General features: G+C 43.6%; 57 protein-coding genes (2 of these 57 cut by a window edge). 32 read left to right on the top strand and 25 right to left on the bottom strand.

Annotated features, from left to right (window positions below; genetic code table 11):
- Positions 1–1,078 carry the beginning of an ATP-binding protein gene (locus GTK07_RS00485; RefSeq protein ID WP_163631719.1) on the bottom strand. It extends 1,319 nt beyond the left edge of the window, so the window shows 1,078 of its 2,397 coding nt (coding positions 1–1,078); the start codon lies at positions 1,076–1,078; its stop codon lies off the left edge, out of view.
- A 325-nt stretch (positions 1,079–1,403) separates the two neighbouring features.
- On the opposite strand from GTK07_RS00485, the gene GTK07_RS00480 reads away from it, so the two are divergent.
- Positions 1,404–3,578, top strand: coding sequence for a TonB-dependent receptor (locus tag GTK07_RS00480; RefSeq protein ID WP_163631716.1), 2,175 nt, complete (start codon positions 1,404–1,406; stop codon positions 3,576–3,578).
- A 36-nt stretch (positions 3,579–3,614) separates the two neighbouring features.
- Entirely contained in the window at positions 3,615–4,616 is a 1,002-nt protein-coding gene (locus tag GTK07_RS00475) for a Gfo/Idh/MocA family protein (RefSeq protein WP_163631713.1), read from the top strand.
- On the opposite strand, the gene GTK07_RS00470 is transcribed toward GTK07_RS00475, so the two are convergent.
- Positions 4,613–5,050 (bottom strand): Rieske (2Fe-2S) protein, encoded by a 438-nt coding sequence (locus GTK07_RS00470; RefSeq protein WP_163631710.1) that lies wholly within the window; start codon positions 5,048–5,050, stop codon positions 4,613–4,615. The genes GTK07_RS00475 and GTK07_RS00470 overlap by 4 nt on opposite strands.
- Before the next feature lie 186 nt (positions 5,051–5,236).
- On the opposite strand from GTK07_RS00470, the gene greA reads away from it, so the two are divergent.
- Both greA and GTK07_RS00460 read left to right on the top strand, forming a co-directional pair.
- The gene (gene greA / locus GTK07_RS00465; protein WP_163631707.1) at positions 5,237–5,713 is read left to right on the top strand and encodes a transcription elongation factor GreA; all 477 of its coding nucleotides are present in this window, start codon (positions 5,237–5,239) and stop codon (positions 5,711–5,713) included.
- Between the two features lie 68 nt (positions 5,714–5,781).
- Positions 5,782–6,174 carry an HIT family protein gene (locus tag GTK07_RS00460; protein WP_163631704.1) on the top strand — a complete coding sequence of 131 codons (393 nt, stop codon included), beginning with the start codon at positions 5,782–5,784 and terminating at the stop codon, positions 6,172–6,174.
- Here GTK07_RS00460 and GTK07_RS00455 read toward each other — a convergent pair.
- Entirely contained in the window at positions 6,167–6,517 is a 351-nt protein-coding gene (locus GTK07_RS00455; RefSeq protein ID WP_163631701.1) for a hypothetical protein, read from the bottom strand. The genes GTK07_RS00460 and GTK07_RS00455 overlap by 8 nt on opposite strands.
- A 3-nt stretch (positions 6,518–6,520) precedes the next feature.
- On the bottom strand, positions 6,521–7,672 hold the full coding sequence (locus GTK07_RS00450; protein ID WP_163631698.1) for a sensor histidine kinase: 1,152 nt from the start codon (positions 7,670–7,672) through the stop codon (positions 6,521–6,523).
- Positions 7,673–7,794: 122 nt separating this feature from the next.
- Here GTK07_RS00450 and GTK07_RS00445 point away from each other — a divergent pair, with 122 nt between their 5' ends.
- Together GTK07_RS00445 and aat are read left to right on the top strand one after the other, a co-directional pair.
- Complete coding sequence (locus GTK07_RS00445) at positions 7,795–8,172, top strand: DUF3127 domain-containing protein (RefSeq protein ID WP_163631695.1); 378 nt, start codon at positions 7,795–7,797, stop codon at positions 8,170–8,172.
- A 140-nt stretch (positions 8,173–8,312) separates the two neighbouring features.
- On the top strand, positions 8,313–8,933 hold the full coding sequence (gene aat / locus GTK07_RS00440) for a leucyl/phenylalanyl-tRNA--protein transferase (protein ID WP_163633427.1): 621 nt from the start codon (positions 8,313–8,315) through the stop codon (positions 8,931–8,933).
- Here aat and GTK07_RS00435 read toward each other — a convergent pair.
- Positions 8,930–9,493, bottom strand: coding sequence for a DNA-3-methyladenine glycosylase I (locus GTK07_RS00435; RefSeq protein ID WP_163631693.1), 564 nt, complete (start codon positions 9,491–9,493; stop codon positions 8,930–8,932). The two genes, aat and GTK07_RS00435, sit on opposite strands and share 4 nt — an antisense overlap.
- Before the next feature lie 118 nt (positions 9,494–9,611).
- Here GTK07_RS00435 and GTK07_RS00430 point away from each other — a divergent pair, with 118 nt between their 5' ends.
- From GTK07_RS00430 to GTK07_RS00410, 5 genes are all read left to right on the top strand, one after another.
- Complete coding sequence (locus GTK07_RS00430) at positions 9,612–10,298, top strand: TetR/AcrR family transcriptional regulator (RefSeq protein ID WP_163631690.1); 687 nt, start codon at positions 9,612–9,614, stop codon at positions 10,296–10,298.
- On the top strand, positions 10,291–11,958 hold the full coding sequence (locus GTK07_RS00425; RefSeq protein ID WP_163631687.1) for a peptidase domain-containing ABC transporter: 1,668 nt from the start codon (positions 10,291–10,293) through the stop codon (positions 11,956–11,958). The genes GTK07_RS00430 and GTK07_RS00425 overlap by 8 nt, the downstream gene beginning before the upstream one ends.
- Before the next feature lie 5 nt (positions 11,959–11,963).
- Entirely contained in the window at positions 11,964–13,319 is a 1,356-nt protein-coding gene (locus GTK07_RS00420; RefSeq protein ID WP_163631684.1) for an HlyD family secretion protein, read from the top strand.
- The gene (locus GTK07_RS00415) at positions 13,303–14,718 is read left to right on the top strand and encodes a TolC family protein (RefSeq protein ID WP_163631681.1); all 1,416 of its coding nucleotides are present in this window, start codon (positions 13,303–13,305) and stop codon (positions 14,716–14,718) included. The genes GTK07_RS00420 and GTK07_RS00415 overlap by 17 nt, the downstream gene beginning before the upstream one ends.
- Before the next feature lie 98 nt (positions 14,719–14,816).
- The gene (locus GTK07_RS00410; protein WP_163631677.1) at positions 14,817–15,437 is read left to right on the top strand and encodes a thioredoxin family protein; all 621 of its coding nucleotides are present in this window, start codon (positions 14,817–14,819) and stop codon (positions 15,435–15,437) included.
- Here the strand turns inward: GTK07_RS00410 and GTK07_RS00405 are convergent.
- The 5 genes from GTK07_RS00405 to GTK07_RS00385 form a co-directional block, all read right to left on the bottom strand.
- Positions 15,420–16,139: an energy transducer TonB gene (locus GTK07_RS00405; RefSeq protein ID WP_163631674.1), complete on the bottom strand. Its 720-nt coding sequence runs from the start codon at positions 16,137–16,139 to the stop codon at positions 15,420–15,422. The two genes, GTK07_RS00410 and GTK07_RS00405, sit on opposite strands and share 18 nt — an antisense overlap.
- A gap of 73 nt (positions 16,140–16,212) precedes the next feature.
- On the bottom strand, positions 16,213–16,902 hold the full coding sequence (truB, locus tag GTK07_RS00400; protein WP_163631671.1) for a tRNA pseudouridine(55) synthase TruB: 690 nt from the start codon (positions 16,900–16,902) through the stop codon (positions 16,213–16,215).
- 30 nt (positions 16,903–16,932) lie between these two features.
- The gene (locus GTK07_RS00395; RefSeq protein WP_163631668.1) at positions 16,933–17,727 is read right to left on the bottom strand and encodes an undecaprenyl-diphosphate phosphatase; all 795 of its coding nucleotides are present in this window, start codon (positions 17,725–17,727) and stop codon (positions 16,933–16,935) included.
- A 1-nt stretch (position 17,728) separates the two neighbouring features.
- Complete coding sequence (locus GTK07_RS00390; protein WP_163631664.1) at positions 17,729–17,992, bottom strand: DUF3098 domain-containing protein; 264 nt, start codon at positions 17,990–17,992, stop codon at positions 17,729–17,731.
- An 87-nt stretch (positions 17,993–18,079) separates the two neighbouring features.
- Complete coding sequence (locus GTK07_RS00385; protein WP_163631661.1) at positions 18,080–18,958, bottom strand: cell division protein FtsX; 879 nt, start codon at positions 18,956–18,958, stop codon at positions 18,080–18,082.
- Between the two features lie 235 nt (positions 18,959–19,193).
- Here GTK07_RS00385 and GTK07_RS00380 point away from each other — a divergent pair, with 235 nt between their 5' ends.
- The 3 genes from GTK07_RS00380 to GTK07_RS00370 all read left to right on the top strand — a co-directional run bounded on the left by GTK07_RS00380 (position 19,194) and on the right by GTK07_RS00370 (position 24,508).
- Complete coding sequence (locus GTK07_RS00380; RefSeq protein ID WP_163633424.1) at positions 19,194–22,322, top strand: leucine--tRNA ligase; 3,129 nt, start codon at positions 19,194–19,196, stop codon at positions 22,320–22,322.
- Positions 22,323–22,609: 287 nt separating this feature from the next.
- The gene (gene ald / locus GTK07_RS00375; protein ID WP_163631658.1) at positions 22,610–23,713 is read left to right on the top strand and encodes an alanine dehydrogenase; all 1,104 of its coding nucleotides are present in this window, start codon (positions 22,610–22,612) and stop codon (positions 23,711–23,713) included.
- Between the two features lie 93 nt (positions 23,714–23,806).
- The gene (locus GTK07_RS00370) at positions 23,807–24,508 is read left to right on the top strand and encodes a zinc metallopeptidase (protein ID WP_163631655.1); all 702 of its coding nucleotides are present in this window, start codon (positions 23,807–23,809) and stop codon (positions 24,506–24,508) included.
- 63 nt (positions 24,509–24,571) lie between these two features.
- Here the strand turns inward: GTK07_RS00370 and GTK07_RS00365 are convergent, their stop codons facing one another.
- The 4 genes from GTK07_RS00365 to GTK07_RS00350 form a co-directional block, all read right to left on the bottom strand.
- On the bottom strand, positions 24,572–25,090 hold the full coding sequence (locus GTK07_RS00365) for a ferritin (RefSeq protein WP_163631652.1): 519 nt from the start codon (positions 25,088–25,090) through the stop codon (positions 24,572–24,574).
- A gap of 113 nt (positions 25,091–25,203) precedes the next feature.
- Positions 25,204–25,554 carry a hypothetical protein gene (locus GTK07_RS00360; protein ID WP_235932395.1) on the bottom strand — a complete coding sequence of 117 codons (351 nt, stop codon included), beginning with the start codon at positions 25,552–25,554 and terminating at the stop codon, positions 25,204–25,206.
- A gap of 8 nt (positions 25,555–25,562) precedes the next feature.
- A complete protein-coding gene (locus GTK07_RS00355; protein ID WP_163631649.1) occupies positions 25,563–26,033 on the bottom strand; it encodes an Lrp/AsnC ligand binding domain-containing protein in 471 nt (156 codons plus the stop codon).
- A 48-nt stretch (positions 26,034–26,081) separates the two neighbouring features.
- Entirely contained in the window at positions 26,082–27,455 is a 1,374-nt protein-coding gene (locus tag GTK07_RS00350; protein ID WP_163631646.1) for a saccharopine dehydrogenase family protein, read from the bottom strand.
- A 79-nt stretch (positions 27,456–27,534) separates the two neighbouring features.
- Between GTK07_RS00350 and GTK07_RS00345 the strand changes: the two genes are divergently transcribed.
- A complete protein-coding gene (locus tag GTK07_RS00345; protein ID WP_163631643.1) occupies positions 27,535–27,927 on the top strand; it encodes a DUF423 domain-containing protein in 393 nt (130 codons plus the stop codon).
- Positions 27,928–27,990: 63 nt separating this feature from the next.
- Complete coding sequence (pckA, locus tag GTK07_RS00340; RefSeq protein WP_163631640.1) at positions 27,991–29,607, top strand: phosphoenolpyruvate carboxykinase (ATP); 1,617 nt, start codon at positions 27,991–27,993, stop codon at positions 29,605–29,607.
- Between the two features lie 52 nt (positions 29,608–29,659).
- On the opposite strand, the gene GTK07_RS00335 is transcribed toward pckA, so the two are convergent.
- The 3 genes from GTK07_RS00335 to GTK07_RS00325 are packed head-to-tail and all read right to left on the bottom strand — an operon-like array spanning position 29,660 to position 32,721.
- A complete protein-coding gene (locus tag GTK07_RS00335) occupies positions 29,660–30,403 on the bottom strand; it encodes a uroporphyrinogen-III synthase (RefSeq protein WP_163631637.1) in 744 nt (247 codons plus the stop codon).
- Positions 30,404–30,409: 6 nt separating this feature from the next.
- Positions 30,410–31,066 (bottom strand): DUF4271 domain-containing protein, encoded by a 657-nt coding sequence (locus GTK07_RS00330; RefSeq protein ID WP_163631633.1) that lies wholly within the window; start codon positions 31,064–31,066, stop codon positions 30,410–30,412.
- Positions 31,063–32,721 carry an ArnT family glycosyltransferase gene (locus tag GTK07_RS00325; protein ID WP_163631630.1) on the bottom strand — a complete coding sequence of 553 codons (1,659 nt, stop codon included), beginning with the start codon at positions 32,719–32,721 and terminating at the stop codon, positions 31,063–31,065. The genes GTK07_RS00330 and GTK07_RS00325 overlap by 4 nt, the downstream gene beginning before the upstream one ends.
- Before the next feature lie 118 nt (positions 32,722–32,839).
- Between GTK07_RS00325 and GTK07_RS00320 the strand changes: the two genes are divergently transcribed.
- From GTK07_RS00320 to GTK07_RS00310, 3 genes are read left to right on the top strand one after another with little or no spacing between them, the layout of a single operon-like run.
- Positions 32,840–33,568: a polyprenol monophosphomannose synthase gene (locus GTK07_RS00320; protein ID WP_163631627.1), complete on the top strand. Its 729-nt coding sequence runs from the start codon at positions 32,840–32,842 to the stop codon at positions 33,566–33,568.
- Between the two features lie 2 nt (positions 33,569–33,570).
- Entirely contained in the window at positions 33,571–34,905 is a 1,335-nt protein-coding gene (locus tag GTK07_RS00315; protein WP_163631624.1) for a dihydroorotase, read from the top strand.
- Between the two features lie 3 nt (positions 34,906–34,908).
- Positions 34,909–35,367, top strand: a complete 459-nt coding sequence (locus GTK07_RS00310; protein WP_163631621.1) for a DUF4296 domain-containing protein — start codon at positions 34,909–34,911, stop codon at positions 35,365–35,367.
- Here the strand turns inward: GTK07_RS00310 and GTK07_RS00305 are convergent.
- Complete coding sequence (locus tag GTK07_RS00305; RefSeq protein ID WP_163631618.1) at positions 35,354–36,355, bottom strand: SDR family NAD(P)-dependent oxidoreductase; 1,002 nt, start codon at positions 36,353–36,355, stop codon at positions 35,354–35,356. The genes GTK07_RS00310 and GTK07_RS00305 overlap by 14 nt on opposite strands.
- Positions 36,356–36,439: 84 nt before the next feature.
- On the opposite strand from GTK07_RS00305, the gene tyrS reads away from it, so the two are divergent.
- Complete coding sequence (gene tyrS / locus GTK07_RS00300; protein WP_163631615.1) at positions 36,440–37,735, top strand: tyrosine--tRNA ligase; 1,296 nt, start codon at positions 36,440–36,442, stop codon at positions 37,733–37,735.
- On the opposite strand, the gene GTK07_RS00295 is transcribed toward tyrS, so the two are convergent.
- The 5 genes from GTK07_RS00295 to GTK07_RS00275 form a co-directional block, all read right to left on the bottom strand.
- Positions 37,736–38,722 (bottom strand): acyl transferase, encoded by a 987-nt coding sequence (locus tag GTK07_RS00295; RefSeq protein WP_163631612.1) that lies wholly within the window; start codon positions 38,720–38,722, stop codon positions 37,736–37,738. It abuts the gene before it with no gap.
- Positions 38,723–38,782: 60 nt separating this feature from the next.
- Positions 38,783–39,106, bottom strand: a complete 324-nt coding sequence (locus GTK07_RS00290) for a T9SS type A sorting domain-containing protein (RefSeq protein ID WP_163631610.1) — start codon at positions 39,104–39,106, stop codon at positions 38,783–38,785.
- A gap of 132 nt (positions 39,107–39,238) precedes the next feature.
- Entirely contained in the window at positions 39,239–39,550 is a 312-nt protein-coding gene (locus GTK07_RS00285) for a T9SS type A sorting domain-containing protein (protein ID WP_163631607.1), read from the bottom strand.
- Positions 39,551–39,702: 152 nt separating this feature from the next.
- Complete coding sequence (locus GTK07_RS00280) at positions 39,703–40,899, bottom strand: multidrug transporter (protein WP_163631604.1); 1,197 nt, start codon at positions 40,897–40,899, stop codon at positions 39,703–39,705.
- A 21-nt stretch (positions 40,900–40,920) separates the two neighbouring features.
- Entirely contained in the window at positions 40,921–43,746 is a 2,826-nt protein-coding gene (locus tag GTK07_RS00275; RefSeq protein WP_163631601.1) for a TonB-dependent receptor, read from the bottom strand.
- A 188-nt stretch (positions 43,747–43,934) separates the two neighbouring features.
- On the opposite strand from GTK07_RS00275, the gene GTK07_RS00270 reads away from it, so the two are divergent.
- Both GTK07_RS00270 and GTK07_RS00265 read left to right on the top strand, forming a co-directional pair.
- Entirely contained in the window at positions 43,935–44,621 is a 687-nt protein-coding gene (locus tag GTK07_RS00270; protein WP_163631598.1) for a response regulator transcription factor, read from the top strand.
- Positions 44,621–45,676, top strand: coding sequence for a sensor histidine kinase (locus GTK07_RS00265; RefSeq protein ID WP_163631593.1), 1,056 nt, complete (start codon positions 44,621–44,623; stop codon positions 45,674–45,676). The genes GTK07_RS00270 and GTK07_RS00265 overlap by 1 nt, the downstream gene beginning before the upstream one ends.
- Here GTK07_RS00265 and GTK07_RS00260 read toward each other — a convergent pair.
- Complete coding sequence (locus GTK07_RS00260; RefSeq protein ID WP_163633420.1) at positions 45,601–46,713, bottom strand: glycosyltransferase; 1,113 nt, start codon at positions 46,711–46,713, stop codon at positions 45,601–45,603. The genes GTK07_RS00265 and GTK07_RS00260 overlap by 76 nt on opposite strands.
- Before the next feature lie 85 nt (positions 46,714–46,798).
- On the opposite strand from GTK07_RS00260, the gene trmB reads away from it, so the two are divergent.
- The 3 genes from trmB to GTK07_RS00245 are packed head-to-tail and all read left to right on the top strand — an operon-like array spanning position 46,799 to position 48,432.
- Complete coding sequence (trmB, locus tag GTK07_RS00255; RefSeq protein WP_163631590.1) at positions 46,799–47,467, top strand: tRNA (guanosine(46)-N7)-methyltransferase TrmB; 669 nt, start codon at positions 46,799–46,801, stop codon at positions 47,465–47,467.
- 10 nt (positions 47,468–47,477) lie between these two features.
- Positions 47,478–48,107 (top strand): LysE family transporter, encoded by a 630-nt coding sequence (locus tag GTK07_RS00250; RefSeq protein ID WP_163631587.1) that lies wholly within the window; start codon positions 47,478–47,480, stop codon positions 48,105–48,107.
- A gap of 1 nt (position 48,108) precedes the next feature.
- Positions 48,109–48,432, top strand: a complete 324-nt coding sequence (locus tag GTK07_RS00245) for an MGMT family protein (RefSeq protein ID WP_163631585.1) — start codon at positions 48,109–48,111, stop codon at positions 48,430–48,432.
- On the opposite strand, the gene GTK07_RS00240 is transcribed toward GTK07_RS00245, so the two are convergent.
- Positions 48,433–50,094: an amidase gene (locus tag GTK07_RS00240; protein ID WP_163631582.1), complete on the bottom strand. Its 1,662-nt coding sequence runs from the start codon at positions 50,092–50,094 to the stop codon at positions 48,433–48,435. It lies immediately after the preceding gene.
- Positions 50,095–50,304: 210 nt separating this feature from the next.
- On the opposite strand from GTK07_RS00240, the gene GTK07_RS00235 reads away from it, so the two are divergent.
- From GTK07_RS00235 to GTK07_RS00205, 7 genes are all read left to right on the top strand, one after another.
- Positions 50,305–51,444 carry an Mrp/NBP35 family ATP-binding protein gene (locus GTK07_RS00235; protein ID WP_119647994.1) on the top strand — a complete coding sequence of 380 codons (1,140 nt, stop codon included), beginning with the start codon at positions 50,305–50,307 and terminating at the stop codon, positions 51,442–51,444.
- Positions 51,445–51,446: 2 nt separating this feature from the next.
- On the top strand, positions 51,447–51,686 hold the full coding sequence (locus tag GTK07_RS00230) for a NifU family protein (RefSeq protein ID WP_163631579.1): 240 nt from the start codon (positions 51,447–51,449) through the stop codon (positions 51,684–51,686).
- Positions 51,687–51,750: 64 nt separating this feature from the next.
- Positions 51,751–52,809, top strand: a complete 1,059-nt coding sequence (locus GTK07_RS00225; protein WP_163631576.1) for an NAD(P)/FAD-dependent oxidoreductase — start codon at positions 51,751–51,753, stop codon at positions 52,807–52,809.
- A 56-nt stretch (positions 52,810–52,865) separates the two neighbouring features.
- Positions 52,866–53,198: a 2Fe-2S iron-sulfur cluster-binding family protein gene (locus tag GTK07_RS00220; RefSeq protein WP_119640327.1), complete on the top strand. Its 333-nt coding sequence runs from the start codon at positions 52,866–52,868 to the stop codon at positions 53,196–53,198.
- A gap of 63 nt (positions 53,199–53,261) precedes the next feature.
- Entirely contained in the window at positions 53,262–54,296 is a 1,035-nt protein-coding gene (locus GTK07_RS00215; RefSeq protein WP_163631573.1) for a TPM domain-containing protein, read from the top strand.
- A 52-nt stretch (positions 54,297–54,348) separates the two neighbouring features.
- Positions 54,349–56,520, top strand: a complete 2,172-nt coding sequence (locus tag GTK07_RS00210; RefSeq protein WP_163631570.1) for an acylase — start codon at positions 54,349–54,351, stop codon at positions 56,518–56,520.
- Positions 56,521–56,538: 18 nt separating this feature from the next.
- A protein-coding gene (locus GTK07_RS00205; protein ID WP_163631567.1) for a gamma-glutamyltransferase family protein crosses the window boundary here: on the top strand, positions 56,539–57,671 show its 5' portion. Its footprint extends 538 nt past the window's final position; only the first 1,133 of its 1,671 coding nucleotides appear in the window; it begins with the start codon at positions 56,539–56,541; its stop codon lies off the right edge, out of view.

Below are 57,671 nucleotides of genomic sequence, written 5' to 3'. Positions count from 1 at the left end.
TGACTAAATTGTTAACGTATCCTGAAGCCGATTTTACATTCTTCAAATAGTTCAGTTGCTTATTGTTCAGGCCGCTATGTTCCATTAATTCGGAGTATCCACTGATGGTATTCAATGGTGTTCTTAGGTCATGGCTCACTGTGGAAATCAACTGTTCCCTGCTCTTCAAAAGGGATTCGGAGTATTTTTTCTCTTTCTCCAATTGTTCTTGATATTGCTGTCCTTTCCAATAATCTTTGGAGATTAAAAAAGTGAAAAGGATAACGATGATCAAACCTAGTATCACCGCTCCGCCAGCCAATCGGGTACTTCTCTGTAGGGCTTGCTTTTGGGTGATATTGTCCAAAAAGGCATTCTGCACCATTTCCCGTTCAAAATCGGAAAGGACGCTCCGCATCTTTTGAGAAAGTTCCAGATCTGTGCGGTAAATCTGCAGTTCCTTTTGCAGCATGGACCGTTCCATGGCGGCCGTTTGGGTCTTTGCTTTGTTCAATATGGATTTGGATACTTCCAAAATGGAATCAATGTTATTGGCGTTGGAACCCCCATCCGAGTTTGGGATGTTCTTGTTCAAGATGGCCACATATTCCCTAATGGATTCTTGGGTTTCGGGGGATAGTCGTTCAAAGTTGGGAGCAAAGGTTTCCGGGGTAATCCTTCCCATATCCACTTCCATTTTATGAAAGGCCTTTAAAACGGAATCAAAGGATGCGTTGTTTTCATTTTTCACTTTAAGCCTGCGTAATTCGGCACTGTTGATGACCTTTTGCTGCAAGAGATGTTGAACGCTGTCCAGTTTGGTAACTTGGTCGCCTACATTGGTTCTGGCCAAAGGTTTTAGGGAATCGATCAAGGCGGTGATTGAGTCCACCTTTTGGGCATATGCCTTAAGGTCTTTAGGTTGTTTGGACTGCAGGGCCAATTTGGAAAGGTTTTCCGCCTCGTATAGATTGGTCAACAGTTCGTTGGTACGCAATAATTTAAGGTTATCATCCCCTTTAGTTTGGGTTGACGTGTAGTTTTTGAATTCATCATAGATAAAATATGCGGCCAACAACGCCAACATGCCGAGGGCCATATAACTGAAGATTATTTTTAGCGTAAACCTTTTTTTAGATCTAGGGTACATATTCTTATATACGCCCAGTCCTTGAAGCCATAGTTCTAACCAAAAGTTAAATTTCCCGATGTATTTTTATGATAAATGAATGCCGAACACTACATTTGCCCCATCTCAAAGGGGTGCTTTTACAAAAGGCTGAGATTATACCCAATGAACCTGGGCGGGTAATGCTGCCAAGGGATTGCGCTAGGCGCATCTTGGAATTTCTATGTTTCTTTAGAAACAAAAATCAATTTATTAACAAGAATAATGACCCCTTTTATTCGTAACATTTTTACGAATGAAATCTTTATTCACAACATTGGCCCTTTGTGGGCTGGGGCTCACCTTGAGTGCCCAACAAGTAGAACCTGCCGACACTTTAGAAGGCAAAAAAGTGGTGCTGGACGAGGTCCTGGTCCAAGCCGTCCGGGTGACCAAGGAGTTTCCCATTACCTTTTCCAATTTGGAGAAGGAGGATCTTGGGCCCCGAAACTTGGGGCAAGATGTACCCATTTTGATGAATTTCATGCCTGCCGTGGTGACCACATCGGATGCTGGGGCAGGGATTGGCTACACCAGTATTCGGGTGCGGGGTAGCGATGCCACAAGGGTGAATGTCACCATCAATGGCGTGCCGTACAACGATGCCGAGTCCCAAGGAACCTTTTGGGTGAACATGCCCGATTTTTCCTCATCCACCCAAAGCTTGCAATTGCAGCGAGGGGTAGGAACCTCGACCAATGGGGCAGGTGCCTTCGGTGCCAGTCTCAACATGCTCACCGATGCTTTTTCAGAAGAGGCCTATGCAAGGGTTTCTTCTTCCATCGGAAGTTTTAACACCCTTCGGAACAACGTAAAGTTCAGTACAGGGCTCCTCAACGACCATATTGAATTTTCTGGAAGGCTATCCCGCATTACCTCCGATGGTTATGTGGATCGGGCCAGTTCCAAATTGGACGCTTACTTTCTGCAAGGAGTGTACAAAGATGACAATACCTTGGTGAAGGCCTTGCTTTTTGGAGGGCATGAGGTTACCTATCAAGCTTGGGATGGTGTCACAGCGGAACAATTGGAAAACGATAGGACATTTAATCCTGTGGGAATGTATACCGATGAAGATGGGAACGTTCAATTTTACGACAAGGAAGTGGACAACTACAAACAAGACCATTTTCAATTGCATTGGTATGAAACGTTGGGTCCTGAGTGGACCACCCATTTGGCTTTGCATTATACACGTGGACGAGGTTTTTTTGAACAGTATAAGGAAGATGAGGATTTTGCCGATTATGGTTTGGATCCCATAGAGGTCAATGGTGGAACCATCAACTCAACCGACCTGATCCGCAGACGTTGGTTGGACAATGATTTTTATGGAACTGTATTTTCGGCAACCTATGACAAGAACAACCTCAAACTGATTTTTGGGGGTGGATACAATGAGTACAAAGGAGACCACTTTGGCGAGATTATCTGGGCGCGATATGCCAGCAATAGTGAGATCAGGGACCGATATTATGATGATAATTCGACCAAGACCGATTTTAACGGGTACACCAAGGCCAACTATCAATTGAACAACAAATGGTCGGTTTTTGGGGATGTGCAGTACCGTCGGGTAACCTATAACGCCAATGGTGATGATACCGGTCTGGTGGATGATACCTTCAATTTTTTCAATCCGAAAACAGGGGTGACTTTCGATTTAAACCCAAACAACAATTTCTATTTTTCGTATGCAAGGGCCAATAGGGAACCCAATCGGAACGATTATGAAAATGGCAGTCCGCGCCCAGAAAAACTGAACGATTTTGAGTTGGGCTGGCGTTATGTTTCCCCAGATTTTCAGTTGAATACCAATGTGTACTACATGCGCTATAAAGATCAGTTGGTACTCACCGGGGAGCTCAACGATGTTGGGGCGCCCTTAAGGTCGAATGTTGGGGACAGCTATAGACTGGGCTTGGAATTGGATGCCAATTTGAGGTTTGCACAGAAATTTTTGTGGAGGCCCAATCTTGCACTGAGCGACAACCGAAACCTCGACTTTTATTTTCAACGGGACGGCGAACTCCAGAATTTGGGCAATACGCACATCGCCTATTCGCCCCAATTGATTGCCGGGAACGTGTTCACCTACCAACCCAATGAAAATTTTCAGGTGTCCTTGCTGTCCAAGTTTGTAGGCAAGCAGTACATGGGTAATATCGATTCTGAAGGTTCCACATTGGACAGTTATACCCAAACCGATTTCAATGTTCAGTATGTGATTCAAACCAATGCCTTTGTGAAAAGCATTGTGCTTTCTGGATTGGTGAACAATATTTTTGATGCGGACATTGTTTCCAACGGGTATTTTTACACCTACGATGACGATTTTTCCAATCCTGGAACGGTAACCACCATTGAAGGTGCCGGCTACTATCCCCAAGCAGGAATCAACTTTTTGTTAGGGGCCACTTTCAATTTTTAGGATATGAAATGAATGGGATTCTGTAATTTTAGCAAGATGACAGAATCCCATTTTCATTTTTCAGAAGAGAAACCCTTGAGATGGGGCGTGATCGGTTGCGGTGGCGTGGCCGAGAAAAAAAGCGTCCCGGCATACCAGATTACATCAGGTTTTATGGTGGATATGGTTATGAGACGCAATGCTGAAAAGGCCAGGGATTATGCCAAGAGACATGGAATTCCTCAATGGACCACCAATGCCGAAGCGGTTATTTTTAACCCTGAAATAGACGCTGTTTACATTGCCACTCCACCAGATACCCATAAAAAGTATGCCTTACTAGTGGCCGAAGCGGGCAAGCCCTGCTGTGTGGAAAAGCCCATGGCTCCGAATTATCAGGACAGTTTAGCCATGTATAATGCGTTTGAGGAGAGAGGATTGTCTCTTTTTGTAGCTTACTACCGGCGTTCGTTGCCCAGATTTCTAAAAGTAAAGGAATGGCTAAATGAAGGTTTGATCGGTGAGGTACGACACATCCATTGGGAAAAATCTAAACCACCCAATGATGCTGATCAGAGCGGGAGCTACAATTGGCGCACGGACAAGCAAGTTGCCCCTGGCGGTTATTTTGACGATTTGGCAAGCCACGGATTGGATCTGTTCACCTTTCTTCTTGGCGATATCGTGGAAGCAAGCGGAATAGCAAAAAACCAACAAGGATTGTATTCAGCGTTCGATGCCGTTTCGGGAATTTGGCTACATGAAAGAGGAATCACGGGTGAAGGTTTTTGGAACTTTGGAACCCATCAACGGGTTGATAAGGTCGATATTTATGGTTCCGAGGGAAAGATCAGTTTTTCCGTTTTGGATGAGGCACCCATTCAGTTGGAGAATGCATCGGGACATCAAATTTTGGACATCCCACACCCGGAATATATCCAGGAATACCACGTGTCCAACATCAAAGACCATTTATTGGGTAAAACAGTACATCCTTCCACAGGAAAGTCAGGGTTGCTCACCAGCTGGGTGATGGACAAGATTTTAGGTGCTCTTTAATTGGAAATGACCACGACGTTTCCGTTCAAAGTGGCGCGATAAAAAAGCAGGTCATAGTAGCGATTTCCGTCACTAGGCCGGTCCAATTGTTGACCGGTGAATAGGTTATAGGTGTATCCTTCGCAACTACAGACCACATTTTGTCCATCAATGGACATAGTAGAACAACTGTTCGGGGTATGGTTGGGGCAGCTGGCCTCAAAAGCGTAGTAGGTATCCAAACTGGATTTGATCACAAAGGCACCCCGGGTACCCACTCCATTGTTCCCAACATACACTGGGTTCCCTATGGTGTTCAGGTTCGTGTACAACGGTAGGTTCAGGTTTAATTCAAAACGAAAACTCACTTCTTGCAGATATGGATTTCTGTTGGTACTGTCTGAACTACAGGAAATTAACAATATAAGCAAGGCAAAGCTCCAAAAGTGCTTCATAGTAGGTGTTTCTTGACATTGCTCAGCAAAGTTGAACAAAATTTACCTATATTTGCGTTAAATCCTCGCAAAATCCATGCAGGTCATGGGACTCGTTGAGGATTTTTTGTATTTGTAAAGAAGAGTTCATTGGGGAAATTATTTTTTGATTTTCTTCAATGTTCTTTTGCATTAAAATTTGAAGTCATGAGCAAAGTATCATACTACACAGCGGAAGGATTAAAGAAATTGAGGGATGAGTTGAACCAACTCAAGGATGTGGAACGTCCAAAGGCATCACAGGCCATTGCGGAAGCTAGGGACAAGGGAGATTTGTCCGAAAATGCAGAGTACGATGCCGCCAAAGAGGCCCAGGGGTTGTTGGAAATGAAGATTTCTAAAATGGAGGAGACCTTGGCCAATGCCCGTTTGATCGATGAGTCGCAATTGGACAATTCCAAGATTTTGGTGCTTTCCACGGTAAAGTTGAAGAACCTGGCCAATGGCATGCAAATGAAGTATACCCTAGTAGCGGAAAGTGAGGCAGATTTAAAAACCGGGAAAATATCGGTAACCTCTCCCATAGGAAAAGGACTCTTAGGCAAATCTGTAGGAGATGTAGCCGAGATCAAGGTGCCGAACGGAACTTTGAAATTGGAAATTTTGGAAATCTCCAGGGATTGACAGCCATTAAAAATCAGTATCTTTAATCTCGTCTTATGACGGGATTTTTCATTTTAAACCAAACCACAATGGCCAGCATTTTTACCAAGATCATCAACGGGGATATTCCTTGCTACAAAATTGCGGAGGATGAAGATCATTTCGCTTTTTTGGACATTAACCCAAACTCCAAAGGGCATACGCTTTGTATTCCCAAAAAGGAAGTCAACAAGATCTTGGAAATGGATGAGGATGCCTACATGAAACTCATGGCCTTCTCAAGAAAGGTGGGTAAGGCTATCGAGGCAGCTGTTCCCTGTAAACGTGTTGGGATGACGGTCATTGGGCTCGAAGTGCCTCATGTACATGTGCACCTTATACCGCTGCAGAGCATGGCGAATGCCACCTTTCAACATAAGGAAAGTCTTAAGCCCGAAGAATTTGAAGCTGTGGCCGAAGCCATAAAGGCACAACTTAGTTGAAACCTTCCAGATAAAAGTATACCCCACCTGCCACCAAGCCGAGCATCAGCACCATAATAATAAAGAACAAGGTGGTGAACCTTACCGAAGGCCTATCGGGCTGTACCAATTTATTGTAGTAGTCAAAAACCCTTTCAATATCCGGTGTCCAGTTGACCGGGTAAATTTTGGAGTGACATTTCTTACACTCTATTTCATGTGTTACCTCGTTCGTGGTCCTGTGGAAGAACGGGTTAAAGGTGTGCTTTTGAAAAAAGGTAAGCTTTAGTTCCTGGTTATAACATTCGGGGCAGTTATTGGTAATATCAGCTTCCTTTATTATGAGTCTTTTTTCCTTTGCCATAGGTCATTTTTCAATTGCTCTTAGGGAAATCTGCATGATTGTTCCTTCTTTACTGGACGAAAATACTTTAATTTTTCCTTTATGGTACTCTTCCACAATCCTTTTAACAAGCGAAAGTCCCAATCCCCAGCCTCTTTTTTTGGAGGTTACTCCGGGACTGAAAATATTCTGCCATTCACTTTTGGCAATACCATGCCCTGTATCGGAGACCGATATATGAACAAGGTGACCCTTCTTCTCAATCTGGATGGCGATGTTGCCCTTCCCCCTCATGGCATCGATTCCATTTTTGACCAAGTTTTCAATGCTCCAGTTGTACAGTGGCGGATTTAAAAGAACGGGCACATTGTCAACGTTACTACTAAAGGAAAAATGGACCAGTTTGGAACTTCGCTTTTTCAAGTACTCGTAGGCCTTTTCGGTTTCGGCAACAATGTTGTGCTCGTGCAGTTCTGGAATGGAACCGATCTTTGAAAAACGTTCGGTTATGGTCTGCAATCGGTCAATGTCCTTACCGATTTCCTTGGTTACATCTGGGTTGATGTCCTCGGTTTTTAACAACTCGTTCCAGCCCAAAAGTGATGTCAATGGGGTGCCGATTTGATGAGCCGTTTCCTTGGCCATGCCCGCCCAAAGTTTGTTCTGTTCCGAGGCCTTGTTGGTCCTGAAGAAGAAAAAGATGACAGCACCAAATAGAAAGATGATGAGCAACAGGGCTAGGGGATAATACTTCAATTTGTTCAGTACTTCGGAGTTGCCGTAGTAGAGCGTTTCCAACAATTCCCCATCCTGAATGATCAAAATGGGCTCGTTCTCGTTTTTGAACTGGGCTATCTTTTTTTGTATATAAAGACTGTCGGCCACTTTGTCCTCTGGTATATTGTGCGTTTTGTATGACCCTTCCTCATTAAGCAGGATCATGGGAGTGGAGGTGTTGTTACCCAAGACTTTTAAGGTGAGATTGCCCAGCTCCTGGTCCACCGACGATTGTACCAGTTCCAACTGGGCCGTGGCCCAAATTTCCATTTTAAGCCGTTCTTCCTCCTTGAACTTTTTGAAGAAACTGTTCGTATTCCACAAAATCAAGCTTACGATCACAAATGCGGAAATCAGCAGAATGATGTTGGAGGCTTTCCTTTTAGGACTGAAGTTCATTTTAGGCTGAATTGTAATTAAAGATAGCTGAAAATGGATAACATGTTAATACTTCGTTGAAATAACGGGTTCCAAAGGAAATCATTTTATGTATTTTTGAAATTCAACAAAAATTAACATACATGGAAGTTCAGGGAAGAATCAAAATGATAGACGAAACCAAGACGTATGGAAACAATGGTTTTAGGAAAAGAGAGTTGGTCGTGACCACCGAGGAGCAATATCCGCAGCATATATTGATAGAATTTGTTCAGGACAAATGTGATCTGTTGAACAGTTTCAGTGCTGGGCAAATGGTAAAGGTGAGCATCAATCTCAGAGGAAGGGAATGGGTAAACCCTCAGGGAGAGACCAAGTATTTCAACTCCATTCAAGGATGGAGGGTAGAGAGCCTGCAACCGGAATCCAATACGGCCAACATGCCACCGGTTCCTCCAATGGAGGCCTTTGAACCGGTTGATGACTTTAACGACGAAGACCACGACGATCTGCCGTTTTAAGGTTTTTTTATAATAAAATGAAAAGATCTGGGCTATAACCCAGATCTTTTCATTTTAAACCCTATTGATTATTTTTAAGGAAAAATTGCCCTGTGGAACACTTTGAAGACGGTCTGCCCCTGTACTTTTTGAACAACAGGATGGAGTTTCCGCCCGTGGAAGCGGCCAATGAGGACGGTTTGCTTGCCGTTGGGGGCGACCTTTCCATGGAGCGACTCCTTTTGGCTTATAAAAACGGCATATTTCCTTGGTTCAATGACGACTCCCTCATTCTTTGGTGGAGCCCCGATCCAAGAATGGTGTTGTTTCCGAAAAAGCTCAAAATCTCGAAAAGTATGCGCAAGGTTTTACGGGATGACTCCTTTGTGCTCACCCAAAACACCTGTTTTGAAAAAGTGATGGAACTCTGCGGCAAAGTGGAACGTTCCGGGCAAGATGGGACTTGGATCACGCTGGAGATGAAAGTGGCCTATGTGAACCTACACAATGCAGGTTGGGCCAAATCCTATGAGGTTTGGGAAAATGGGGAATTGGTCGGCGGTCTGTATGGGGTGGATCTTGGGCATGTGTTCTGTGGGGAGAGTATGTTCAGTTTAAAACCGAACGCCTCTAAATATGCCTTCATCAAAATGGCCCAAGAACTGGAGCAAAAGGGTTATGGCCTAATCGATTGCCAAGTGCATACCGATCATTTGGAAAGTTTGGGTGCCGAACTGATTCCCAGAAAAAGATTTATAGATATATTAAGGTCAAAAAATTAAACCTCATCGTACCTGAAACAATTGACTTCATGGTCGTTGACCATACCCGTGGCTTGCATGTGTGCATAGATCACGGTACTACCCACAAACTTGAACCCGCGCTTTTTTAAATCCTTGCTAATGGCATCTGAAAGTGGTGTGGTGGCAGGCGCTTGCTTGTAATGGGGCAATGCATTTTTGATGGGTTCGCCGTTTACAAATCCCCAAATATAATCGCTAAAACTTCCAAATTCCTTTTGCACTTCCATAAAGGCCTGTGCATTGGTAATGGTGGCATGGACCTTTAGTTTATTTCGAATAATACCAGGATTTTGAAGGAGCTCATCCACTTTGTCCTGAGAATATCCCGCTATCTTTTTATAATCGAAATGATCGAAAGCATCACGAAAATTTTCCCTCTTCCGCAACACGGTGATCCAACTCAATCCCGCTTGAAAAGTCTCCAGGATCAAAAATTCAAAAAGGGTATTGTCATCCTTTACGGGAACTCCCCACTCGGTGTCGTGGTATGCTTCATACAGGGGGTCACCAATACACCATCCACATCTGTGTTTGTCCATCTTTTTTTGGTTTTGGCAAAAGTAAGGCAAAAAGAAAAGCGTTAATCGAAAGTTAAAGTGTTGATAATTGATAGTATTACTATTATTTTAGCGAGAATTTATTTTAAAACTGTACCAAATGGATGTTTTGATGCAGTCCCTTAGGATAGGGATCAATGAAAAATTGTACATCAAGGACCCTGAATCTTCAGATCTTGGGAAAAAAATTGTGGAAGAAAGCATATTGTTGATTGACGAGATCGGGTTTGAGAGTTTCACCTTCAAAAAGCTGGGGGCAAGGATCAACTCCAACGAGAGCTCCATATACCGGTATTTTGAGAACAAGCACAAGCTTTTGCTATACTTGGCCTCATGGTATTGGGGATGGATGGAGTATCGCATGGTCTTTGACACCAATGGTATTTCCAATCCAGTGGAAAAACTCAGTAAGGCCATTGAGGTCCTGACGCAAAATGTAGAGGAGGACAACGCTTTTTCGCACATCAATGAAGTGGTGTTGAACAAGATTATCATAAACGAATATTCAAAATCCTACTTGGTCAAGGAGGTGAACAACGAGGACAAGAACGGTTATTTTATCGTAAACAAACGATTGGTGGGCCGTTTAAGCGAGATGATTGTGGCCGTGGACAAGGGCTATGCGTACCCCTTGAGTTTGGCCAGCACCATTTTGGAAGGTACCCTGCACCAGTATTTTTTGAAAGAACATTTTCCCATGCTTACCAATTGTAACGAGAACGTTACCCCAACCCAGTTTTTCACGGATTTGATATTCCGTACACTAAACCTCAATGTGAATGGCTAAAAATATTCTTACCGCTTGGCAGCGGTTGATGGGCTTGCTTGCCCTGGACAAGAAAGACATCTTTCAAATTTTTTACTATGCCATATTCGCGGGATTGGTAAACCTTTCCCTTCCCTTGGGTATACAAGCGATCATCAACTTGATCCAAGGTGCCAGGGTGAGCACGTCCTGGGTGGTTTTGGTAGTTTTGGTGACCATGGGCGTGGCCTTCGTTGGCACCCTACAATTGATGCAGATTCGGATCATTGAAAATATACAACAAAAGATCTTTACCCGAGCTTCCTTTGAATTTGCATATAGGTTTCCCAAGATAAAAATGAGTGAACTCAAGAACTTTTACCCACCGGAACTGGCCAATCGTTTCTTTGATACCCTTACCATTCAAAAATCGTTGTCCAAGGTTTTGATCGATTTTCCAGCGGCCTTGTTGCAGATTGTTTTTGGGCTGTTGCTGCTCTCTTTTTACCATCCTTTCTTTATCATTTATGGGTTATTACTGGTGTTGCTCATTTATATTGTGTTCAAGTTTACGGCCCAACGCGGGTTGGACACTAGTTTGGAGGAATCCAAGATGAAATACAAGGTGGCCCATTGGATACAGGAAATTGCCAGATCCATTATCAGTTTTAAACTATCGGGGAAAACCTCGCAGGCCATACAAAAGAATGATGCTTTGGTGTCCGATTATCTCGATGCCCGGGAAAGTCACTTTAGGGTTTTGGTGTTACAGTTCATTCAAATGATAGGATTCAAGGTTTTGGTAACGGCAGGATTATTGCTCATTGGCGGGTTATTGGTTTTGGATCAAGAAATGAACATTGGGCAGTTTGTTGCCGCGGAAATCATCATCCTTTTGGTCATTAACTCCGTGGAGAAGATGATCTTAGGTCTTGAAACCTTTTATGATCTCCTTACCTCATTGGAAAAATTGGGACAGGTTGTAGACAAGGAACTGGAGCATTTGGAAGGGGAAACGCCTTTTACAGGTAAGGAGGGCCTCACCATTGAGTTACAAAATTTGGTCTACAATGTACCGGGCAGGGACAAAAGAATCATCGATGGCGTTTCCATGACGATCCCACCAGGCAACAGAATGGTGATTCGGGGCTCCAAAGGATCGGGCAGGGCTACTTTATTGCGTTTGATAGCAGGGATCATTGAGCCCGACCACGGTAATATTTTTGTGAACAATGTGGCCCTTTCAGGTATCAACCTTAGGGAGTATCGATCCTTATTGGGCCATGCCCTTACCGAGGAATACCCATTTGAAGGGACCATTTTGGACAACATCACCTTCGGGAATACCGAAATATCCATGGAGGATGTGTACTGGGCCTTGGAAAAAGTAGGACTTACTCAATTTGTAAAAGAACAGCCCCTTGGCTTAAAGACCATACTGTATCCTGAAGGCAAAAAAATACCTGATTTCATTTCCAAAAAAATTGTTTTGGCCAGAAGTGTCGTCATCCGGCCCAAGTTGATGATCCTTAAAGACCCCCTGGATCAATTTGATGAAGTGGAGACCGAAAGGATGATGGATTTCTTTACCGATCCTTCCAATGGATGGGCCTTGGTGGTGGTCAGTGAAAATCCAAAGTGGATAGGGAAATGCGATACGGTAGTTAGAATGGAAAATGGACGTTTGACCCCAAAAAATTAAGATATATGTTGAATATTTCCTCACATAGCAAGTTGAACGAAAAGGTGGACCTGACCGGTTACGAAGCCGGTAAAAAGGTGTTCCATAAAAGGCATTATAAACAATTCAACCGTTTTTTGGCGGCATTTTCCATCATCATGTTCTTTGTTCTGTTTTTACCATGGACACAGAATATCTCCGGTAAAGGGTATTTGACCACCTTGACCCCGGACCAAAGGCCGCAGACCATTCAATCCCCAATTCCGGGTCGGATTGAAAAATGGTATGTTCGAGAAGGTGATTTTGTGGAAAAGGGAGACACGATACTTTATATTTCTGAGGTAAAAAGTGAATACTTTGATCCCAATTTAGTGGAACGTACGGGACAGCAGATCAAGTCCAAATCCATGGCGGTCAACTCATATCAAGAAAAGGTGAAGGCCTTGGGCACCCAGATTACCGCTTTGACCCAAGAGAGGGTGCTAAAACTGGAACAAGCCAAAAACAAATTGATCCAATCCAAACTCAAGGTGCAGAGCGATAGTATTGATCTGGAAGCCGCCAAGACCAATATTGCCATTGCGCAACGGCAATACGACCGGGTGGTCCAACTGCAGGAAGAAGGTCTTAAAGCGATTACCGATGTGGAAGAAAAACGCCTGAAACTACAAGAAACCCAGGCGAAACTCATCAGTCAGGAAAACAAACTGCTCACCAGTAAAAATGATGTGATCAATGCCCAAGTGGAAATCAATAGGGTGCAAGCAGAATATACCGATAAGATTTCCAAGGCGCAGAGTGAGATGTTCACGGCGCAGTCCAGCCAGTTTGATTCTGAGGCACAGGTAAGCAAGTTGGAAAATGAATACACCAATTACGAAATGCGGAACAGCATGATGTACATTCGTGCACCACAAAGCGGGTACATCAACAAGGCCATACAGTCCGGTATAGGGGAAACGTTTAAAGAAGGTGCCCAATTGGTAGGGATCATGCCATCAAACTATGATATTGCCGTGGAAACGTATGTGGATCCCATTGACCTTCCCTTGGTGCATGTAGGAGAAAAGGTGCGTATTCAGTTCGATGGTTGGCCGTCAATTGTGTTCAGCGGTTGGCCCAATGTTTCCTATGGTACCTTCGGAGGTAAAATAGTGGCCATTGAAACCTTCATCAGTCCAAATGGCAAATATCGGATGCTTTTGGCCCCGGATGAGGAAGAAGCCCCATGGCCCAAGGATATTCGCGTAGGGTCGGGAGCCAATACGATGGCCCTTTTGGAGGATGTTCCGATTTGGTACGAACTATGGCGGCAGCTCAATGGTTTCCCACCCAATTATTATCAACCTCAAAACACCAATGCAGATGCTTCCAAAAAATAGGGCGATCGGCTTGCTGCTTGCCGCTTTCCTGTGCATCACCCATCAAGGTATGTCCCAACAAGATTCGTTGGTGTTGGGTTTCAAGGAATATTTGGGCTATGTAAAAAAATATCATCCCGTAGCCAAGCAAGCCCAGTTGAATATTGCCATGGGTCAGGCCAACTTGATGAAGGCCAGAGGTGGTTTCGATCCTAAAATAGAGGTGGATTATGACCGTAAGGAATTCAAAGGGACCGAATATTGGGACCGATTGAATACCACTTTCAAGATTCCTACCTGGTTTGGCATCGAGCTCAAAGGCAATTTTCAGCAGAACGAGGGCTCTTATCTCAACCCCGATGAAACCTTGCCGGAAGATGGTCTTTATAGTGCCGGGGTTTCCATGTCCCTGGCCCAAGGTTTTTGGATCAATGAGCGGATGGCAACACTTCGCAAGGCAAAGTTTTTTAGGGAACAATCCAAGGCGGAGCAGGACCTGCAGGTAAACGAGGTGCTATATAAAGCCTCTGTAGCCTATTTTGACTGGGTCCAGGCGCATAAAGATGCCAAGGTATACCAAGATTTTTTGGAGAATGCAGAAATTCGGTTCAACGGAATCAGGGAAAGTGCCTTAGCCGGGGACAAGGCCATGATAGATACCGTAGAGGCTAAGATTGCCGTTCGCAATCGTGCATTGGGATTTGAACAGGCCAAAGTGAACCTGATGAAAAAATCCTTGGAACTGTCCAATTTTTTGTGGATTGATGATGTTCCAGTGGAATTGCAAGAAGGTGTTCGGCCTGATGAGGATGTAGCTTTTGATGTAGACTCCACTTTGGAAATTGAGGGGGTGCCCTTGGATAGCTTCAATTTGGAAAACCATCCAAAATTGATGTCATTGGAATATAAAATTGAAGGTTTGCAGGTTGACAAACGATTGAAAACCAATAAACTGTTGCCTAAACTGGATGTGGAATACAATTTCATCACTGAAACCCCGGAACTGATGAATTCCTTCATCACGGAAAATTACAAGGGAGGACTGTCCTTTCAATTGCCCTTGTTTTTAAGGAAGGAGAGGGGAGATCTAAAATTGGCCAAGTTTAAATTAAAGGATGCCGTTTTTGAAAGGGATAACGCAGAGGTAGAGATCCAAAACAAGGTAACGGCCATTTACCGGGAATTGGATTCTTATGTGGCGCAGAACCAATTGATTGATGATATTGTAAAGGATTATGCCACCTTATTGACCGCAGAGGAAAGAAAGTTCAGTTTTGGCGAAAGTTCCCTTTTCTTGATCAATTCCCGTGAAGGCAAATTGATCGATGCCTATCTGAAGCAGAACGAGATGGAGAACAAATTTTTTAAGACCAAGGCCACTTTGTTCAAAAGCTTGGCCATCAACCCAAAATCATTATAATCTTAGCACTTTGTAAGGTCTACGATTGATCGGCAACCAATGACAAAAGTCAGTAAATGGGACAAGGGTCCCTTATTTCTTTTGTCAAAATTATTTTTATGGAGGTTTTACAAGAAGGAAAACTGGATTTGGTTCGGGAAGGAATAGCAAAGGGAATGGATTGTCTTCATTATCGGGAAATGGTTCATGACCATGCGCTGAATGGGAAAACAACGGGTGAGGTCCAATCCGAATCCCGAATCAATTTTACCCAACTCAACGACCGGCGCATGACCAGATGGGACAAAACCTTCAAACTGTCTGAAGAAACCCTTTTAAAACTTTCCAGGTTACAACAGGAATTAACGTTTCTTGTCATCACCGAAAGCTGGTGCGGCGATGCGGCAGCTAGTTTGCCTGTAGTGAACAAGATTGCGGAGTCCAGCCCAAAAATTGCCTTGAAAGTGGTTTTACGGGATGAATACCCAAATCTTATGGATGCTTTTTTGACCCAGGGCTCTAAATCCATTCCGAAGGTGATTGTTCTGGACAATGATAACCAAACCATTGTTGGGGAATGGGGACCAAGACCACAAGGTGCCACTCAAATGGTGGAAACCTGTAAAAAGGAATACGGAAAGTTGACAGATGCCTGCAAGCAGGAACTTCAAGTATGGTATAATAAGGATAAGGGAGAAGAAATTCTAACAGAAATACTGCAATTACTTGCTTTGGAATAGGTAGGTAATGGTACCTATCTGCTGACTTTTGCTGCTTGGGCTAAAACGGGCCCGTAGAGCATATTCGATGGCTTTGTCCACCAAACAGCCATTGCTCGTCCCTGAACTCTTGTCATTAAAATCAGCTTCGGTCACATAGCCATTACTGTCCACCTTTATGTTGATGACCACCTTACCGCCTTCAATACAGGTATAAATGGGGGGTGGCAGTTCGTAGGAATTACGGTCGACCAATGAAAAGGAAATGGAAGTACGTCTGTCTTTTAGATAGTTGGTGAACTCTTCTTTTTGGGCATCGCGTTCCCCCAGTTTTTGTTTTTTCTCGTCCCGTTCCGCTTTTAATTGCTTTAGTTGTTCCAAAAAAGCGGGATCTCCACCTGGTTCGCCATTTTCACTGCTCATGGCTCTTTCTTCCATAAGTTCTTCCAGGGTTTTTAGGGGCTCGGGGCTCCCTATGGTGGGTTTTGCCGTTTCGTTATAGGCCATGTGGCTTTTTATGGGGTCGCTGTTGGCTGCAAGCTCCTCCATCTTTTGTTCTTCCTGCTCAAGAAGTTCTTCAATATCCTCATCGGCCAAACTCATCTCAATAATATACTCATCCTCCTTCATGCCCCCTAGGTGGATGCTGAATAGCAACAAGACCACTATGGACATGGAGAAGAAGGTAATTAGGAGCGATAATTGGCTTCTGTTCAGGTTCATGGTTTATCTATAACCGCTTTTTTCCAAAAATATTTTATTCAAGGCATTCGTGCAAAATATTGCCAGTAGGCCTTTACCCCAATTCTTCCTTGAAAACCATGGGGGTGGTAGCATTATTTACGTTATAATCCCCTATTTTGGTTCTTCTCAAGGCGGACAAATAGGCACCGGAACCCAGAGCTTTACCAAAATCATGCGCCAAGGACCTAATATACGTGCCCTTGCTGCAGACCACCCTGAAATCGACTTCTGGCAGGTCAATTCTGGTGATTTCGAATTCCAAAACTTCAATTTTTCTTGCTTCAACCTCTACTTCCTGTCCTTTTCTGGCCAGTTCGTATAAGCGTTTTCCATCCTTTTTTAAGGCGGAGAAAACAGGGGGTATCTGTTCTATTTCACCTAAAAAATGTCTGGTTGCGTTTTGGATGGATTCCTCGGTGATATGTTCAATGGGAAAAGTTTGGTCCTCTTCTGTTTCCATGTCATAGGAAGGAGTTGTGGCGCCAAGGGTAAAGGTTCCGGTATATTCCTTTACCTGTCCTTGTAGTTCGGGAATTTTTTTGGTGAATTTACCGGTACAAATGATTAAAAGTCCGCTGGCTAACGGATCCAAGGTACCTGCATGGCCAATTTTCAACTTTTTAAGGTTGAATTTTTTACGGATGGCCCATTTCAGGGCATTCACGGCTTGGAACGAAGTCCATTCCAAAGGTTTGTCGATCAAAATGATCTGACCGGTTAAAAAATCTTCTTCGGTTTTCAAAGGCTTTGGGGTTTGGACAAAGATAAAGATCTATCCCCAGATACTCCAAGCTAGGGCAATCAGCCCAACAATCAAGCAATAAATAGCAAAATAGGTGAGCTTGCTTTGGCGTACCAGTTTGATCATCCAGGTACAGGCAGCGAGCCCTGCGATAAAGGCGGCCACAAAACCTGCACCCATGGCAACGGCTTGATTTCCATGGAAATTGATTTCACCTCCCATCACATCTTTGGCTACTTTCCCTAGGATAAGGGGGACGACCATCAAGAAAGAAAAGCGGGCTGATTTGCCTTTGTCCACACCCAATAGGACCGCTGCGGAAATGGTGGCCCCACTTCGGGAAATTCCAGGCAATATGGCCACTGCTTGTGCCATTCCAATGACGAAAGCACTTCGAAAAGAAACGCCCTTATCCGTGGTTTTGGCCAAATCGGCCAAGTACAACAAAAAGGCGGTGATGATGAGCATGATGCCCACGATGACGATGGCGCCATCAAAAAAGACTTCGATGAAATCATTTAAAAAGAGTCCCACTAAAGCGGCGGGAACCATGGAAATGATGATTTTCAGGGAAAATTGGGTCTCTTCGTTCCATTTGAACTGAAAAAGTCCCTTAAAAATCTCAAAAATGTCCTTTCTAAAGACCACAATGGTACTCAAAGCAGTGGCAAAGTGTAGGATTACGGTGAACAACAAACTTTCCTCTGGCATGGCGTGAGCCCCTAAAATTGCTTTTCCCAATTCCAAATGCCCACTGGAGGATACGGGCAAAAACTCGGTCAATCCTTGGATGATCCCCAGGATGATGGCATCGATCAATTCCAAATTATTCTTTGTTTTTGTTAGGGTTCAACAAAATCGCGTATATCTGAATGCCAAGACCAATGAGAACCAAAGTGGGCGCCAGTCTGATCCTTCTAAAATTGTATATATCCGGATTGAAGACATTGGGATCGTCGCTCCCGCCCCCGCTCATCAAAATAAAGCCCAAGGTGATAAAGGCAATACCGATAAAAAGGAAAAGGTAGTTTTTCTTATGAAAAATGAACTCCCTATTGGTTTTTTGATCGTTGTTGTTTTTCTTACTCATGGCACAAATTTAAAGAAAAGTTTCCCAGCGTAGGCTATAGGTTGTGCAGTCTTATATCTGATAGCGCGGCGGTCTAAAATCTCATATCTAATAGTAAAGATCATCTGTCCTAAGATTAAGGAAACGTTGGGTGGCAAAATGGGTGCTCGCCCACGAAATGATCACTCCCAAACCAAATACCCCCACAAACAAAAAGATAAGAATCATATATTCACTGAACAGGTTCAACTCGGGAAAATTCTTGTTGATGTAATAGATCAAAATACCCAAAGCGATCAAGGCTACCACGGCACCTACCATTCCCAATTTGATGTTTGTCCAGATAAAAGGTCTTCGGATAAAAGTTTTGGTGGCCCCCACCATTTGCATGGTCTTGATAATGAATCGTTTGGAATAAATGGACAATCGAATGGAACTGTTGATGAGCAATACGGCAATCACTGTAAAAATGGCACATGCCACTAAGATCCAAAGACTGATTTTTCGGGCATTGTCGTTCAGTAGTTCGATCAAGGGCTTGTCATAACTCACTTCTTCCACATAGGTTTTGGAGGCCAGATCGCCCGCAATCTGTTCAATCTGTTCCGGGGAAACAAAATCGGCCTTCAAATGTATATCAATGGAATTTTGAAGCGGGTTGTACCCCAAAAACTCCACAAAATTCTCCCCAATATCCTCACTATATTGCTCCGCGGCATCTTCCTTGGAGATATATTCGGCCGTTTTGGTGTACTCGGCCAGAGCCAAACTTTTCTGCAATTGATCAATTTCCACAGGTTTTGCATTGTCCTTCAGGAAGACTGAAATGGTGATCTGCTCCTTAAAATGGTCCGCCAACTTTTTGGTGTTCAGCACCAAAAGTCCAAGTACACCCAGTAAAAATAGCACAAGGGCGATACTCAAGACCACGGAAAAATAGGAGGAGATCAGTTTTCTTCGCTGATATCGTTCAATATATTGGCTCATAGCGTGGAATCAGTACGTAAAAATAGAAAAGTAAATTGTATTTAGGGGATTAAACCTATTTTTGCAACTCGAAAAGAGATACATTTTATAGTCATTTCGAGTCCTGATAATTTGGGGCGAGAAATCTCTTCCATTATGATTGAGACATCTCAACCGGAGTTTGCCCTGAGCGCCCGCCTGCCGGACGGCAGGTAGTCGTAGGGCTCGATGTGACAAATTACCATAAAGAAGTATGATGAACTACAATTTCCGTGAAATTGAAGCCAAGTGGCAGAAGTATTGGGCAGAGCATGAAACCTTTAAGGCTTCCAACCATTCAGATAAACCCAAATTTTATGCATTGTCCATGTTCCCCTATCCTTCGGGGGCAGGATTGCACGTGGGGCACCCGCTGGGCTATATTGCCACGGATATCTATTCGCGCTACAAAAGACATAAGGGCTTCAACGTGTTGCATCCCATGGGCTATGATTCCTTCGGATTGCCCGCGGAACAGTATGCCATCCAAACAGGACAGCACCCGGCCATCACTACGGAAAACAACATCAAAAGATATCGGGAGCAGTTAGATCAATTAGGTTTTTCCTTTGATTGGAGCCGAGAGGTGCGTACCTCCAACCCACAATATTACAAATGGACCCAGTGGATTTTTATCCAACTGTTCCATTCGTGGTACAATAAAAAATCAGACAAGGCAGAGGATATCTCTACTTTGATTTTCGTTTTTGAAAAAGAGGGAAATGCGAATGTCATAGCTGCTTGTGATGATGATACGCCAATGTTCAATGCTGGGGAATGGAACAATTTTTCGGATAAGAAAAAACAGGAAATCCTTTTAAAATACAGGTTGACCTATTTGGCGGATACCGAAGTAAATTGGTGTCCGGCCTTGGGTACCGTTTTGGCCAATGATGAAATTGTGAACGGTGTCTCTGAACGTGGAGGCCACCCGGTAATCCGTAAAAAAATGACGCAATGGAGCATGCGCATCACCGCTTATGCCCAGCGTTTGTTGGATGGTCTGGATAAAATTGACTGGCCACAACCGTTGAAGGATTCCCAAACCAACTGGATCGGTCGCTCCGAAGGGGCTTCGGTTACCTTTAACGTATTGGACGCTGAGCGTAGTCGAAGCGACAACAATGTGATTTCGGGTGAGGGCGTCATTTCGAGCGATAGCGAGAAATCTCAAAAGAATGTGATTTCGATTCCGCTCAATCACCCCTACCAAATAGAAGTCTTCACCACCCGCCCTGATACCATTTTTGGGGTGAGCTTTATGACCTTGGCCCCAGAACATGATTTGGTGGCCAAAATTACCACGCCAGAACAAAAAGCTGAGGTGGAAGCCTATGTGGAGGCTACCGCCAAACGTTCCGAACGGGATCGTATGGCCGATGTAAAAACGGTTTCTGGGGTATTTACGGGAGCCTATGCCGAACATCCGTTCACTAAGGAACCCATTCCTATTTGGATTGGCGACTACGTGTTGGCCAGCTATGGAACAGGCGCCGTGATGGCCGTTCCTTGTGGGGACCAACGCGACTATGATTTTGCGAAACATTACAACATTCCCATCCCCAATATTTTTGAGGGTGTGGATATTTCCGAAGAGGCTTTTGCCGATAAGGCCACGACCATTATCGCCAATTCCGACTTTTTGAATGGGCTATCCTATAAAGAAGCCACCAAAAAAGCCCTTGCCGAATTGGAAAAAATAGGTCAGGGCAAGGGCAAAGTGAACTATCGCCTTCGGGATGCGGTGTTCAGCCGTCAGCGATACTGGGGGGAACCCTTTCCGGTGTATTATGTGGACGGGATGCCGCAGATGATCGACTTGGAACATTTGCCGTTGGAACTCCCCGAAGTGGAAAAATACCTCCCTACTGAAACAGGGGAACCGCCGTTGGGCAATGCCACTGTTTGGGCATGGGACGCAGAACAATGTACAGTGGTCAATAATCAATTAATTGATCATAAAACTGTTTTTCCTTTGGAATTGAACACCATGCCGGGTTGGGCGGGAAGCTCCCAATACTTTAATCGGTATATGGATCCCCGAAACAACGAGGCCATTTTCTCCAAGGAAGCCATTGACTATTGGCAGGATGTGGATCTCTACATAGGAGGTAGTGAGCATGCTACCGGCCACCTGTTGTATTCCCGTTTTTGGCAGAAGTTTATGTTTGATATGGGTTATGTGCCCATGGACGAGTATGCTAAAAAGTTGATCAACCAAGGGATGATCACAGGGACAAGTGCATTTGTTTTCCAAGTTATACCAGGAATAAGAAGAAAGACAGGTAATGGTAATTTTGTGGGTAAAGGTTCTCTTTTTGCTCCATTATTTATTAGTGTTGAAAAGGTGGACCTTTTGGAAGAGGAGGAAGGTAAGTTGGGTTATGTTGAAACTGAAAAATCAAAAGTTGTTTTTGATTTTATCCGTGAGCGTATAGAAGATTTGTCGAAATTTAATTTTTATGATGAATCAGAAACAGTTGAATATGAACTCAATTTTCAAATAATAAGGCATCGTATACCAATAGACATGTTGAAAGGTACATCGGATATTTTGGATAAGACAAAGTTTAGGAAATCTAATATGTATGGTGTATTTGGAGATGCAGAGTTCTTATTGAATGAAGAAGATGAATATGTGACTCATCGCGAAGTCGAAAAAATGTCCAAGTCCAAATACAATGTCGTTAACCCGGATGCTATTTGTGAGGAATATGGAGCGGATTCCCTTCGGTTGTATGAAATGTTCTTGGGGCCATTGGAGCAATCCAAACCTTGGAACACGGCAGGTATTACCGGGGTATCTTCCTTTTTGAAAAAACTATGGAAGCTGTACACTCCCTTTATTGACGGTTCGCTGAGCGGAGTCGAAGCGGAGCCCACCGCTGATAACTTAAAAACATTGCACAAGACCATCAAAAAAGTGGAGGATGATATCGAGCACTTTTCATTCAATACTTCGGTGTCCACCTTTATGATCTGTGTGAATGAATTGACAGCCCAAAAATGTACCAGCAAATCCATTTTGGAACCGTTGGCCATTTTGGTTTCACCCTATGCGCCCCATATTGCCGAAGAGCTTTGGGAGCGATTGGGTCATACGGAGTCCATTGCGGAAGCTCCATTCCCTACGTTTGAAGCAAAATATTTGGTGGAGAGCACCAAGGAATACCCTATTTCCTTCAATGGTAAAACGAGGTTTAAATTGGAATTTCCAGCAGATATGGGGAAGGAAGAGATAGAAGCTGCTGTATTGGCCCACGAAAAAACCCTAGAGCAATTACAGGGACGTGCCCCTAAAAAGGTGATCGTCGTGCCAGGTAAGATCGTGAATATCGTGGGATAGGTGCATATTTGCCATTCCAAGTGTATTTTCATTTATAATTTTACAATTACCCCTTAATAAGCATGCCATTTGGCATGCTTATTTATTTTTTACCTATTGTACCCCTAAAAAGTTAGGGGTAATATCAAATAAATAATTATAAAATTATTTTACCCCATTAAAATTAGGGGTATAAATGTTAAAAATCATGTTTTTTGACCAATACCCCCTACTTTTTATCGATTTTTTCTGTTGCAATAGAATTTTTTTGTTCAACTTTGACGCAGAAACATCAAAAAACATCAAAAATGATAGTCGGGGTACCAAAAGAGATCAAGAACAATGAAAGCCGGGTTGGGATGACACCAGCAGGGGTTTTTGAATTGGTAAAGAACAACCACACCGTGTATGTGCAGTCTGGAGCTGGTGAAGGCAGTGGCTTTTTCAATCAAGACTATCAACGTGCCGGGGCTACAATTTTGGACACCATAGGTCAGGTGTATGCCATGAGTGATATGATCGTGAAGGTAAAGGAACCCATTGCGCAAGAATACCATTTGATTAAAAAAGGACAAATTATATTCACTTATTTTCATTTTGCATCAAGCGAGGCATTGACCAAGGCCATGATCAATAGTAAGGCCATTTGCATCGCTTATGAAACAGTTGAGGATGAAGATGGTTCCTTGCCGCTCTTGACCCCCATGTCCGAAGTGGCCGGAAGGATGGCCATTCAACAGGGAGCCAAATTTTTGGAAAAGCCCGTAAAGGGAAGGGGCGTACTTTTGGGAGGTGTACCCGGAGTGGCTCCCGGTCGCGTGCTTATACTCGGGGCTGGTACCGTGGGTATCCAGGCTGCAAAAATGGCAGCAGGGCTCGGGGCCCAGGTAACCATTATGGATGTGAATATGAAAAAGCTCCGCATGGTGAACGACATTATGCCCAGCCATGTAGTGACCGAATTTTCTAATGAGTTCAATATCAGAAAACATATACAGACCCACGACCTTATTATCGGAGGTGTACTATTGAAAGGTGCAAAGGCCCCGAACCTGATTACCAGGGACATGCTCAAGGACATGCGCCCCGGAACGGTAATCGTGGATGTTGCCGTGGATCAAGGAGGATGCGTGGAAACCACCAAACCCACAACCCATGAGGATCCCGTTTACATTGTAGACGATGTGGTCCATTACTGTGTAGCCAATATGCCAGGGGCAGTGCCTTATACTTCTACTGTTGCCTTGACGAATGTAACACTGCCCTATGTGCTAAAATTGGCTAATTTGGGATGGCGTAGTGCCTGCAAAATGGATAAATCCTTATCCATGGGACTCAATATCGTGGAAGGGGAAGTAATCTACAAAGAAATAGCGGAGGCCTTCCAATTGGAAGAACCTGTATTCGCATAACGTACATTTTGTCAGTATAACAGCTCCGTCATGAATTGGCGGGGTTTTTGCGTTATTGTAGTATATTTACTTAAAGCAAAAAACAGAAAAGTTATGATGATGTACTATATATTGATCGGTGCAATAGCCCTGGTCAGCTGGTTGGTAAGCAACCAATTGAAGAGTAAGTTCAAAAAATATTCCCAAGTGCATTTGCGCAACGGAATGAGCGGTGCCGAGATTGCGGAGAAAATGTTGAACGACCACGGTATCTATGATGTTAAGGTCATTTCTACCCCTGGTATGTTAACGGACCACTATAATCCTAAAAACAAAACGGTAAACTTGAGTGAAGGCGTTTACAGCCAACGTAATGCCGCTGCCGCTGCCGTAGCGGCCCACGAATGTGGCCACGCGGTGCAACATGCCCAAGCCTATGAATGGTTGACCATGCGTTCCAAATTGGTTCCGGTAGTTAGCGTAACCTCTGGAATGTCCACATGGATCGTGTTTGGGGGTATTGCCCTTATGGCAGCTACCGGTGTTACTGGTGGAATCGGATTTACTATCGCAGTGATTGGTTTGATCATGATGGGATTTGCAACCTTGTTCAGTTTCATCACCCTACCTGTAGAGTACGATGCCAGTAAAAGGGCATTGGTATGGTTGAAACAGAAGCACATGGTGAGTCAAGAAGAATTTTCGGGTGCCGAAGACGCCCTCAAATGGGCTGCAAGAACCTATTTGGTCGCTGCTGTAGGTGCTTTGGCTTCCTTGCTATACTGGGGACTTCAGGTTTTTGGAGGCAGGGATTAAGAATAAATAATAGCAATAAAAAAGGGGCCATATGGCCCCTTTTTATTTTATGCTTTGGATGAATTATTCAATCCAATTGGCGACTTGGTTATCGATCATCTGCAGACCAACACCTTCAGTGCCGGTTATGGCGATCATATCCAAAATGTCACGGATGGTGTTCTCCTCCTCCACTTGCTCCATTACGAACCAATCCAAGAAACGTTCCGTAGTAATATCACCCAACTCACGGGATTTTCTTACAATGTTGTGGATGGATTTGGTCACCTTAACCTCATGCTCCAATGTGTTTTCGAATACATCCACAATGGAAGCGTAATCATGGTTGATATTGGTAACCTCAGGAGAAATGGGGCTTCCACCTGTATCCACCAAAAAATTAAAGATCTTCATCATGTGCCCACGTTCTTCTTCCGATTGTTTGAAGAAAAATTTGGCACTGGTAAAAAACCCATTTTGCTCGCACCAGGATGCCATGGCCAAATAAGAGGCCGAGGCGTGGGCTTCCATCTTGATCTGGGCATTGAGCAAATCCATGGATTCCACTTTAATGCTCATGCTTTGTCTTGCTATATCTTTCATATAAATAGGTTTTTATGTAATTGTAATCCTAAAATTACGAATTTTCGTCCGCTTTAACAGAGTGGCACCCTGATTTTTAAGGTAATTTATGATGGGTTAAAATGGGAAAGGAACTAAACTGCCAAAACTTCTCTTTCTGCTGAGAGCCCCAAGGCTACGAAAGCGTGTTCCACCATATTTTTGAGGTCGATGATTTCCAAAGTATTCAAAATGAAAAGATGTTCCTTGTTGCAGAGCAGCAAAACCTCGACCCCGTGTTTGTTGAGGGCGCCATCAAAATGCGATTCTAGGGAAATGGACATGACCTTGTGCCGAAGCGAAAGGAGTTGGCAAAGGGACATGCGAATGGTCTTTTGCCCAAAATCTAGGTAAAAGGCGCGCTCACCTAAAGCCTGATGAAGCGAATAATATTTGGACCGATAGATTTCTACCATGGTCCAAATGTAATCTTTATTTAGATTCAATCAAAATATCAGATTTGAATTTGTCTATCAATCTGTTGGTTCAAGGAAATAAAGGTCTCGGTTCTGGATACCCCTTCGATCTGTTGGATTTTTTTGTTGAGGACCTGCATGAGGTGCTCGTTGTCGCGGCACAACACTTTGATCAAGATGGACCAGTTTCCTGTGGTATAATGGCATTCCAATACTTCGGGAATTTTCTCCAATTCCTTTACCGCTCTGGGGTTGGACATGGCCTTGTCCAAAAAGATACCGATATAGGCCATAGTGGTATAGCCCAATATCCTTGGGTTGATGATGAACTTGGAACCGGCCAAAAGCCCGGAACTTTCCAATTTGCGGAGCCTTTGGTGAATGGCGGCCCCAGATATTCCGATGTTCCTTGCGATTTCCAAAATAGGTTTACGGGCATCTTCCATGAGGTATCTTAGGATTTTCTTGTCGATACCATCAATTTTCAAGGAATTGTTATTGTTTTTCACCAGACTGATTTTAATATGAAGCCAAAGATAATTAAATTCTATAAAAACCTAACCGGCAACGGAGTCTGGATTGTAGCCCAGATAGGGCACTTTATATTCCTTGAAGTGGATTCCGTACGATTTTAATTCGGATAGGATAGGGGCATATACTTCCTTACGAATCGGAATTTGTACCCCGGGAGTTGTGATCTTTCCGTTCAGGATTTGCAGCGTGGCCATGGCTACTGGAAGGCCAACGGTCTTGGACATGGCCGTGTAGGTCCTGTTTTCTCCTATCACTACCATATTGGCATCGATTTGTTTCTTTTCGCCGTTCAGTTCGTATCCAAATTTATGGTACATCACGATCATGTCCTTTTCATCTTCCTGAAGGGTCCAACTCTCTTCCAATATGTACTGCAGCATTTGGGCCGGGGAGGCATTTTTCAATGGAATCTTTCTGGTGTGATCAAAGAGGTTCAGCTCCAATAATTTGCCCCACATGATATCATCTTGGTCTATCTTAAGGTAATGTCTCAGTTTCAACTCAACGGAATCTGTGGGCGAATAGGGTAGAAAAAGATTTACATACTCGCGAAAGGACATGCCTTCCGAATTTTCGATGACGTAACTGTCGTCCGTCATTCCCAGGATTACGAACATTTGCCACGCCTTGGAAAATCCTACCCTCCGAATGGTTCCTCGATAAAGTGTCAAGACATCTTGAAGGCCATAGGCCTCCCGATAATCTAAGGAATCCCTGTTGGCATAGGCTTCAAAAGTGCCGTACCCTTCAATATCGAGGAATTCCGTCCTTCTGAAAAGTTTTTGATAGGGAATGTATTTGTAGGTACCTTCTTGGATAAATTTTGCGGCACCCCCTTGTCCCGCCAACACCACATTGCGAGGGTTCCACGTAAACTTGTAATGCCAAAGGTTGGTATCACTGGCGGGGGCCACCAATCCACCTGTAAACGATTCGAACAGCAACATTTTTCCTCCGGCATCCGTAATACGATCAATGATTTCCATGGCACTCATATGATCGATGCCTGGATCAAGCCCGATTTCGTTCATGAACACCAGTCCATTTTTCTTGACCTCCCCATCCAAAGCTTTTAATTCTTTACTGATATAGGAGGCGGTAATCAAATGTTTTTTAAAGAGAAGACAATCCTCGGCAACTTTTATGTGAAGACTTGCAGGTAGCATCGACACCACAATGGATGCTTCTTCCACAGCTTTTTTTCGGGCCTCATCGTTAAAAATATCCAAGGTGAATACGGTACAGTTGGGGTGTTTGGCGATTTCCGAAGGAATAAGTTCCGGCTTTAGATCACCAATGTGTATTTGAAGGTTTTCTTCCTTGGATTTTTTTAAAAGATAATCCAAAAGATAGGAGGTCGATTTACCTGCCCCAATAACCAAAATAGTTCGGACCATAGGTTTTCAGTAATTTTGTAATTGTAAGATACTAAGGTATCAAAATGTTATATTTTTAAAAAAATTACTACTTAAAGTTATGAACAGAACAATTTTGGCTACTGGAGTTTTTATGGGGCTTTTGGCCATCATTCTTGGTGCTTTTGGAGCCCATGGGTTGCAAAAATTGGTTGATTCAAGTGCGGTCCAAACCTTCGAGACGGGGGTAAGATACCAGATGTACCATGCCCTGTTCCTACTTTTTTTAGGCCTTTGGACAGGGCTTGGCAACCGTCAGAAAAAACTTGTTTTTGTGTTGGTACTCATTGGTGTTGTCCTGTTCTCCTTTTCCATATATCTGTTGGCATTGAACAGTTTAATCGCTTTTGACTTTAAAAGTATTGGATTTTTAACACCATTGGGAGGGGTATTTATGATCTTGGGGTGGTTTTTTTTAGGATATTACATTTTGACCAAAAAACCACTCAATTGACCTTTAAATCCTCTACGAAAACGTTATAATTTTCTAGCTTTGTAGCAATTTTAAATCTAAAACATGAAGGATTCTGCCCAAGTTTCGAAAACGATTTCGTTAAAGTCTTATGGAATACAACATGACAATATCAACTACCAACTTTCCCCGGATGAACTCCATGATATTACCTTGGAAAAAGGCATGGGAAAAGAAGCATCTTCCGGTGCGTTGGCAGTTGATACTGGTGAATTTACAGGCAGGTCGCCCCTTGATCGCTTTATTGTAAAGGACTCCGTGACGGAGGATAAGATTTGGTGGGGCAACATCAATATTCCTTTTGATGGTGACAGGTTTGATAAACTCTATGACAAGGTCATCCACTATTTGAACAGCAAGGAGCTTTATGTTCGTGATTCTTATGCTTGTGCCGATTCAGACTATAAGATGAACATACGCGTGATCAATGAGTATCCATGGTCCAATATGTTTGCGTATAACATGTTCCTGCGGCCTACGGAAGAGGAACTTGAAAATTTTAATCCGGAATGGACGGTGATAAACGCTCCTGGCTTTAAGGCGGATGCAGTGGTGGACGGTACCCGTCAGCATAACTTTGCCATTTTGAATTTTACAAGAAAAATAGCCTTGATCGGTGGTACGGGATACACAGGTGAAATTAAAAAGGGAATTTTTTCTGCCCTTAACTTTATCCTGCCGGTATATAAAAACACGTTACCTATGCACTGTTCCGCCAACGTGGGACATGACGGGGACACGGCCATTTTCTTTGGGCTTTCAGGCACAGGCAAGACCACCTTATCCACAGACCCCAATAGAAAGCTGATCGGGGATGACGAACATGGCTGGACTCCGGATAACACGGTTTTCAATTTTGAAGGCGGCTGCTATGCCAAGGTAATCGATCTTTGTAAAGAGAACGAACCTGAAATTTATGGGGCCATCAAGAAGGGGGCCATCCTGGAAAATGTAATCATGGACAGTAACGGGGTGGTCGATTTCTCGAATACTTCCATCACCCAAAATACAAGGGTAAGCTATCCTATTGAACATATTGAGAATATCCAAGTGCCTTCCATAGGCAAAAATGTAAAGAACATCTTTTTCCTTACTGCGGATGCCTTTGGTGTATTGCCTCCTATTTCCAAATTGACCCCGGCACAGGCGGCTTATCACTTCATTTCGGGATACACCGCGAAGGTGGCCGGTACCGAAGCAGGGGTAGTAGAACCGCAGCCTTCCTTCTCCGCCTGTTTCGGCGCACCGTTTATGCCCTTGCACCCTACCAAATATGCTGAGATGCTAAGTAAAAAAATGATTGAATCGGGGGTTGATGTTTGGTTGGTTAACACAGGATGGACAGGGGGTCCATACGGAGTGGGCACACGCATGAAACTAAAATATACCCGTGCCATGATCAGTGCCGCGCTTAATGGTGAATTAGGGCTTTACAGTTATGACAGGTACCATATTCATTCCGTGTTCGGGGTGGCACAACCAAGGGAATGTCCCGGTGTTCCCAAAGAAGTGTTGAGTCCTAGGACTACATGGAACAACGATGAGGCCTATTATACCACGGCCTTTAAACTGACCAATGCCTTCAGGGAGAATTTTAAAAAGTTTGAAGCTTATGCCAGTGAGGAAATCCGACGGGGCGGCCCACAACGATATGCCTTTTAAAAAAGACGCCCCTGCAAAGCAGGGGCGTTGATTTTTTTGCAGTAAAATTTTTTTACTTGTTCACGCTGGTGATGTACTTCTGCAGGGCCATCGTCATGGAGGGTGTCTCCGGCGTTGGTGCCTGAATGTCGATCCTAAGTCCCGCTTCTGTTGCTGCCTTTACAGTACTGTTGCCAAATACGGCAATACGCGTATTGTTCTGTTCAAAATCGGGGAAGTTCTTCAAAAGGGATTCTATCCCGGAAGGACTGAAGAATACCAGAATGTCATAGTAAACATCTCTAAGGTCTGACAGATCACTGATCACTGTCTTGTAGAAAATACCTCGTTTCCAATCTACGCCAAGCTCGTTCAAAGCTTCGGGAACAGAAGGTTTCAATTGATCCGAAGATGGTAAAAGGAATTTTTCGTCCTTGTACTTTTTCATCAACGGGATCAATTCATTGAAAGTCCTTTTACCTACGTAGATCTTTCGTTTTCTGTATACTACATACTTCTGCAGATAGTAGGCCACGGCCTCCGACTGGCAAAAGTATTTCATGGTGTCCGGAACCTTAAAGCGCATCTCCTCGGCAATCCTAAAAAAGTGATCAACAGAGTTTCTGCTGGTCAGGATGATTGCCGTAAAATTGTTCAAATCGATTTTTTGCTGCCTAACATTTTTGGCTTCAACCCCTTCCACATGAATGAATGGCCTAAAATCCACTTTAATTTTTTCCTTTTCGATCAATCTGGAGTATGGGGAATTTTCGACTTTGGGTTCTGGTTGGGAAACCAAAATTGTTTTTACTTTCATAAGTTTTTAAACTTTTAGATAGCTTCCAATTAACACCAAGGGCGCAATTTCGAGTGCGCAAAGGTACAAAATAAAATACACAAAATACGGAAACATAGCTTTTTGATAGTTCTTCAACAGCTTGATCGTACCAATGCCATTTATTAAAATAATTAAAATAATTGCGCCATATATGGTTGCCTTTGAGTCGATTAAAACATATATCAGCAAAATGTTGGCCAAAGCGATCAATAGGCTGCTGTAGTTAAGGTAAGAGGTTTTGCTGAAAATGATACCAAGAATAAATTCTTGGTTGTTGAAGACAAATCCGGTGAAGGCCTGAAGGATCATTTTGATCAATTCGAACAGGGCCAGGCCACCCAAAATAATAAAAAATACCAATATGGGATCGATTGATGGCATCATTTGAAAAACGCCCAATGTCAGATAAATGAACAAAGAAAGATTAAGTAACTGGAAAAGGGACATTAAGATATGAAACCAATTCAACAAGGGTCCTTTTTTGCTATTGAGGAGGACATATTTATCATTGAATGGGAGAATAATGAAATTTAAGAACTTTGCACCGTACAAATATTTTCCAATGGCCAACAATACCAAGCTTGAGAACAACACCAAGGTCATCCAATCCAGTGATGTAATGCTTTTCTCAATAGGGTTCATTCTTGAATTTTGGTAGGTTGTCCATTCAAACCAGGTGGCAGGCCATTTTCTGAAATGCCAATCCTAAAATACACCGGATTTTCCATTTTGGTCAAGGGTAACTCAAAAGAATAATACAAGGTATCCTTTGCTTTAAGAAATGGCCCCTTCGATCCTTTGGGATTCACCTTTAAAGGCAACATTTGCTTTACTTGCTTGTGGGCATTGGAATAGGAAATAGTATATTTCAATTGCTCCAAAGGGATACCGATTGGGTAGGGATTATAAACTTTCAGGTCATATCCAATGGCAGATTCCCGTTTGTCCACAACGCATTTTAGGTTTCTGTAAGATTGAAAATTGTCAATATAAATACCGTTGAATACCGTACTATCCAAATGCATGTAGGTTATATCCCCGGTTTTACGATATTGAGAGACATACAAAACCTTTTTACCCCTTACTTTCTCTTCAGACCCATCAATGGAGTACTGATTTTTCCTGTACATGAAGTTGTTCAGTGAAATGGCCGGTATGCCGGAATAAAACTGATACATTGGGGCACGACGATAGGAGTTTTCAAAAACCACGGGCACATCACCGGCCTTTTGGTGCAGTTCATTCACCCATTGCTTGTTGCCATGTGTTTCATATAGTACGGGAAACAAAGGATGATAGACCATCCAGATCCTGGCATAAAGCAAAAGCACCATACTTAACAATCCTATGCGGTACATCCATTTTCTACTTTTGTTATTTTCCAATAAATGGTTAAAGGCAATCACGATCAGGGGAATGGTTATGGCTATGGCCCATTGTGCCTGTACCCTTCTATTAAAACTGGAAATGAAGAAGAATATCAAGATTCCATAAATCAAGTAGACCAGGGCCTTGGAAAAAAGATTTTTGGGCCTAAACTTGAACAAGGCACCGTAGACCCAAAAGAACAAAAGTCCGATGATAACGATCAGGTTCAAAAAATATCCCAAAGTAAACCCATCAAAGGAATAGGCCTGGTTAGGGCGTTCGTATAAATGAAAGGTGATGGATACAAAATCGTTCTGGTAAAGCCACACAAAATGGGGGATATAACAGATAAGTGCCAAAACTACCGCCAACCATGCTTTTTTGTTGAAAATCAGCTTAATATTGGACAGGAATACAAATAAGATGACCAGAACAGCGTGATATTTACTGTACATCAAAGCGGCCATCACAAGTCCCAAAGCCAAGGTGGTCAATAACGAAGAATCCTTTAAAAAACGTTTGTACAACCAAAGGAATAGTGCAGTGAAAAATAAAAGAGGCGTGTCGGGCAAGGTCAGAAACCCATAGGCATTCATCAAAGTGAACGAGAACACCAACAAAAAGAAATGTACCACAAACCCTTTTTTCTTGGGATTGTCGATAAGGTCCCATAAAAGGGCATAGGTGCCTGCGGAAAGCACACAACTCATGAACCGGACGCCCAATTCGCCATTAAACAAGAGACTACTGAGCTTTATCAGGAAAGCCACCATTGGAGGATGATCAAAATATCCCCAGGCCATGTTCTGGGCGTAGTACCAATAATAAGCCTCGTCATAAATAAGTTCCGTTACCGAGGCCTGGATGAGGTTCAAAACAAAAAGGACAGCCAACAGAATTAGAAAAAGCTTGGGAAACTTTTGAGACATCAATACGGTTTTTATGGCTCAAAGTTACAAATAATGACCAAGTTGAAACCGATCAATGGTGGTTGGGTTAGTGAAGGAAAATAGAAAAGCGTATTTTTGGCAATCTAATCCAATAGGAATGGCGGACGGCCTGGTGATCATACCCACTTTCAATGAAATTGAGAACATTGAAGCCATCGTAAAAACGGTTTTCGACCTCAAAAAGGATTTTCATGTCCTTGTTGTGGACGACAATTCTCCTGATGGTACCGCAGCTGCAGTAAGAGAGCTTCAGAAACAATTTCCAGACAGACTTTTTTTGGAGATGCGGAAGGAAAAATCTGGGTTGGGCACTGCCTATATCCATGGATTTAAATGGGCTTTGGCACATGGTTACGAGTACATCTTTGAAATGGATGCCGATTTTTCACACCGCCCTGCGGACCTATCAAGGTTGCATAGAGCTTGTGTAAATGGTGCCGATGTGGCTGTGGGCTCCCGTTATAAAAAGGGAGTGAATGTGGTAAACTGGCCCCTGGCCAGGATACTCCTTTCATATGGTGCTTCATTTTATGTGAAGTTCATCACGGGAATGAAGGTACACGATCCCACTGCCGGATTTGTGTGTTACAAAAGAAAGGTGCTGGAGACCATCAATCTGGACAATGTGAGGTTCATCGGGTATGCTTTCCAAATTGAGATGAAGTACAGATGCTATCTCAAGAAATTCAAGATAGAAGAGGTTTCCATTATCTTTACGGATAGGGTCAATGGAAAATCAAAAATGAACGGAGCCATCATCCGAGAAGCCATTTTTGGTGTCATTGCCATGAAATTTAGAAGCATTTTCTTTAAAAAGAACTTTTAGCCATGTCAAAAATACTGTTGAAAAATGCCAAGGTCGTCAATGAGAACAGCATTTTTGAAACCGATGTTTTACTGGATGGGGAAATCATTTCCCGAATAGATAGGGACATAACCGATTCCCAAGCAAAAGTCATTGACTTGAACGGCAACCTTTTATTGCCCGGGGCCATTGATGATCAAGTGCATTTTAGGGAGCCGGGCCTAACCCATAAGGGCACTATTGCCACGGAAAGCCGGGCTGCCATTGCTGGGGGGATCACCACTTACATGGAACAGCCCAATACCAATCCGCAGACGACCACCATTGAAAAGTTGGAGGAAAAAATGGCCATTGCGGCCAAAGATTCCTTTGCCAATTATTCCTTTCTTTTTGGGGGTACCAACGACAATTTGGAAGAATTGAAACGGTTGGACAAAAATGCCTGTTCCGGGGTAAAATTGTTTTTGGGTTCTTCCACAGGGAATATGTTGGTGGACAATGAGGAAGTCCTTGAAAAAATCTTCAGTAATACCGAAATGGTCATTTCCGCACATTGTGAAGACGAAGGTACCATTCGTGCCAATATGGAAAAATACAAGGGGATTTACGGGGACAACATCCCTGTTGAGCTGCATCCCATCATCCGAAGTGCCGAGGCCTGCTATCTATCGTCATCCAAGGCGATCGCACTGGCCAAAAGGACAGGGGCAAGGTTACACGTATTCCATGTATCCACAGGAATTGAAACAGAACTTTTCACGAATGCGATTCCATTGGAAGAAAAGAAGATTACGGCAGAGGTCTGCATTCACCATCTTTGGTTTTCTGATGCCGATTATGCTGAAAAAGGAACCCTGATCAAGTGGAACCCGTCAGTGAAGACCAAAACGGACAGGGCAAAACTATGGGAAGCCTTGTTGGATGACCGAATTGATGTGGTAGCCACGGACCATGCCCCGCACACCCTTGAAGAAAAGGACAACCCCTATACTTCGGCACCTTCAGGTGGTCCACTGGTACAACATGCCCTTTTGGCCATGCTACAAAAAGAATCCGAAGGAGTGATCACCTTGGAAAAAATGGTTGAGAAAATGTGCCATAATCCTGCCAAGTTGTTCGATATTGATAAGAGAGGATTTGTACGTGAAGGGTATTATGCGGATTTGGTCCAAGTGAATCGAAATTGCCAAAACGAGGTTAAAAAAGCCAATATTTTGTATAAATGTGGTTGGTCCCCGTTTGAAGGGGTTACTTTTGAATCCAAGGTCGTTCGTACTTTTGTAAATGGACTTTTGGCCTACGATGATGGTGTTTTTGCTGCTCAAAAGAATGCAAAGAGACTCACTTTTAACCGCTAGGGAATGAAAAGGATTGCAACTACTTTATTGGTTTTGTTCTTGGTCTCAGCTTGTGCCGAAAAGGTAATAGAAGAACCTGAAAACCTAATTCCCAAGGATAAAATGTCCGATATTCTGCATGATTTGGCTGTACTCAATGCGACCAAGGCTTCGGCGGAAAATAGTTTTAAGGAGTCTGGGATCGATATTATGGAGTTTCTGTACAAGAAATATGACATAGATAGCACCCAATTTTCACAAAGCGATCTGTATTACGCCTCTATTCCTTTGGAATACCAGTCGCTATACGAGACTGTGAAAAAGAAATTGGATAACCAGGCCCAAATTATGGAGGATAGTGCCAAGGCTAGAAATGATAGTGTCAGAAAAGCCAGCGAGGCAAAAAAGGCCAAGGAAATAAAAATGGATTCGACCGATATAGGAAATAAAGAAATAAAAAAGGTAGTTACTACCGATCCTTAAATTTCTGGCAGCAAAAATCGATTGCCGTGTCAAGGTCCCTGTATTCAAATCCCAGTACTTCCTTTATTTTGGAATTATCATAGACGTCTTGATGGTAAAGACCTTTGGCCATTACTTTGGATAACCTTCGTCTTTTGCCCAACAAATTACTGCGAAGCCAATCCAATCTCCAGAACATTTCAAGGGAAAAATAAGAAACCTTTTTGGTAGGGGGAGCAACTCCCAATTTCGGAGCTATTTTTTGGAACAATTGCTCATAGGTCCAATTTTGGTCCACCAAAATGAAGCGCTCTGATTGTATTTTGGATTCCATGAGCAACACCATGGCCCTTACCACATCATCAACGGAAACAAATCCGGTACCACTTGGGATAAAATGCTTTTTACCCTTGGCGGCATATGTGAAAAAAGTACCACTGCCCGATTTCCAAAACCCGGGTCCAATGACAACTCCGGGATTTACGATGACCACGGACAAGCCTTCTTGGGAACCACGCCATACTTCAAGTTCAGCGTTGTACTTTGTCAACCCATATACTGATGAACTGGCTTCGTTCCAATCGTTTTCCTCGGTTGCCATTTTCCCTTTTGTACTGGTCCCAATGGCAGCAATGGAGCTCACATGGCAAATTTTTTGGACGTCAAATTTCAAGCAAAGGTTTACCACGTTGGCGGTTCCTTCCACGTTGATCTTTTCCAGTTTTTTAAAATCCTTGGGATCAAAGGAAATCAGTGCAGCACAATGGTAGACCAGGTCAATGCCATCAAATGCCTTTGTCAACTCGCCAATATCAGTTATGTCGCCCTCAACCCATTCAATTTTATCCATCAATTGGGTTGGCTGCTCGGAATAATAACCAAAAACTTTGGAAACTTTCTGCAATGAATCCTTGGTGCGATAGAGCGACCTAACCCGCTGTCCACTGTTCACCAAGTGGTAAAGTAGATGGGAACCAAGCAATCCAGTGCCTCCTGTAACCAAAATCATGTTGTAAAAGTACCTATTTGTGCCGTAATTATAGAGTCAAGTGCCAAGTTCATTTTATATTTGCAACCATTCAAAAAAACAACCATGTTGAAGAATTTTGTGCAAGAACTACAATGGAGGGGAATGATTCACGATGTCATGCCCGGAGCTGAGGAACACCTGATGGAAGCGATGCGTGCCGCTTATGTGGGCATTGATCCCACTGCGGACTCCCTGCATATTGGGCACTTGGTAGGCGTAATGATGTTGAAGCATTTTCAATTGGCGGGACACAAACCCTTTGCATTGGTGGGTGGTGCCACTGGAATGATCGGGGATCCATCCGGGAAATCTGCCGAGCGTAACCTTTTGGATGAAAAAACATTAAGATACAATCAAGAGGCCCTAAAGGCCCAATTGAGCCGTTTTTTGGATTTCGAAAGTGACGAGCCGAACGCCGCCGTTTTGGTGAACAACTACGATTGGATGAAGAATTTTTCCTTTCTGGAATTTATCCGTGATGTTGGAAAACACATTACGGTGAACTATATGATGGCCAAGGATTCCGTGAAAAAAAGACTTTCTGCGGATGCAAAGGAAGGCATGTCCTTTACGGAATTTACCTATCAATTGGTTCAAGGGTACGATTTCTTGTACCTGTTTCAACACCATGATTGCACCCTTCAAATGGGAGGTAGTGACCAATGGGGGAACATTACCACGGGAACGGAACTCATCAGAAGAATTGGTGGTGGTAAGGGATTTGCCCTAACCTGTCCTTTGATCACCAAGGCAGATGGTACCAAATTCGGGAAAACCGAAGGAGGTAATGTGTGGTTGGATGCGGAACGTACCTCTCCTTACAAATTCTACCAATACTGGTTGAACACCTCCGACGAAGATGCTGAAAAATACGTCAAGATCTTTACCTTTTTAACCCAACAGGAAATACAGGATTTGGTGGCTGCCCATAAAGAAGCTCCACATGAAAGGGCGCTTCAAAGAAAATTGGCCGAGGAAGTGACCACCATGGTACATTCCAAGGAAGATTTGGAAAATGCCATCAAGGCAAGCGATATCCTCTTTGGAAAATCTACTTCGCAAGACCTTAAAGGGTTAAATGAGAAAACCTTTTTGGATGTTTTTGAAGGCGTTCCCCAAGCTCAGGTTTCACGGGAAGAACTTGTTCCTGGATTGGATATGATCGGCGCGTTGGCCGCCAAGACCAACTTTTTGGGATCCAATGGTGAAGCCCGAAGGGAATTGAAACAAAATTCCATTTCCGTGAACAAGGAAAAAGTGGGAGAAGAGTACTTGATTACCGAAGCGGATTTGATCAACAACAAATTTGTATTGCTTCAACGCGGTAAGAAGAATTATTTTGTGCTGGTGGTCGACTAGTTAAAGTACCATCAAATTGCAACCGCGAATATCGGAGCTGTCAAACCTTCCCAAAACCTCAAAGGAACCATCTAAATAAGTTTTGCCTAAATCTTGGGTAGCAATAAAGGAGCACGAATACAGATTCGCCAAATCTATAATATTGATGCCGCCTGTTTTTCCTTTGGCTTGAAGGCTCAAGGGGTCCTCGGTATCCCGGGTGATGACCATCATCCAAGGAGGTGTTTCAAAAATCCCATTTCCCTTGGAGTAGCCTTGGGACAACAATTCGGTCATTCCATATTCCGAATGGATGGATGGTACTCCAAACGCTTCTTTTAAAATTCCGTGTAGTTCCTCCCTGATCAGCTCTTTTCGACGACCTTTCATGCCCCCGGTTTCCATGATGATGGTGTTCTGGAGTTTCATGGGGAACTGTTCTGCCAAATCCAGCAGCGCAAAAGAGACCCCTATCAATAGCGTTTTGGTTCCGTTTTTATCCAATGCCCTAAGTTTTTGTTGGAGGCCAGCTAAGTCATATAGATAAAATCCACTATCAGGATGTTGGGACCGTTCCACCAGATCGTTCACCATATACACCAATGAAGAGCCTTGGCGCTCTAAATAAGCAGGCAATAAAGCAAGGATACAATAATCTTCCACAGGTCCGTAAAAGGAAGAGAAGCCCTTTAAAAAGCTTTCCTGATAAAGTAATAGGTCTGGAACAAAATGCTTGCTGGTTGAGCTTTGGGTGGTGCCACTACTTTCAAAAATGGCCTGTGGTTTTTGGGTCGTGGACACGATGTTGTGCGACTTAAAAAATTCGATGGGCAAAAAAGGAATATCCATTAGTTTTTGTACCTGAGAAGGAGATTTGTCCAAGTAATTACAAAAACCCTGATAGATCGAATTGCTGTGATATTGAAAGTTGAATTGTTGCAATGCCATGTCCTCAAATTCTTGGGAATTGGCAATGGAAAAAATCCGATCTGTGTTTATAGGATGCATGAATGGGTAAAATTACCCAAAAAAAAAGCCCCTTGGTAAAAGGAGATCAAAAGATCTTGTTTATTTCACGACCAGCTTTCGGGTCATGGTTTTTTTATCTTCCGTCACTTGGAGTACGTATACTCCAGGTACAAGTCGGGAAATGTCCAGGGTATTGGTATTGATCCTATCCGTTAACACAACTTCCCCGAAAACATCATAGATTTTGATGTCTTTGGATCCGTTGGATTCGGTGGTGATGTACACTTCATCTCCATAAGCCGGATTGGGGTACATCTTAAAACCCTTGAGCTCCTGAATGGGCTCGTTGTTTATGCTGACCAACTCCTGACCGTAAGTAAGTATAGGTAAAGCCATAAGTATAACAAAGTAGAGTTTCTTCATGAATGCAGATTTGGGGTAATGCGCAACGTAAAAGTAGACAAACAGCTATGCTTGACCCATTATTTGTTGTGAAACGGGCAAAAGTGTTGGGAAACTCCTAAAAATTGTGGTTTGTTGTAGGTGAAAACCGGGCTATTTGATGATTAACTTTCTGGTAGCCACTTTGTTGTTCTCAAAAACGCGAAGGATATATACCCCTTTGTCCAAGTTGGAAAGGTTGAGTTCCTTGCCTAAAATGGTGGTCTCCAAAACCTGGGTGCCAAGCACATCAAAGACCAATATTTTTTTGGGGGAATTCAAGGAAGTCTCAATGTAGACCTTACCTTGGGTAACAGGGTTTGGATAGAGCTTGAACCCATCAATATCGGCACTGCCCTTGGCATTTTCCTGAGAAAATCCGAGAGCACACACAAAAAAGAAAATGACGAGGTAAAAGTGCTTCATATGTTAATGGTTGCAAACGCTGTGCCACAAATATAAAAAAATTGTAACGCGATTGCGGAACCAATTGATGAATAAGGGGTTACTTTTCGATGAAATGCAAAAAAGAGGCCCCACCATTTGGTGGGGCCTTAAATTTTATTGTGATCTATGGCTTAGTTGATGCCAACGGTCCAACCAGCAGCCCAAGTAGCGTAATCGGTACCAGTTCCGTTTCCGACACCAGTAATTAAATCTGATTCGTTAAATACAGCTCCGGTATTATTTTCCATGGTGGTTGTAACGTTGTTAAAAGTAACGTTCACTATGTTCAAAAGGTCATCAAGAACCCCTTGTCCTGTTGGGTTGTCACCAGCATCACCGTCCAATCTGAAACCTTTACCAAAGTCGTTAAGTACAATGTTGGTGAAAGTTCCTTGTGTTCCAGCTCTTAATCTAACGGCTTCACTTCCGTCATTGGCACCAAAAACGGTAACGTTGGTAATGCTTGGGTTGGCATAATAACCACCTTCATTGCTGAAATCGGTATTGTAACCATCACATTCAAAAGCTTTATCGTGGATAGCACCATGTTGAATATAGGCATCCGTTACAGAACCGGCGAAACCTTCAGTCCAGTCGATGGAATCATCCTCGCAACTGACAACTACCAAATGGCTCGCTTCAACAGTTCCACCGAAGAATTCAAATCCGTCATCGGATCCTTCATATGCTTCTACGTAGTCAACAACGGTACCAGTACCAACAGCATAAAGGGAGAGGCTGTTCAACTCGGCATTACCATCTATGGCACCACCAGCATATTCAATTCGTACATATTTTACGATTCCAGAGTCGTCCCCAGGAGTATTTCCCCCGTAAGAAAGACCACCTACCTCTGTTGTTGCTGTATCTGTAGATCCATCTGCAGTTGAGTTAATTGGAGCCTTTCCGCAAAGCACAAGTCCGCCCCAGTTTCCTGAGCTAGGAGCACTTGCATTTGATGTAAAAATAATAGGGTTGATTGCAGTACCCTCAGCAACAATTCTAGCTCCTTGTTGAATGGCAATGTAGGCATTTACACCAACTGGTTCCGCTTTGATGGTCATCCCTGCGGGAACGGTGAAAGTTGCACCATCTGCAATAAGAACTGGACCAGTAATAATGTATTCAATTTCTGGATCCAATTCTAAGTCTGATGTATACACACCACTAAGGTTTACCGTAGTCGTTTCAGATCCACCATTTGATCCATTATTGGTGGTATTGTTCGTAACACTGTTATCATTGATAACAATATCTGCGGTATCGTCGGCTTCACAAGCAATGAACAAAGCGGCGGCTATACCTAAAAATAAAAACTTGTTTTTCATCTGTTTACGTTTAAAAAGGAATTAAAATTTATATTTAAGGGTTAGCCCAACGTTAACCCCAAGGTTATACTCTCTAATGATAACGTCACCAATACCGGTACCTTCCCTAACCAAGGAGACGTCTGGATTCAAAATGTTTTTTGCGGAAAGATTGGCTTCAAAATGCTCCCCGAAGGAGTTTTGCCAAACAAAGTTCAAGGTAGGTACTGCTTTCTCCACAATATTCCCCAAACTACCGGCTCCCAAAGAGAAGATACGGTCAGCGAAATAGGAGAAAGCAACGGTAGCTTTTGGCTTATAGCTACCAAAAACCGGACTATAGTTTAAATCGGCGTTGATGATAAATGGAGAAGCGCCTTCCAACTCATCGGAATCACGATCAAAGGCGGTACCAAAGGTATTTTCTGTTCCTGCGGGAATATCACGCAAATCCTGCTTGGTATGGGTGTAAGCGGCATTTAACCCTATTGATACTACTGCATTGTCTTCTGCATCCATCAAAATGTTTTTTCTGGCCTCTAGCTCTACACCATAAATATCAGCTTGATCACCTGTTCTAAAGTAACGCTGCGTACCGGTAGCATCGGCTGCTACAACTCGGTTAACAGGATCTTTGATGGTTTTGGCAAAAGCTGCCAATGAGATGATCTCACCTCTTTCCAAGAACCATTCATACTTAAGGTCGTAGTTGTAAACATCAGAGTAGGTAGGTCCATCGCCGTTCAATCCTCCCAATAGATCAGGGTTACCACCAACCCTTTGGGTCACTGATTCATAAACGAATGGAGCAACTTCCTTGAATTCGGGGAAAGATGCAGTTTTACTGAAACCTGCCCTAAGGTTTGAATTCTCGGTAACGGCATACCTTACGTTCAAACTAGGAAGGAAGATGTTTTCGTACACTTCCCTGAACCCAGGATCGGTAGCACTAATGTTGATTACATCGTACGCTACTTTCTGACTGAAGGATTCAACCCTTACTCCAGGCACCATGCTCAATTTATCCGTAAGCAAAAGTTCAGCGGAAGCAAACAAGGCATGTACATTCAAATTTCCTTTATAGGTATTTTCAGGAAGACCTGGACGGTTGGTATTTCCAATTTTGTTGCTGATCGGGTTTAGTACAATGGTGTTCCATAGACCTTCACCAGCTGGAATGTTGATGTTGGTGACATCAAAAATGGAATTGAAGTCATTAACATCGGTTACGGGAGTATTGTTTCTATCCACAATATCGTATCCATAACGAATACTATTGAACCTACGCTCTTTTCTTCTGCCGTTATATCCAAAATTGAACTTTACTTTTTCTGAAGCCTGATAGCCAAGATTCATGTAACTGTTCAACTCATCATCCTCAATACTTTGGAAAAAGCGCTGGTTATCAAATGGGATGTTGGTGTAGAATGATGGATTTGTATTGCTATCGTTATCTAAAGCGTATTGGTAATTTTCAAGTGTGAACCTTTTTCTGTCTGGCTCATCGGAGAAAACCTTATTAAAGCCAGCGCCCCAGTCGAAGGTTAGTTTTTCATCAAATACATGTTGACCAGTCAATTGGTTCACAAAGATCATATCCTGGTTGAACTGAACGTTCATTACGTAAAAACCTTCATCTGAGTTGAGTATCGCATCACGGTTAGTACCTTGTCCATTGATACCGTAATAACCTACTCTATCTGCTGCACTATTGATGAACAAAGAACTGAACTTCACTTTATGGTCGGAGTTAATTCTATAAGTAATATTGCCTAGTGCTGTAGTTGTTGTTTTATAAGCAAATTCCCTAACGTTAGGAAAATTGACTTTTAGAACGTTTGTAAAATCCCTGGCAGGACCTTCCAAAATTTCATATCCATTTGAGAAGCTAGCGGCTCCAAAGAAGCTCAATCTAGATTTTTCGTTATTGAAATCGAAGGAATATCCACCTTCAATGGCGCCAGACAAGTTAATCGGGTCCCAAGCGGCCACTGGGTCTACTTCATGTGAAAGGACAATTGCAAAAGGATCGTGGCTATATCTGTTATAAAAACCAAAATTACTGGTGCCCTCACTTTTTACAAAGTCCTCGCCAGCAGCATTGGTGTTGATTCCACCACCCACAGCTACTTCCAAATATCCGTCGCCAGTGTATTCCTTGGAATCGATGTTGACATTACCGGCAGCAAAATCCCCATAATAAGTTGGGCTATACGCTTTGCTTACCGCTACATTTTCAATGATGGATGATCCAAAAAGGTCCAAATTGATGTTCTTTTTGTTTACGTCATTGGAAGGTAATGAAAGACCGTTCATGGTCGTGTTCTGGTAACGGTCTCCCAAACCTCTCACATAAACATTACTTGATCCCTGCTGTTTAGAAATCCCTGAAATTTGGGCAACGGCAGCAGCGGCATCATCAATACCTTTTAAGGTAAGGGCCTCCGCACTGATTGCTTCTTGCATTACAAGGGCATTCTTTTGTTGTAGCAATAGGGCTACTTCAGAATCTTTACGTGCGGTTGTGGTTACTACTACTTCATCCAATCCAACACTGCTGGCACCCAAACCTGTGTTTATTTCGGTAACTTTTCCTGCTTCCACCACAACATTGGGAACTTCCAAAGTTTCATATCCCAAGAAGCTGAATACCAAAGTATAGGAACCTGGTGCAACATCGGGGATTTCAAAAAGACCATCAAAGTCGGAAGTGGTTCCCTTTGTGGTGCCTTTGATAAGAACGTTGGCAAAAGGAAGTGGTTCATTGTTTAGTTCCTTGTCCGTCAATTTACCTACAATGCTTCCGTTCTGCTGTGCGGAAGCTATTAAGGTGAAAAGGGAAAAGGCCACTATCAAATACGTTTTCATACGCGGTTGTATCTCTTTTAGATTTCGGGGCAAAGAAACGCGCAGGCTGTAAAAGCGATGTTAGCCCCACGTTAAGAGTTCTTTCGAGAAACGTTACAATAAGGTTATCAGATTAAATGAACGTTAAGCATTAATGCCATTAGTGTATTATCTTTACATTTGACGGATTAACACTGAAATACCATCCCATGAAAACCAAGGACATTAAGATCTTACTTGTTGACGATGAACCTGATATCCTGGAAATTGTAGGTTACAATCTTTCCGCCGAGGGCTATGAGGTCTTTACGGCCAAAAATGGCGCTGAAGGGGTTTCCAAGGCAAAAAAGAAACAACCACATCTTATCATTATGGATGTGATGATGCCGGAAATGGACGGTATTGAAGCTTGTGAAATGATCCGGAACACTCCGGGCCTCGAAAATACGATCATAGCCTTTTTAACCGCCCGTGGGGAAGATTATTCCCAAGTGGCCGGTTTTGATGCAGGTGCAGATGACTATATCACCAAACCCATAAAGCCAAAAGTATTGGTAAGCAAGGTAAAGGCTTTGCTACGCAGGTTGAAGGAGGAGAAAAAGGAAGTGGACGAAATTGTGAAGGTCGGAGAAATTGTAATCAACAGGGAAGAATACAAGATCGTGAACAACGGTGAGGAGATTGTGCTTCCCCGTAAAGAATTTGAGCTTTTGGCCCTTCTTACATCCAAGCCGAACAAAGTTTTTAAACGTGAAGTGATCCTGGACAAGGTTTGGGGGAACGAGGTGGTCGTAGGTGGCCGTACTATTGACGTGCATATTAGAAAACTACGCGAGAAAATCGGGGACGATCATTTTAAGACCGTTAAAGGGGTGGGGTATAAGTTTGTTCTCTGATGGCCATAAAACTAAGGAAATCATATAAGTTTGCCCTTAGGTCTTCCCTGGTCATCACCGTTTTAACAACCCTACTTTTTGTGCTTTTCCACATGGACCTTGGCCATATGGATTGGGCCTACACACTGTTATTCGCACTGATCAGTTTTGCCATATGTTTTACGGTTATCCAGGTTCGGGTAGAACGGTTCATTTATAGGAGGATCAAAAAGATCTATGACGATGTCACCTTGTTGGAATCCTCATCTTTTTCCTCTAAGCCAGTGACCACCGATATGAAAACGCTGACCGAGGAAATTGAAAGATTTGCCGAAGGAAAGAAAATAGAGATAGACACTTTAAAAATCAGGGAAGAATACCGAAAGGAATTTTTAGGAAACGTTTCCCACGAACTGAAGACCCCATTGTTTACTGTGCAAGGGTACATCCTTACCTTATTAGATGGTGCCATGCGTGACAAAAAACTCCGTGAAAAATATCTGGAAAGAGCTAACAAAGGGGTGGAACGCTTGATTTACATTGTTAAGGACCTAGATCTTATCACCAAGTTCGAAGCCGGTGAGCTGAAAGTGGAACGGGAAGATTTTGATGTCATCGAGCTTATTCAAAATACCTTTGATCTCTTGGAGATGAAGGCGGCTAAGAAACAGATCACCCTCACTTTCGACATGGAATATCCCAAACCCATTTATGTGAATGCCGATAGGGAAAAGATACAGCAAGTGATCAGTAACCTCTTGGTGAACTCTATTAAATACGGCCATTCCAATGGAACTACCGAAGTAAGTGTGGAAAACCTGATAAAAAACAAGGTAATCGTAAGGGTTACCGATAACGGGGTCGGAATTCCCAAACAACACATTCCAAGACTTTTTGAACGTTTTTACCGTGTGGACCAAAGTGGAAGTAGGACGGAGGGAGGTTCAGGATTGGGCCTTTCCATTGTGAAGCATATCATTGAGGCCCATGGGGAAAAAATTTATGTGGAAAGTGAGGTCGGGGTGGGATCCGAGTTTTCGTTCACCTTGGAAAAGACAGTGAACAAACCCGCATAATCCATAGGGGATTCAAACTGGGTAAGACCTTCAAAATCTTTCATTCTTGAAAGTTGTTCCAAGGAGAAATCATCCTGCTCGCAATACGGGACCAATTGCTGTTTTTCCAAGCGTTTTGCCAGATATTCTTGTTCGTACTGCCCCGGTGTGGGTATAAAAAAGGCCTTTTTTTCCAATTTGGCAAGGTCCATTACTGTGGTATACCCCGATCTGCAAAGTACTTTTTCACTTTGGTTGATAGACGTTCCCAACTCTGCCGATTTCATATAATTGTAGAGAATGATGGAACCTTTTTCTGTTTTGATTTCTTCCTTGGATTGTTCCCCTTCAATCTTTCCTTTCACAAAAAGGATGTTTCCTTCAAAACCTTGTAATTCCTTCAATAATTTTTCCTCCAAAAAAGTGCGTTGGGGTTCTGGTCCTGACAGCAGGACCATCAAATTATATTGTTTTGGGAGTTCCTTTTTTTCAAAACGACTCAATGGGCCCAAGTAGGCAATCTTCAATTTTGATTTTTTCAAATGGCCCAATTTTCCGGTGAGGTTAGGTTTTCCCTCAACATCGGGAACCCAGCAGGCATCAAATTTTTTGATTACTTTTTGATGCACCTTGGAACTCATCCAAGTGGTGTTTCCGGATAAGACGTTCAATTGATGGGTGATGAACACACAAGGCACCTTTTTGTAAAACACCCCCAACCTATTGTCTGAAATTATCCCATCCAATTTGTGTTCCTTCACCAAACGTTTCACTTCTTTTTTCTCCTTAGCTATGGCTTTCAGTACTTTTGGCGAATCCCAGATCATCTTGATCTTAAAATTCTTGGCCTTTTCGGCATAGGTGATTTTATAAGAAGAAAGTTCAAAGGAAGGAACATTAGGGAATTCCTTCTGCAAAAGGGACAATGCCACTCCATCTGAAGCGATGAAAGGTTGATGGCCGTGATCGATCAATGCCTGAATAATGGGGATGCATCTTGTGGCATGTCCCAATCCCCAGTTCAATGGGGCTACCAAGATTCGTTTGGAATTTTGCATAACCGCAAAAAAACAAAATGCCATTTGGTTATAGATTTCCTTAGTTTTGCGAAATCATTAAATTTTTGCACAAGAAAATTCGAAAGTGGGAAGTAAAAACAAACTAAAACGGTTCAAAGAAAACGAAACCTTTTACAATGTGGTCCAGCCCAAGCGGGACGAAGTGGTGGAAGGCTTCCAATATAAGGGAAATTGGGCCTCGTTTTTCGGCAATGACCATCCCATTGTGCTAGAATTGGGTTGTGGCAAAGGAGAATATACCGTTGGGCTTGCCAAAAGAAATCCTGATAAAAATTATATCGGCGTAGACATTAAGGGGGCCCGTTTTTGGAGGGGAGCCAAGATTGCCTTGGAAGAAAATCTGAAGAATGTGGGTTTTCTGCGTTCCCAAATAGAGTTGGTAGACCTCCTTTTCGGTCCTGGTGAAGTATCAGAAATCTGGATTACCTTCCCTGATCCACAGATCAAATACAAACGGACCAAACATCGGATGACCAACCCTGATTTTCTAAAAAAATACAAACATATTCTTAAACCCGATGGGGTGGTCAATCTAAAAACGGACAGTGAGTTTATGCATGGCTATACGCTTGGCCTCTTGCAAGGTTTGGGGCATGAGATTATCTACTCCAACCATGATGTGTACAAGAACGAAGGGGCTCCTTCGGAGGTTTTGGAGATTCAGACTTTCTATGAAAATCAGTATCTTGAAAAAGGAAAACCAATTACCTTCATCCAATTTAGGATTCACTGACCACTGATTCATGACCCATATCCTGATTCTTTTTTTTGCCACGTTTTCGGCTGCCTTTATGGCAACGGTGCCGCCCGGTCTGCTCAATATGAATGCAGCCAAGATCAGCGTGGAAAAAGGAAAATTGAACGGGGTCATTTTTAGCCTAGGGGTCTCTTCCATGATCATGATCCAGGCCTATGTGGCGGTTTTCATCTCTAAATTTTTATACCGAAACCCAGAGGTTATCGATATACTTCTAAAAATTGCCATTGCCATTTTTGCCTTTTTTGCTATCTATTTTTTCATTGTTGCCAAACAGAGAAAGGAAAAAAAGCTCAAAAAGGTGAACCTGAGTAAGAAGAACAGCTTTTTTAAAGGGGTTTTGTTGGCTGCCCTCAATCTATTGACCATTCCATATTACAGTGGACTAAACGCCATGTGGAACGAGGCAGGCTGGATCAAGTTCGAGGCCCAGGATATTACCACGTTTGTGGTCGCAGCAGGGACAGGGACCTTTGCCGTGCTCTATCTCTATACTTTCTATTTTGATAAGCTGGAGACCAAGACCAATCGTTTTTCGAAAAACTCAAATTATATCTTGAGTGCCTTGATGCTTTTGTTGTTGATTATCACCCTGATGCGTATTCTGTACCGATAACATGGAAGAGCTTAATTTTTTTGACAAGGTCTATCAAGTAGCAAGGGAGATTCCCTATGGTCGGGTTACCTCGTACGGGGCCATTGCCAAATATTTGGGGGCGGCACGCAGTGCCCGTATGGTAGGTTGGGCCATGAACAGTTCATCGGCCAAGGATGTACCGGCACACCGGGTGGTCAATCGAACCGGGGTATTGACTGGAAAACATCATTTTGGTGGCACCAACCTTATGCAACAACTCCTAGAAAATGAGGGTATCCAGATCAAGGACAACCAAATTGTCGACTTCCAAAAATACTTCTGGGACCCAGCCAAGGAGTTGTGATCAATACCCAGGGGGATGCAGCTCATCAAACTCCGAATGATCCTGAAAAGCCTTGGCCAACAAAAGAATACTGGCCTCGTCGTACAATTTGCCCACAAACGTCATGCTGGTCGGGTGGTTTTTCTTGTCCAGACCTGTGGGAATCGCAATAACGGGATGGCCCGTTAGATTGGTGGCGAGCAATTGATCATTGCCGAAGGAAGGGGATATCAACACATCATAATCTTTCATCAGATCCTGCATTTTCTGCATGAGCACTTGGCGTTGTCGGTTCGCTTGAAGATACTCCACAGCAGGGATAAATCGACTTTGGCGCAGCGAATTGGCCCTTGAGCGTTGGTCCTGTTCCACCATGAGGTCCACTTCTCCAGAGCGTACCAATTCATCAAAAAAGGCACCCGCTTCAGCTCTTAGGATAATATCGAAACCTCTAAAGGGAACATCTTCAGGAAGTTCCACCTCAGTGGGTTCAATGCCCATTTCTTTCAAGACTTTCAAGGCATTTCTCAAATTATCACCAGTGTCGGTAGTATCTTTTTCAATGTCCTTTTTCAGGTAGGCCACTTTAAGGGATTTCGCATCTTTGGTCCAATCCACACCAAAGGGCAGATTTTTGGTGGTCAAATCGTTCTTATCCTCACCTTGGATAACCGAAAATACGATGGCGCAGTCCTCGGCATTTCTGGCCAAGGGCCCCACTTTGTCCATGGACCAACTCAGGCTCATTACCCCATGTCGACTTACCCTTCCATAGGTGGGACGTAATCCCGTAACGCCGTTTCGGGTACTTGGTGAGGTGATGGAACCTAATGTTTCGGTTCCAAGGGCAAAGGGAACAAGTCCGGCAGAGGTTGCAGATCCGGAACCAGCAGAGGAACCTGTGGCCCCTTGTGTTATGTCCCATGGGTTTTTGGTTTTGCCACCAAACCAAACATCACCTCGGGCCAATGAACCGGAAACCAATTTAGCTACCAAAACCGCACCGGCATCTTCCAATTTTTGGATTACCGTAGCTGTTTGATCAATGACTTGATTTTTATAGGGCTCGGCGCCCCAAGTAGTGGTATAGCCAGGTACTGCCATCAAGTCTTTGGTGCCATAGGGGATGCCATGTAAAATGCCCCTGTATCTTCCTTGTTTGATTTCCTCATCGGCGCGTTTGGCCTGTGCCAATGCCAGACTATCGGTAATGCTGATGCTACATTGTAAGGTAGGTTGGTATTTTTTTAATCGATCAAGAAAAAATTGGGTCAACTCGGTTGAAGTGATTTTTTGATGCTTGATCAAAGAGGCCAGTTGTGGAATGGTATAAAAGGCCAGGTCGTCAAAACGTTCGGGTATTTCAACATAGTCAGGAATGTTCCAATCATTTCCATCCAACTGCTCTGGCATCTTAAAGCCAAAGGGCACGGGATCAAACCGAACGGCAGGGAACACATCATTGTCCAACGGGTATTTTCTGAGGGAATCAAACCCGGAAAGGTTCCTTTCCAAGTATGGATAAAGGGTGTCGATATCCTTTTTGGAAAAACTCAGGCCGATCAATTTTTCAGATCCTTTTACATCCTTTTTGGTGAAGCTATGTTTGCCCGATGAGCAGGAAAGCCAAAACAGGGAAATGGACAATAAAGCGAGATGGGGGAGTTTGGTGTTGCGCAACATGTTGGTAGTTGGTTAAATAAGTTCCTAAGCTACGGTTTTTTCATAAAAATGCCTTCCAAAGCCCTTCATTAATTGCTGGTGAATCTCCAATTGCAATTGGCAAATTTGTCCTTTTTTGAATTTCAACCTGCCTACTATAAAATCTAATCCCAACGCCGTATCTTTGTAGTTTAGAATCAGTTCAAACGACTGATGGTAAAAACAGGATACATGAAGTTGAAGAAAGTAGACATTCTTAAAGCACTGGAGAAAATATCTGCCCCTGGTGAAGGGCAGAACCTAGTGGAGAGCGGAGCGGTTACCAATGTACAGGTATTTGGTGATGAGGTTGAGGTAGATGTGACCATCAAAAATCCAAGTCTTCAGGCCAAAAAGAAAACAGAAGTGGAGATATTGAAGATCATCCACAGCGAGGTATATGAAAAAGCCAAGATCAAGGTTAACCTAAAGGTTGATGCCCCGGCCAAGCCCAAGGTGAACCAAATTAAGGGGAATCCCATTCCCGGAATTCAAAATATCATTGCCGTTGCATCTGGCAAGGGAGGCGTGGGTAAATCTACCATTACGGCCAATTTGGCGGTCACATTGGCCAAAATGGGCTTTAAGGTAGGCTTGTTGGATACCGATATTTACGGACCATCCATGCCTATCATGTTCGATGTGGCCAACGAAAAACCTTTGTCCATCAATGTGAATGGTAAGGCAAAGATGAAACCCATTGAAAATTATGGGGTAAAACTCTTGTCCATTGGATTTTTCACCCAGCCTAACCAAGCGGTGATTTGGAGAGGCCCCATGGCCGCAAAGGCGTTGAACCAAATGATCTTTGATGCCCATTGGGGGGAATTGGACTTTTTATTGTTGGATTTACCTCCGGGCACGGGAGACATCCATTTGAGCATTATGCAATCCTTGCCCGTAACCGGCGCGGTGGTGGTGAGCACGCCACAGGAAATTGCCCTGGCCGATGCCAGAAAAGGTGTTGCCATGTTCCAACAGGAGGCCATAAATGTGCCTGTTTTGGGAATTGTGGAGAATATGGCCTACTTTACCCCGGAAGAATTGCCTGATAACAAATATTATATCTTTGGACAAAACGGTGCCAAAAACTTGGCGGAAGACCTAGATGTTCCATTCTTGGGAGAAATGCCATTGGTGCAGAGCATAAGGGAAGCGGGGGATGTGGGAAGACCGGCAGCCCTCCAGACAGCCTCACCTATTGAGGAAGCTTTTGAGGAGTTGACCAAAAACGTGGTGCAGGAACTGGTACGTCGCAATACGGACCTTCCTCCTACCGAAGCAATCAAGATTACAACAATGGCTGGTTGTTCGGCCGTTAAAAAGAAATAAGTATGACTTCAGAAGAAATTAAGAGCAACGTGGAAAAAGCCTTGGATGAAATTCGACCTTTTCTCCAGAGTGATGGTGGTGATATTACCTTGATATCCATTGACAACGATAACTCGGTTAAAGTACGTTTGGAAGGGAACTGTATCGCATGTAGTGTCAATCAGATGACCTTGAAGAGTGGAGTGGAAATGACCATAAAAAAGTATGCTCCTCAAATTGAAGAAGTTATCAGTGTGGGCTAACTGACAAAAATCATAATTACTTCCTTGGGCAAGCAGTAAGTTGCACGCCAAAATTTTTTTGTAGATGATCAAAACCGATATACTGATTATTGGAGCGGGACCTACGGGTCTCTTTGCTGTTTTTGAAGCAGGCCTGTTGCAATTGAAATGCCATTTGATTGATGCCTTGCCGCAACCCGGTGGGCAGTGCTCCGAGATTTATCCCAAAAAACCCATTTACGATATCCCCGGTTTTCCCGAAGTGTTGGCTGGGGAGTTGGTGGACAATCTGATGGAACAGATCAAACCCTTTCAACCTGGGTTTACCTTGGGAGAGCGGGCCGAAACCATTGATAAGTTGGAGGACGGCACTTTTGTGGTCACAACCAATAAAGGCACCAAACACCATGCTCCTGTGGTGGCCATTGCTGGTGGACTTGGGAGTTTTGAGCCTCGAAAACCTATTTTGGACAACTTGGCCAAATATGAGGAGGATGGAGTGGCCTATATGATCAAAGAACCGGAAATATATCGCGGTAAAAAGGTGTTGCTCGCCGGAGGAGGGGATTCTGCCCTCGACTGGTCCATTTTCTTGGCCGATGTGGCCGATCAGGTTACGTTGGTACACCGAAGAAATGAATTTCGGGGAGCCTTGGATTCCGTTGAAAAGGTACAGCACTTGAAAAATGAAGGAAAGATCAATCTGATGACCCCTTCTGAAGTAGTGGCCCTTCATGGAGAGGATATGCTAGAGAAAGTTACCGTCCAGAATGTGGATACTTTGGAAGAAACCGAGGTGGAAGTCGATCATTTTATCCCATTATTTGGACTTTCCCCAAAACTCGGACCCATTGCCGATTGGGGATTGGAAATAGAGAAGAATGCCATCAAGGTGAACAACTCCTACGATTATCAAACCAATGTTCCCGGTATCTATGCCATTGGTGATGTGAATACCTACCCAGGTAAGCTAAAATTGATCTTGTGTGGGTTCCACGAAGCCACTTTAATGTGCCAAAGTGCCTATCAACGTATCTTCCCCGATAAAAAATATGTCATGAAGTATACCACGGTTGGGGGTGTCACTGGTTTTGATGGCAGCAAGAAAGAGGCACCAAAGGCTGTTGTTAAATCTATCGATTAAAAATAAAGCAGTAGTTAAAACGTTAAGGAAACTCAGGCATAGATTTCCAAATAGGTATGAGCGATATAAAACTAAAGATTATTGATAGGGAAGGCGTACTCCACGAAGTGGATGCCCCCACGGATATGAACATGAACCTGATGGAGGTCGTACGTTCCTACGAGTTGGCCCCAGAGGGTACCATCGGTATTTGTGGGGGGATGGCCATGTGTGCTTCCTGTCAATGTTACGTGCTTTCCGATCACCAACTTCCTGAAAAATCCGATGATGAGGAAGCCATGTTGTCCGAGGCCTTTTTTGTAAAGGACAATAGCCGTTTGGGCTGCCAGATCCATATGACCGACGATTTGGACGGACTGGAAGTGGAATTGGCCCCTGCCGAGGATTAGATCAAAACATCCATTCATACATTTTCAATAGCAGACGATTCGACTTTCCCGTATCTTAGGGTCATGGGAAAGACGCTGGTTTTCTGCTATTTGGTACTGCTGTCCATTTTTGGGTTTTCCCAAGAGAAGTACCCCCAGCTTGACCAAATTGTTACGGACAACGCAGGTATTTTCACCTCCGAACAATTAGAAGGCCTTCGAAGCAAGCTCACACAATTTGAAACCGAGACGACCAATCAATTGGTCATTCTGACCATTAATGACTTGGGAGGGGGGACCATTGAAGAATACGCCAACGGGGTATTCAATCAGAATAAATTGGGTCAGGCGGGCAAGGACAACGGTCTACTCATCCTCTTTTCCAAAAATGATAGGGAAGTCCGAATAGAAGTAGGCTACGGTTTGGAACCCTTCATTACGGATGTGGTGGCGTCCCGCATCATCCGCAATACCATGATCCCCAAATTCAAGGAGGAAGATTACTTCGGAGGTCTTGATGAAGCATCGGATCAACTTATCGAATTGTTGAAGAACCCCGATGCTTTGGCCGAATTCAATAAGGAAATGGAAGCGGAGAACCAACTCCCGTGGTGGGGCTATGTGTTGCTGATGGTTTTCCTCTCCTTTTTTATGGTCCCTGGCGGATTTGTTTTTTACAAAGGCTATTCCGGTTTAATTGAAATGTTTAGGGGCATCATGATAGGGAAACTGGGACTTTTTCCAGGAGTGTTCATGATTTTTGCCGGGTTGTTGCAGGTATTTTTTGGCTTGATTTTCATTGGGGTACCCTTGTTCTTTTTGGCGACGATCATGGGCATTACCTTTGATGAAGAAGTGCTATTTGGGAGCGTCGGATGGGTCATTTATGGGATAATCGGGTTTTTCCTTCTCACCATATTGTTAGCCGTTTTAAAGATACAGATCAAGGGTAAGGAAGATTTCAAACTTTCTTGGTTCAAGTCCGATAAAACCTATATGGGCAAGACCTTCTCATCTTCGGGGAGCCATTCCTTTGGCTCCAGTTCAAGTGGAAGGTCCAGCAGTTTTTCAGGTGGTGGGGGAAGATCTGGCGGCGGCGGCTCCAGCGGTAGTTGGTAAATGATGTGGAAAACCCGTATTTTAACAAGATAAAACAAAACCAACCCCCAAGATGAGACCACTCGCCATTCTCACAATACTGCTTTTAAGTTTTTCGTGTACCCAAAAACCTCAGACAGAAATTGAGGAATGGAAGGCGCAAGCCAAGGACATCACCATCATCAGGGACGATTTTGGCGTTCCGCACATCTATGGAAAAACCGATGCCGATGCCGTTTTTGGACTCTTGTACGCCCAGTGCGAAGATGATTTTAATCGGGTGGAGCAAAATTACATCTGGGCCACAGGCCGTTTGGCCGAAGTAGAGGGAGAAGAGGCACTTTACAGTGATCTTAGGGCCAAATTGTTCATGACGGAGGAAGAAGCCAAGGCCAATTATGAAAAAAGTCCCGAATGGTTAAAGCAGCTTTGCGATGCCTTTGCGGACGGAATAAACTACTTCCTCTATACCCATCCCGAGGCAAAACCCAAATTGCTCACCCGATTTGAACCTTGGATGCCCATGTACTTTAGTGAAGGGTCCATCGGCGGGGATATCGAACGCATATCCACCCGAAAAATCCAGACGTTTTACGAAAGTGGTATGGAAATTCCAGAAATGGAATTGCTCCAACAGAAGAAAAAGGAAGAAATGGCAGAGCCTAAAGGATCCAACGGGATTGCCATTTCTGGGGATTTGACCCAATCCGGTAATGCCATGTTGCTCATCAACCCCCATACATCATTTTACTTTCGGGGTGAAGTACATGTGGTCAGTGAAGAAGGGTTGAACGCCTATGGCGCTGTCACCTGGGGACAGTTTTTTGTGTACCAGGGATTCAATGAAAAAACGGGTTGGATGCATACGTCTACCTATACTGATGTGATGGATGAATTCAAGGAAACCCTTGTAAAAAATGATGGAAAACTGTTCTATCAGTATGGAGAAGAACTGCGTCCCGTGGATTCCACCAGCGTGACTTTGAAATACAAGGAAGGCGAAGCACTCAAAGAGAAAACCTTTCCGATGTACAGGACCCATCACGGTCCTATCACCCATGTTGCGGACGGACAATGGACGGCTTCTGCCATGATGTGGGAACCCGTAAAAGCCTTGGAGCAATCTTACATTCGAACCAAACAGGAGGGATATACCGGTTTCCGTAAAATGATGGACATTCGGACCAATTCTTCCAACAACACTGTGTATGCCGATGCCGAAGGGAACATTGCCTATTTCCATGGAAATTTTATTCCGAAGCGGGACACCATTTTTGATTATGACCAACCTGTTGATGGCAGCAATCCCAAGACCGACTGGCAAGGGCTTCATACGGTGGATGAGAATATTTTGGTGTTGAACCCCAAAAATGGGTGGATACAGAATTGCAACTCAACACCCTTTACATCGGCTTTGGAATACAGCCCGAAAAAAGAAGATTACCCCAATTACATGTCACGTGACCAAGAAAATTTCAGGGGCGTTCACGCCATTGAATTGTTGACCGGACGAAGCGGTTATACCTTGGACAGTCTGATACAATTGGCGCACGATCCGTATCTACCTGCATTCAATACGTTGATTCCAGGTCTGGTGAAAGCCTACGATGCCTATCCGACTCCTGAATTGAAGGAACCCATTGAAACCCTGAGGCAGTGGGATTTTACAACATCCAAGGAATCGGTGGCCATGACCCTGGCACATTATTACGGTATGCTTTGTTATTCAAAGGCAGAAAGACCCGAAGGCACGTATTCCATGCAATGGGTAGAGTATTGGGGAAGTGATTGGCCCGATGACCAAAAGTTGGGCCTGTTCACAGAAGCTGTAGAAAAATTGAAATCCGATTTCGGCACTTGGAAAATGCCTTGGGGAGAGGTCAATCGATATCAACGTTTGAACGGGGATATCCGTCAGGCTTTTGATGATGCCAAACCCAGCATCCCCATTGGTTTTGCCAGTGGTACTTGGGGGGCTTTGGCTGCATATGGTGCCCGTTACGACAACAATACAAAAAAAATCTATGGAACCCGGGGCAACAGTTTTGTGGCCGTGGTGGAGTTTGGAGATAAGGTGAAAGCTAAGACCATGTTGGCGGGCGGACAAAGTGGAGACCCCAATTCCCCCCATTTTAATGACCAGGCCCAGCGCTATGCGGATATTCAATGGAAGGATGCCGCCTTCTATAAAGAAGATGTTCTAAAACGGGCCGAGGCTACCTATCACCCTGGAGAAAAACAGTAAATGACCAAATTACCTACCATGTATAAAAAATCGATTTGCCTGCTTGCTTCACTATTTATAGTGACCCTTTCCTGTAAAGAAAAAACCGATAAATCAGTCAACAATCCCAATTTGACCATTGTGGATGATGGAGATCCACAAGTTTCCATTTCTGAAAATGGTGCCGTGGCGGCTGCCCATCCGTTGGCAACGGAGGCTGGGGTAGAAATGCTGGAGAAAGGAGGCAATGCCATTGATGCAGCCGTGGCCGCGGCCTTTGTGCTTTCAGTGGTGGAGCCTAGCATGTCGGGGTTGGGAGGAAGGTTGCAGGCCATTGTGATGACTTCCAATGGAAAAATTTCAGGGGTGGATGCCACTACCCAAGCCGGAATTGATTACGATCCCGAAACAGCACCCAAAGGTCAGTATGGATATGCTACCATTGGCGTTCCCGGAGTGGTGAAGGGCTTGACCAAATTGTTGTCGGACTATGGAACTCTGGATTTGGAAACAGTGATGCAGCCTGCCATCAAACATGCCGAAGAAGGTTTTAATGTGTTGCCTGGCGAAGCCTTACGCCAATCCATGGCCATGGATAAGATCAAAGAATTTACAGGAACTTCCAAATACTTTATGAACGGGGATACCACTTATGTGGAAGGAAGCCGTTTGGTGCAAAAAGACTTGGCCCATACCCTTAAATTGATTGCCAAGGAAGGGGAAAAGGTGTTTTATGAAGGTGAAATCGCCAAAAAAATAGTGGACGATGTGCAAAAGCACGGAGGCACCTTGAGCATGGCCGCCATGGCAGAGTATCAGGCCAGGGATGCAGATATGGTTGAAGGATCATATAGGGGATTTGGACTCCATGGATTATTTATTCCATCTTATGGGGCCATTACGATTGAAATGCTACAGGTCCTTGAAAATTTCGATTTGGCAGATGTACCGGAAACCACCTGGGCGGAACTGGTGTACCAAGCCAATGTGAAGGCCTATGAAGATCGTTATGGCCAAAAGGATTTGGAAGTAGGCAAGAAGCTGACCTCCAAGGAATATGCCAAGACCTTGGCAGAGGCCATGGTACCTTTTCCTACCCAGCAGGCAGCCATGAATTGGGATCGACCTGCATCTTGGACGGAAAATGGGCACACCACCCATTTATCCGTAGC

The sequence above is a fragment of the Flagellimonas sediminis genome (assembly GCF_010500845.1).
In the GTDB taxonomy this organism is placed as follows: Bacteria; Bacteroidota; Bacteroidia; order Flavobacteriales; family Flavobacteriaceae; genus Flagellimonas; species Flagellimonas sediminis.
This window is presented reverse-complemented; position numbering and strand designations above follow the sequence as displayed.

What these genes read in the sequence shown, in the direction of transcription:
- GTK07_RS00260 (WP_163633420.1), bottom strand. Translation starts at nt 46,713, where the DNA reads ATGCAAAATTCCAAACGAATCTTGGTAGCCCCATTGAACTGGGGATTG.
- GTK07_RS00220 (WP_119640327.1), top strand. Translation starts at nt 52,866, where the DNA reads ATGAGCGATATAAAACTAAAGATTATTGATAGGGAAGGCGTACTCCAC.
- GTK07_RS00225 (WP_163631576.1), top strand. Translation starts at nt 51,751, where the DNA reads ATGATCAAAACCGATATACTGATTATTGGAGCGGGACCTACGGGTCTC.
- GTK07_RS00335 (WP_163631637.1), bottom strand. Translation starts at nt 30,403, where the DNA reads ATGAAAGTAAAAACAATTTTGGTTTCCCAACCAGAACCCAAAGTCGAA.
- GTK07_RS00390 (WP_163631664.1), bottom strand. Translation starts at nt 17,992, where the DNA reads ATGAGTAAGAAAAACAACAACGATCAAAAAACCAATAGGGAGTTCATT.
- GTK07_RS00285 (WP_163631607.1), bottom strand. Translation starts at nt 39,550, where the DNA reads ATGAAGCACTTTTACCTCGTCATTTTCTTTTTTGTGTGTGCTCTCGGA.
- GTK07_RS00425 (WP_163631687.1), top strand. Translation starts at nt 10,291, where the DNA reads ATGGCTAAAAATATTCTTACCGCTTGGCAGCGGTTGATGGGCTTGCTT.
- GTK07_RS00475 (WP_163631713.1), top strand. Translation starts at nt 3,615, where the DNA reads ATGACAGAATCCCATTTTCATTTTTCAGAAGAGAAACCCTTGAGATGG.
- GTK07_RS00480 (WP_163631716.1), top strand. Translation starts at nt 1,404, where the DNA reads ATGAAATCTTTATTCACAACATTGGCCCTTTGTGGGCTGGGGCTCACC.
- GTK07_RS00470 (WP_163631710.1), bottom strand. Translation starts at nt 5,050, where the DNA reads ATGAAGCACTTTTGGAGCTTTGCCTTGCTTATATTGTTAATTTCCTGT.
- GTK07_RS00270 (WP_163631598.1), top strand. Translation starts at nt 43,935, where the DNA reads ATGAAAACCAAGGACATTAAGATCTTACTTGTTGACGATGAACCTGAT.
- GTK07_RS00275 (WP_163631601.1), bottom strand. Translation starts at nt 43,746, where the DNA reads ATGAAAACGTATTTGATAGTGGCCTTTTCCCTTTTCACCTTAATAGCT.
- GTK07_RS00380 (WP_163633424.1), top strand. Translation starts at nt 19,194, where the DNA reads ATGAACTACAATTTCCGTGAAATTGAAGCCAAGTGGCAGAAGTATTGG.
- GTK07_RS00210 (WP_163631570.1), top strand. Translation starts at nt 54,349, where the DNA reads ATGAGACCACTCGCCATTCTCACAATACTGCTTTTAAGTTTTTCGTGT.
- GTK07_RS00240 (WP_163631582.1), bottom strand. Translation starts at nt 50,094, where the DNA reads ATGTTGCGCAACACCAAACTCCCCCATCTCGCTTTATTGTCCATTTCC.
- GTK07_RS00215 (WP_163631573.1), top strand. Translation starts at nt 53,262, where the DNA reads ATGGGAAAGACGCTGGTTTTCTGCTATTTGGTACTGCTGTCCATTTTT.
- GTK07_RS00385 (WP_163631661.1), bottom strand. Translation starts at nt 18,958, where the DNA reads ATGAGCCAATATATTGAACGATATCAGCGAAGAAAACTGATCTCCTCC.
- GTK07_RS00420 (WP_163631684.1), top strand. Translation starts at nt 11,964, where the DNA reads ATGTTGAATATTTCCTCACATAGCAAGTTGAACGAAAAGGTGGACCTG.
- GTK07_RS00315 (WP_163631624.1), top strand. Translation starts at nt 33,571, where the DNA reads ATGTCAAAAATACTGTTGAAAAATGCCAAGGTCGTCAATGAGAACAGC.
- greA (WP_163631707.1), top strand. Translation starts at nt 5,237, where the DNA reads ATGAGCAAAGTATCATACTACACAGCGGAAGGATTAAAGAAATTGAGG.
- GTK07_RS00235 (WP_119647994.1), top strand. Translation starts at nt 50,305, where the DNA reads ATGAAGTTGAAGAAAGTAGACATTCTTAAAGCACTGGAGAAAATATCT.
- GTK07_RS00280 (WP_163631604.1), bottom strand. Translation starts at nt 40,899, where the DNA reads ATGAAAAACAAGTTTTTATTTTTAGGTATAGCCGCCGCTTTGTTCATT.
- tyrS (WP_163631615.1), top strand. Translation starts at nt 36,440, where the DNA reads ATGTTGAAGAATTTTGTGCAAGAACTACAATGGAGGGGAATGATTCAC.
- GTK07_RS00230 (WP_163631579.1), top strand. Translation starts at nt 51,447, where the DNA reads ATGACTTCAGAAGAAATTAAGAGCAACGTGGAAAAAGCCTTGGATGAA.
- GTK07_RS00450 (WP_163631698.1), bottom strand. Translation starts at nt 7,672, where the DNA reads ATGAACTTCAGTCCTAAAAGGAAAGCCTCCAACATCATTCTGCTGATT.
- aat (WP_163633427.1), top strand. Translation starts at nt 8,313, where the DNA reads ATGGAGTTTCCGCCCGTGGAAGCGGCCAATGAGGACGGTTTGCTTGCC.
- GTK07_RS00345 (WP_163631643.1), top strand. Translation starts at nt 27,535, where the DNA reads ATGAACAGAACAATTTTGGCTACTGGAGTTTTTATGGGGCTTTTGGCC.
- GTK07_RS00455 (WP_163631701.1), bottom strand. Translation starts at nt 6,517, where the DNA reads ATGGCAAAGGAAAAAAGACTCATAATAAAGGAAGCTGATATTACCAAT.
- GTK07_RS00325 (WP_163631630.1), bottom strand. Translation starts at nt 32,721, where the DNA reads ATGTCTCAAAAGTTTCCCAAGCTTTTTCTAATTCTGTTGGCTGTCCTT.
- GTK07_RS00265 (WP_163631593.1), top strand. Translation starts at nt 44,621, where the DNA reads ATGGCCATAAAACTAAGGAAATCATATAAGTTTGCCCTTAGGTCTTCC.
- GTK07_RS00350 (WP_163631646.1), bottom strand. Translation starts at nt 27,455, where the DNA reads ATGGTCCGAACTATTTTGGTTATTGGGGCAGGTAAATCGACCTCCTAT.
- GTK07_RS00290 (WP_163631610.1), bottom strand. Translation starts at nt 39,106, where the DNA reads ATGAAGAAACTCTACTTTGTTATACTTATGGCTTTACCTATACTTACT.
- GTK07_RS00410 (WP_163631677.1), top strand. Translation starts at nt 14,817, where the DNA reads ATGGAGGTTTTACAAGAAGGAAAACTGGATTTGGTTCGGGAAGGAATA.
- GTK07_RS00310 (WP_163631621.1), top strand. Translation starts at nt 34,909, where the DNA reads ATGAAAAGGATTGCAACTACTTTATTGGTTTTGTTCTTGGTCTCAGCT.
- GTK07_RS00415 (WP_163631681.1), top strand. Translation starts at nt 13,303, where the DNA reads ATGCTTCCAAAAAATAGGGCGATCGGCTTGCTGCTTGCCGCTTTCCTG.
- GTK07_RS00460 (WP_163631704.1), top strand. Translation starts at nt 5,782, where the DNA reads ATGGCCAGCATTTTTACCAAGATCATCAACGGGGATATTCCTTGCTAC.
- GTK07_RS00430 (WP_163631690.1), top strand. Translation starts at nt 9,612, where the DNA reads ATGGATGTTTTGATGCAGTCCCTTAGGATAGGGATCAATGAAAAATTG.
- GTK07_RS00365 (WP_163631652.1), bottom strand. Translation starts at nt 25,090, where the DNA reads ATGAAAGATATAGCAAGACAAAGCATGAGCATTAAAGTGGAATCCATG.
- GTK07_RS00295 (WP_163631612.1), bottom strand. Translation starts at nt 38,722, where the DNA reads ATGCATCCTATAAACACAGATCGGATTTTTTCCATTGCCAATTCCCAA.
- GTK07_RS00250 (WP_163631587.1), top strand. Translation starts at nt 47,478, where the DNA reads ATGACCCATATCCTGATTCTTTTTTTTGCCACGTTTTCGGCTGCCTTT.
- GTK07_RS00320 (WP_163631627.1), top strand. Translation starts at nt 32,840, where the DNA reads ATGGCGGACGGCCTGGTGATCATACCCACTTTCAATGAAATTGAGAAC.
- pckA (WP_163631640.1), top strand. Translation starts at nt 27,991, where the DNA reads ATGAAGGATTCTGCCCAAGTTTCGAAAACGATTTCGTTAAAGTCTTAT.
- GTK07_RS00330 (WP_163631633.1), bottom strand. Translation starts at nt 31,066, where the DNA reads ATGAACCCTATTGAGAAAAGCATTACATCACTGGATTGGATGACCTTG.
- GTK07_RS00245 (WP_163631585.1), top strand. Translation starts at nt 48,109, where the DNA reads ATGGAAGAGCTTAATTTTTTTGACAAGGTCTATCAAGTAGCAAGGGAG.
- GTK07_RS00445 (WP_163631695.1), top strand. Translation starts at nt 7,795, where the DNA reads ATGGAAGTTCAGGGAAGAATCAAAATGATAGACGAAACCAAGACGTAT.
- GTK07_RS00370 (WP_163631655.1), top strand. Translation starts at nt 23,807, where the DNA reads ATGATGATGTACTATATATTGATCGGTGCAATAGCCCTGGTCAGCTGG.
- ald (WP_163631658.1), top strand. Translation starts at nt 22,610, where the DNA reads ATGATAGTCGGGGTACCAAAAGAGATCAAGAACAATGAAAGCCGGGTT.
- GTK07_RS00405 (WP_163631674.1), bottom strand. Translation starts at nt 16,139, where the DNA reads ATGAACCTGAACAGAAGCCAATTATCGCTCCTAATTACCTTCTTCTCC.
- GTK07_RS00435 (WP_163631693.1), bottom strand. Translation starts at nt 9,493, where the DNA reads ATGGACAAACACAGATGTGGATGGTGTATTGGTGACCCCCTGTATGAA.
- GTK07_RS00305 (WP_163631618.1), bottom strand. Translation starts at nt 36,355, where the DNA reads ATGATTTTGGTTACAGGAGGCACTGGATTGCTTGGTTCCCATCTACTT.